We start from the raw sequence: 57671 nt of genomic DNA, 5'->3' as shown, positions 1-57671 counted from the left end.
AAAAAGACAAGAAAATTAAAAGAATAAAAAATTATGTTTTTAATTCTGCTAATTCTGAAAATTCTGTGAATTCTGATTCAGACAAAAAAAGACCTGCTAGGTTTTGAAAACCTAGCAGGTCTCTGTTTTGTTTTATAAAACTCGCCGAACTAGCGTTAATTTATCAAACTCAGGTTAAAAGAAGTAATCATTAAACACAACATTTTGCCCGTCTAACATATCGATACACCAAGGTTGTTGAACAGGGTCGCCAAATAATGTGCTGGGTTTACGCACAACAAGCTGTCCTTCAGAGCCTGCTTGATTCCGATAAGCATCTAACAATGCAAGGCATTGTTCACGACTAATATTTTTATCAGTGACATCAATTTGAATTTTCCAACCAGAACGAAAACGTTCAGTGGTTATTTTATGCTTGGGTAATGCCTCATCTTTAACGGCTTTAACTTTGTCACTGGCTGGGCGTGGCTCGGCGGGAGGTTCTACACTGGCAACAGTCGCAGGATTTGTCTCACTGGCGGATGTTGATGATGAGGCAGTTGCAGTTTTATCGCCTGTCTCTTGTGTTGTATCAGGGGTTGAACTTGCCGTTGCATTACTTACCGCTGGCGTTTTTGTCGCATCTGTGGCTGCTGAGGCACTGGCTGTACTCTCAGTGGTCGCGGTGCTTGTGCTATCGGTATTTGTTGCAACGGTTTTAGTGCTTGTTTGTGTGTTATCTGTTGCTGTCGTTGCGCTTGTGCTGGTTTCAGCTGTGCTGGCGGTCGTCGTTGTTGTGGGTTCAGCCGTTGTGCTGGGGGTTGGTGTGTTACTGCTGTTATTTGCTGACTCTGGAGCTTGGTCAACAAGGCTCACAGGTTTTGCTTCTAAAGTGGTGTTAGGCGTTGTCGCTGGGGTATTTGGGGTATTGTTGGCAACGGTGTTGGTTGGAATGTTAGCAACGGGCGTAACAGGTATTGTGGTTGCGGGTTGTGCGGGTGTGACGACACGCGGTTGTATGTCAATTGCCTTTGTCGGCATCGGGGCAGGTAATGGGGTAACTCGGCTAGGTGTTTGTGGGGGAAATAGGACAGTTTCAGGGCGCGGCGCGGTAGCGACTGTAACAGGTGAGGGTAATGTTGTTTGTGCTGTTTCTGGGGTTGCAGGTTGCATGACAAAGCCTGTCCGCGTCATTGCTTCAAAGTCTGCAACTACTTGCGGACAAGAGTATTGATAGCGACGGCTTAATTGTTCTAAGACGGTCTCATTTTTGGGAGAGTTTGAATATTCCTGTGCGATTTTTTTACAGCGAATATCACGTTCTGTCCACACTCGTTGTACATAAGCATATTTGTCTTGATTATTAATATTATTTTCTAAATAGCGGGTCAGTGCATCAATGTCATTGCGTTTAAATAGTGCTTGAACCGTTTGTTCTTCTTGCCAATTCACCGCACTTGTTAGGGTTCGTGTTGAATTGACCGATTGGATAGAAAATCCTGCACTTGCCGCAGTATAGCTATTTGCTTTTGCAGGAACTAAAGCAAGGACGGGTTTGTCATTAACGGAAGGAATTCCTTCACATCCGATTAGGGCAAATAATGCTAAGAGGGAAAGGCTGTAATAATTTTTATCCATGTAAGTGTTCCCATCATTTAGAAAAACAAGCATTTTAAGCTGTTGTACTCTCCCTCTCCTACAGGAAGTCCATGATATTCATCATGCGGTGATAGCGCGTTAATGCAATTCGCTGAGTAGTTGGCGCATCATGCGTTCTGCTTGTGCGAGGTAGCCACCGCCAAAGAGATTAAGATGATTTAAGATGTGATATAGGTTATATAAATTTTTTCTGACCGTATAGCCTTCATCTAGTTTCCATGTTGCTTGATACGCATCATAAAAGCTGGAATGGAAACCGCCGAATAATTCTGTCATTGCAATATCAGCTTCTCTATCACCGTAATACATTGCAGGGTCAAAAATGACGGGTTCACCATGAATATCAACGTCATAATTTCCTGACCATAAATCGCCATGTAGTAATGAATTAAATGGCTGATAGGTGGTAAAGAATAAATCCAACTCTTCCATCAATTGCATCCCTAAGTTTTGCAGCTCGCCGTAATAGCCATTCTTTGCGGCTAATTGCAATTGATATCCCAGTCGTTGATGTCGCCAGAATTCAACCCAGTCAAATGTCAGTGTATTTGTTTGTAAACTCGTACCGATATAGTTATCACGATACCAACCAAAAGGCACGGGTGTGCAAGAAACGTGATGCATCACGGCTAATTGTTGCCCGAATTTTGCGCTACTGTATTGTAAATTGTCTCTACGGAGTAATAAGTATTCTAAGACAAGATAGGCATGTTCTGAGGTTTTTCCCCAGCAAATGGGGACAGGGACTTTAATCACCGCAGGTTGTCCTAATTCAGCTAAACCCATTGCTTCTGCAATAAACATATCTAATTTATTCACATCATTGAGTTTGACAAAATAATTTTGTCCTGCGCCTTCAATTCGATAAACGTGGTTAATACATCCACCTGCAATGGGGTAATGTGTTTGTACCTCAAAATATTGCCCTGTGGTATCACTGATATGGGTCGAAATTGCTTGCCAATCTACCGTGTTATGTACCATGCAAGAATATTCCCAAGTAAAATTAATATGATATTTAAGTAACTATCTTCAGTAACGATGTATTATAAAAGATAGTGGTCTTAAAAATGCAGGTAATCACATTTTCTGTGAATTCTTTAAATTTCCTTTAATTTAAAGAAAATACCCTATAAAAATAAATTTTATTTATATAAAAATTTATATTTATCAAATAAATATTAATAATAATGCTTCATTTTTTATAATTTGATAGAATCGCATCTATGCTCAGTTTATGACAATAAGCCGTCAGCAAGTATATAGATAAAAAATTATAAAAAACGCCATCTAAACAGATGTTGAGTTTTGTTGGCATCTTAAGGTAGGAGCAATTTTATTTGCTCATTAAACCAAGCTAATCATTTAACACAAGCTGACTAGGAAAACGTGACAATCCTAAATCATGCTTGCGGTTAATATCGCGAGGTAGTGCGACATCGACAATAATAGAAAAATCGCACTATTGTTATATACCTATAAGGTGTTTTATTGAATGACTCAACATGAGGAATTACTAATCAATGTTACAAGATATAGTAAATCATGCAAAAGATAGCGCGTTACGTTCCCCTTATCTGTCACGACAGAGACAAGTCCGCTTTTCCGCTATTGTTTGGCAACTTTTTAAATACATACCATTATGTACCCTACTGTTTAGCGTTAGCTATGCGTTAAAAGCAGCGGCTGATGACTTACTAGATGTTCCTATTGAAGACCTGTTAGTAATCCCAATTACCGTTGCTTCAAAAACAGAAGAAAAGTTAGAAGATGCACCTTCTTCTGTGACCGTGTTTACCCGCCAACAATTAAAACGGATGGGGGTAAAAACTGTCGAGGATTTATTGCATTTTGTACCAGGTTTTATTGCAACTCGTGAAACGGTATTTGGACAAGGTTATAGTGTCAGCGCACGGGGCAGTACAACACCACAAGCCTCTTACAACATCCTCTTTATGATGGATGGACAGCGTCTTAATGGCGATTTAGGGGGCGGTGCATTAGATTATAATCACTTAATTTCGTTATATAACGTTAAACAAGTTGAGGTCATTCGGGGGCCAGGTTCTGCTTTATATGGAACGGGTGCATTTTCAGGCGTTGTTAATATCATTACAGAAACAGATGCGAATGAGGTTTTCATTGGTGCTGGTAATTTAGACAGCAGGGAAATTTATTTTAATACTTCTAAAAAAGGTAAGGATTGGCACGCCTCTGCATCTGCTCGTTATTATGAAGATGCGGGACAATCTTATGATAGTTTAGTCAGCTCATTAACTGGCTCAACGCAAGACCCCCGTCAAAGTAAACTTGCTAATATTTCCTTATCTTATAAGGATTTAACAATTAAATTACAACATAGTGCACGGCAATTTGATGACTTTTATGTCAGTAGTCATTTAGGGGAAAGTTACGAGTCCAATAGAAATGTATTTGCATTTCAATATGATTTTATTAACACTTCGGAATCTCATTGGTCATTAGAAGCAAGCTATATTGATATGGACTATACCATGTCGGAGCAGGTGTACAACATGCTTTATATGCAAAGTCTTCCTGATACAGTGGTAACTGAAACTAATGATAATGTCTTACAAGTTGCAAATGCCCGTGAACATGCTTGGAATATTGGTATTAATGGTCGTCAACGGTGGAATCAAGTACATGAGTCTTCTTTTGGCGTACAGTGGTACACCCCTGTTATTGATAAATATCAATTATTAAGTAATTACAATCTTGCTGAATTAAACACAGCATTACAGGCAAATCCACAAGCAGGAAATGTCACTTATTACGGCACTGTTCAACCAACCAGTGTTTATAATGACAATAATGGGCGTGATATTTTAGGCGCGTATTTTCAACATAAATATAAACCTACGGAATCTTTAGATTTGATTATTGGCGCACGTTATGATCATTATTCCGATTTTGGTAGCACTGTAAATCCTCGTTTAGCCGCGATTTATTCGTTTAGCCAAGCGACTAAATTTAAAGCCATGTATGGCGAGGCTTTCCGCGCTCCCTCTATTCGTCAATTGACCTACCTACAACTAGGCAATCCTGATTTAGAAGCGGAGAAAATTAAAACCTTAGAATTTGCATGGTTACAACAACATTCAGGGTTTCAAACGGCATTGACTTACTTTAACAGTCGCTCGCAAGACAAGATTGATACGATTCTCGTTGATGGAAAACGAAAGTTTATGAATTTAGAAGATAAGCTAACAACAGACGGTTTTGAATTGGAAGCCACAACCGATACGTTTCAAGGCTTTTCTTTACGAGCAGCTTACACTTATCTCTTAAATACCGAAGAAAATCCGCATCGTTTTCCCACGCAAACCTTTTCCGCAATTGCGAACTATGAATATAAAGATTGGAATTTCAACCTTAATGGATATTTTAATGACGATGTAGAACAAGAAATTCAAGCAGGTCAATACGTGTCATTAGATGCCTTTTGGGTGGCTAATATGAATATTCGTTACCGCGTTAATAAAAACATAACCGCTATTAGCACCGTAGAAAATCTGTTCGATGAAGACTACTACAGCTCCTCAAAGTTGACAGACTTTAATGAAGGGATTTTAAATCGGGGTCGCACTTATCTATTAGGGCTAGAAGTCAGTTTCTAACGCTCAAGCACTCCCCCATAACGGCATACTGACACGCTATGGGGGATATTAACACCTTAGATATTACACAATCATACCCGCAGCAACGGTATTATTTGTATCGCTATCAATCAGAATAAAACTCCCTGTGCCACGATTTTCCGTATAAGCATCAATTACTAACGGCTTTAACACCTTAATCGCCACTAAGCCGATTTCATTCATTTGCAAGTTATGCCCAACATCACTCTTTTGTTCTAAAGAATGAATATCTAAGGTGTAATACAACTGGCTAACAACGGCGCGTACAGTTTGCGTTGTGTGCTTTAACCAATACTTTTTACTAAAATCCAAAGCAGTCCCATCTAACCAACAAATTTTTGCTTCAAACTGCTTTTCGATGCGTGGTGTATCACCTGTTTTAACTAATAAATCCCCGCGAGAAATATCACGTTCATCCGTTAACGTCAGCGTCACCGATTGCGGCGCGAAAGCCTCATCAGTTTCCCCCTGTGGCGTATAAATCGCCTTAACATGGCTCGTCATCCCACTCGGCAACACCGTGACCGCATCCCCAACATGAATCACCCCTGTTTCTACACGTCCCATATAGCCACGGAAATCATGCAATTCCTCACCCTGTGGACGATTAACCACTTGTACAGGAAAACGGAACGGATGCGCGGTTAAATCACGGGCAATAGACACCGTTTCTAACGTCCCTAACAAGGTTTCGCCTTGATACCAAGGCATATTATCGCCACGAGTAACCACCATATCCCCATTTAACGCAGAAATCGGAATGTAATGCACATCATGCAAGCCTAATTTCTCTGCAAATAGACGAAAATCCGCGACGATATTCTGATAAACCGATTCCGAATAATCCACCAAATCCATCTTATTAATAGCAACAATTAAATGCGGAATTTCCAATAAATGCGAAATACACGCATGACGACGAGATTGAGGCAATATGCCCTTACGCGCATCAATTAACACAATTGCTAAATCCGCCGTACTCGCCCCTGTCACCATATTCCGCGTGTACTGCTCATGACCGGGTGTATCTGCAATAATAAATTTACGGCGCGGTGTCGCAAAATACCGATAAGCCACATCAATCGTAATCCCTTGGTCACGCTCGGCTTGCAAACCATCGGTTAATAACGCTAAATCGACCCCAGAACCGCCCTTACGCTCATGATAATTCTGCGCCGCCTGCAACTGGTCTTCATAAATCCCTTTTGTATCAACCAACAGGCGACCAATTAACGTCGACTTACCATCATCCACACTACCCGACGTTGCAAAGCGTAATAAACCACTATGCGTATTTAAAACGAGACTTGTTGATGCGTTCATTTAAAAATACCCTTCCCGTTTCTTATCTTCCATTGAAGAATTACCATGATCAATAATCCGTGTTTCCCGCTCGCTCCGTGTTGCAACCGCAGATTCTTCAACAATCTCCTCCAACGTCACCGCCGAAGAACGCACCGCGCCCGTACATGGCGCACACCCTAATGTACGGAAACGACATAACACATCCTCAACTTTCTCATTTTCCCCTAAAATCACATCATCCGCAGGAATCAACACCGTCCCCCGCTGCACCATCTTCCGCTCTTTTGCGAAATACAAAGGCACAATCGGAATATCCTCTTGCAGGATATACTCCCATACATCCATCTCAGTCCAATTCGATAAGGGAAAAACCCGCACAGATTCCCCCTCATGAATCCGCCCATTATACAAATGCCACAACTCAGGGCGTTGATTGCGAGGTTCCCACTGACCAAACTCATCACGGAACGAGAAAATACGCTCTTTTGCCCGTGAACGCTCCTCATCACGTCGCGCCCCGCCAAAAGCGGCATCAAACCCATGTTTCTCTAACCCCTCCAACAACGCTGCTGTTTTTAATGCCCCACAACAACGTGCCACCCCTAATTTTTGCGGATGTGCCCCTTCAGCAATGGCTTTTTCATTACGATGAACAATCAAACGCGCCCCAATAGACCGCGTATATTCATCGCGGAACGTAATCATTTCCTTAAACTTATAACCCGTATCAATGTGCATTAAAGGGAAAGGAATAGGCGCAGGGTAAAACGCTTTTTGCGCAAGGCGTAACATCACACTGGAATCTTTACCAATGGAATACAACATAACAGGATTACGAAATTCAGCGACCACCTCGCGGATGATGTGAATCGATTCGCTCTCCAAAACTTCTAAATGGGTTAGTTGACGAGTCATAATAAGATACTGTTTGTAAAATAAAAAATAACGTTGCAGAACATTAAAAACACACAGAACAACATCAATGGAACGATAGAATTTCACATCCATGCTTTACACTATAGCGAAATCACCTTATTCTTTAAATGAATAGTTGACAGCTAACTTATATCAAAAAGGAATAGGTGTAGAATGAAATTACAACAACTCCGCTACATTTGTGAAGTTGCACAACGCGGGCTGAATGTTTCTGCAACGGCGGAAGGTCTATATACCTCACAACCGGGAGTCAGCAAACAAATTAAGCTACTAGAAGAAGAGCTTGGCGTACAAATCTTTGCGCGTAAAAGTGGTAAACAACTCACCCATATCACCCCCGCAGGACAAGCGATTATTCACGTTGCCCAAGATATTCTAAGACAAGTTAATAATATAAAAAGAATTTCCCATGAATTTAGCGACAACCAAAGTGGAACGCTTTCCATTGGTACAACCCACACCCAAGCCCGCTATGCGTTACCGCCCATCATTAAACAATTTATAAAAAAATATCCCAAAGTTGTGCTACACATGCACCAAGGGACACCCGTACAAATTTCCCAACTCGCCGCAGAAGGTACAGTCGACTTCGCCATTGCAACAGAAGCCCTAGAATTATTTGATAATCTAGTCATGATGCCTTGTTACCGCTGGAATCGAGGCATACTTGTTCCACCAGAGCACCCACTGGCAAAAATCGATAAACCCAGTTTAGCTGATATTGCGCAATATCCCTTAGTCACTTATACCTTTGGATTTACAGGACGTTCACAACTAGACCACGCTTTTACCGCCGCAGGATTAGAACCCCAAGTCGTATTCACTGCCTCAGATGCTGACGTAATAAAAACTTATGTCCGTTTAGGCTTAGGCGTTGGCATTGTCGCGCATATGGCGTTTGACCCTGATTTAGATGAAGACTTACGCATGATTGACGCAAGCCATTTATTTGAACCCAGTACAACCCGCTTAGGCTGTCGCCGTGGTACTTTTTTAAGAAGTTATATGTATGACTTTATGCAACTATTCGCACCTCATCTCACTCGTGAACGGGTAGAAAAAGCGATGGAAATGAGTAACCAAGAAGAAGTCGACGAACTTTTTAAGGATATTAGTTTGCGGATGTTTTAGAGGGGCATGAAGGGAATTTTATTGAATATTACTAAACCGCTAAAAAGACGCGGGTGAATAGGTCTTTTTAGCGGGGTTTAATCGCGCATTTATCACTAAAAACGCTTTAATTTCTTTTCTAAATAGTCAATAGCAACACCACAATATGCTTGGTATTTTCCGCCAACATCTCTTGATTTCCAACGATTTAAATATTGTTGAATTTCTGATTGTGTGCGTGAGCCTTTTTTGCTATTCAGCACTTTTTTAACTGCAATCACAATATTTTTACGATTATCCATCAAACGACTAATATTTAAATTTAAAATTGTTTCTATTTGTTTATTTAATTCAGATTCTGTTGATTGAATTCGTCCATCACCTAAATATTTTAGGGTTTCCAGCAAATATTGAGATGCTGAGTCAGCAGGATGACAGGTAATATCAGTGTTTCCTTTTTTTGTATCACAATGTTGTTGTTTTTCATCTTGTCCTTCGTTTCCCTGACAAACAGCGAGCATATTTTTATAATCTAATTGTTCTTTAGGATAACGACTTTGACAATGCCAATGCTCAATTTTCGAGTTCTCTTTTTCAATTCGTTGCATACAGTAGGCGCATAAATACCCCTGCTCTATGAGCAATTGATGACGTAGTTCATCTTTTGCTTCCTTTGATAAATCGTTATACGTTGCATTGTCTTGACATCTATGTTGTATCAACGAATTAGGCTCAATATGTTTGACAATTTTAATCATGATGTTCGTTATCCATTGCTAACATCGTGATTAAAGCCTCCGCCTGTACAATGTCGGGAATATCCCCATTGAGACGGTGTTTTAAGTTATCAATTGCTACCTTTGCCTGACTAAAATCTTCTTTATCAATTAAATCAAAAATAGTTTTTAAGGCGTTTGTGGTTTCTATATCCCGTTTTTCAGCCTGCATTAATTCGCTAGTAACTTCTGCCGAGTCTAAGCCTAAAGCCTGTTTTGGGGTATAACAAACAATCTCTTTAGTGTCGTTATCACGATGTAATAAGCGAATATTTTTACCTTCTACTTCTCCCAAAATTTGTGGGGAATGAGTGGTTAATACAAACTGACAGTTTGGAAAGGTCTGAGTTAATTGGCGAATAATTTGGCGTTGCCATGCAGGATGCAAATGCAATTCAAGTTCATCAATTAAAACGATGCCAGCCCCTTCTAAAGGATTTAATAAAGATGGATTAGCTATGGCTAAACGACGTGCCAAATCGCCAATTAATGCAATTAAGCATTTCTCACCATCAGACAGTTGATTAACTTGAATTTCAATCCCTTGTTTGATTGCGGTTAAACAGAGTGGATTGCGACGAACTCTAAATTGCGTTAATTCAGACAAAAATATTTCTAATGCTTTTCTAACTGCGCTTAACTGAACATCATCTTTATTAAGCTTTTGTTGATAGAAAGCTTTTTCCTCATTTTCTAAATCTTCACGATTGCGAAACCATTCAAAAAATTGACGAAAATCTGCCGCACTGGTTAAAGCAACTTCATAGGCTTCTAAGATTTCAAACTTATGTTTTTTTCTAATTCTAAGTGGAATATCTAAAACTGCTCTATTGACAGGATAATAGACAAATAATGGTAGGATATTGTGCTCAGTTAATTGTACTTGTAGGTTTTTTGCGTAATTAGAAACATCGTGTAATACAGAGCTTTCTATTGATTTTGGTTTACCTTTTTTTCCCTTGAACAATTGCCATACGATTGGTAAATCTGTTTTTCCTTCTACTTTAATCAGTGCGTATGCTTCTGTATTATAAATGTCATTTTCTTGAATCAAACGTCCAGATGTTCCCGCGTGGCGAACACGGGCAATTATCCATGATAAAGACATAGCAAGTGCATCTAATATGCTAGATTTACCTGCACCATTTTTGCCTGCAAAGATAGTTACCTGTTCATTAAATTCAATGTTTAATGATTTAATCCCTCTAAAGTTTTGCAATTGCAACATGTTAATTTTAAAAGGGGGTAACAGTGACATAGATTTATTCCTTGATAATTCGTGTAGAACTAACAATCTTTTTAAAATTGTTAGTTCTTATTTTTGCCTTATAAAAACTGCTTACATTCCAATACTCTTTGCTTTCTGAATTAAATTTTCTGCCATTTTGATACTGGCAACGTCGATTAAACGACCATCTAAGCTAACCGCACCTTTTCCTTCTTTTTGTGCTTGTGCCATCGCTTCTAAAATCCGTTTTGCTTTCGTCACTTCTGCTTCTGAAGGACTGAAAACGGCATTGGCTAAAGCAACTTGTGAGGGATGAATCGCCCATTTACCTTCGTAGCCGAGAATGGCGGCGCGTTTAGCGGCGGCGGTGTAGCCATCGGGGTCGCTGAAATCGCCGAAAGGACCATCGATAGGGCGTAAGCCATAGGCGCGACAGGCAACAACCATGCGGGCTTGTGCGTAGTGCCACATGTCATTCCAATGAAAATCACGACCACCTTCGCTGTTTTTATCGGTTAATACGCCATATTCGGGGTGCGCACCACCGATAACGGTTGTCCGTGCGCGGGTTGAGGCGGCATAGTCGGCAACACCAAAGCTCATGGCTTCTAGGCGTTTGCTGGCTTGGGCAATGGCTTCAACATTTGCCATGCCTAATGCGGTTTCAATCAGGATTTCAAAGCCTAAGCGTTTAGTGCGTTTTTTGGCAATTTCGATTTGTGTGACTAGCATGTCTAGCGCGTATAAATCGGCGGGAACGCCCACTTTTGGAATCAGTAACATGTCTAAACGCGGGCAGTTTTCTACTACGTCAATCACGTCTTTATACATGTAGTGGGTGTCTAAGCCGTTAATCCGCACGAGCATGGTTTTTGTGCCCCAGTCAATGTCGTTAAGGGCTGCAACGACGTTGCTACGGGCTTTTTCTTTTTCGTCGGGGGCAATCGAGTCTTCTAGGTCTAAGAAGATGCAGTCGACATCTGATTGGGCGGCTTTTTCAAAGAAGGCGGGATTTGAGCCGGGAACGGCGAGTTCTGAACGTTGTAAGCGGGGGGTGGCTTGTTCAATAATTGTTGCGCTCATGTAGCGTTTTCCTTTGGTCAAAAAGTAGTGAGTATATATTAGTAAACGCACTATAAAACGATGCGAAGGACTGGCAGTCCTCACAGGACTGCCAGTCCTAGATTTAAATCACTTTATGGTACGGTTACTATAAAGGATACGGTGGAAAATTAATATTTTTTCTGATTCTTTAGATTTCTGCTTGTTTATCAAAATGATAATTTATCAAAAATTTCACAATCTTTGCATAAAATAGGGGCGTTTATAGGTAATAAAAGCCATACTTTTTTAGTAAGGGCTTTTCTATACTTAGACTCAAATTCTTGGCGTGTAGGGTAAGGGGCAAGCAAATGATTATTCCAATAATTCCATTTTTTAATCGGTTTTTTATTTATCGATGGGTGTGCGTTGTGTTGTTAAGTCTTGGTATGGTAAACCTTGCTCAGGCAACGACTTTTTTAGTAACAAATACCGCTGATAGTGGCACAGGTTCGTTGCGACAAGCGATTATTGATGCGAATGCAAATGCTGGTATTGATACGGTTAGTTTTAATATTTTAGGGGGAACGTTACCGCATGTAATTAGTTTGTTATCTCCTTTACCTGAAATTACGGATTTTGTTTTTATTGATGGAACTAGTGAGCCTGATTTTATAACGGAAGGTGTGCCTGTTGTGCGTTTAGACGGGATTAATGCGGGGTTGACGGCGAATGGTTTAGTCATTTCTGCGGGGGCTTCTACGATTAAGGCGTTAATTATAGAAAACTTTCAGCAGAATGGGATTGTTTTATCGTCAGGCTCAGGGAATGTTATTTCTAATTGTTATATTGGGGCTGATGGGCATGGTTTGCCATTTCGTCCGAATGCAGGGTATGGGATTTTGCTGGATGATTCTTCGTTAAATTTGATTGAGAGTAATTTGATTGCTTCTAATGGATTGGCAGGCATCGCAATGATAGGAACATCTAGTAATAATGAGTTACAGGAAAATTCTATTTATGCCAATGGGTCTGTGAATATTGATTTAAATGATGATGGGGTAACAGTTAATGATGTGGGGGATAGTGATACAGGGGCAAATGGGTTACAAAACTATCCTGTACTTGATTATGCGTATAACAATAAAGTTGTTGGGCAGTTGAATAGTACGGATGCAACTAGTTTTAGATTGGAGTTTTTCGCCAACCCTGCTCCTAATGTGCATTCTTCAGGGTATGGGGGAGGGACTCGTTTTTTAGGGTCTATGACGGTGACAACGTCGGGGAATGTCGCAAATTTTACCTTTCCTTATACGCCTGTCATGGGACATTCTTATATTTCAGCAACTGCCACCAATTTGAGTACCGTAGAAACTTCTGAATATTCACTGACTATTGAAGAAAGTAAACCCATTTATACCAGTCTGCCCTTACCTGCGACACCGTTAACGTTTAGTAGTCCTGTGGGGGTCGGTAGCTCGCCTGTGCGGTTACAGATTGTTGCAGATGGGAACGTACCATTAAGTTTAACGGTGCAAAGTCCTGTTGGGGCAAATGCGGGTGATTTTAGCACGTCTTTTGTAGGCAATAAGGTTTTATTAGGGGGGGAGAGTTTAGAGATTGATGTGGTTTGTACACCAACAGCGACAGGCGCACGTACAGCGGGTTTAACTATTCTCAGTGATGATGCAAATTTTCTTTCGGTTACTTATCCCTTAGATTGTGATGGGGTTGTTGCTAGTGTTGCGGGTTTTGCGTCCAATCCTGTTGCAGGTTCTACGATTAACCTCAGTAGTGTGGTGGGGTCGTCTGTAATTGCAACGGTTGATATTTCTGAAACGGGTAATAGTGATTTAAATGTGACTGCTGACCCGTTGAGTAGTACTAAACCTGCTGATTTTACTTTAATCAGTTCGAGCAGTTTTGTGATTCCTGACGGGGGGAGTCCGCAAAGTATGGTGGTTTCTTGTACGCCGAGTGCTGTCGGTACTGAAAGCGCGACGTTGACCTTACGCACTAATGACCCTGCACACCCCACGGCGGTTTATACGATTCAATGTACTGGTACAGCCGCAGCACAAGCGGGCTTTGCGTCTAATCCACTGCCTAATGCAAGTATTAATGTGAGTGGTGTTGTCGGTTCAGCAACATTGGCATCGATAACTATTTCAGAAGTTGGTAGTGTTGATTTAAATGTAGTCATCGCGTCATTAACCAGTAGCCAGCCCGCTGATTTTACATTAATCAGTGCAAGTAGTTTTGTTATCCCTGACGGGGGAAGTCCGCAAACGGTTATTGTCCGTTGTACACCAAGCATCATTGGCACTGAAAGTGCGACGCTGGTTTTACAAACGAATGACCCGCTGTTGCCCACCGTTGACTATACGATTAATTGTATAGGCACAAGCGCACCACAAGCAGGCTTTAGTTCTATTCCGATACCGAATAGTACATTGACATTTATCAGTGAAGTAGGAACGCCTAGCACAAATACCATTACCGTCTTAGAAACAGGCAACGCCGCTTTAACTGTAACCGTCGCGCCGTTAACAGGTAGTAGCGATTTTAGTTTGCTCACAGGAACGGGCAGTTTTACGATTGCAGATGGCGGAAGCCCTGCCCCGATTCTTGTTCGTTGCTTACCTAGCATGGCAGGCACAAGCACAGCAACCTTGTCGTTAAGCAGTAATGACCCCAGTCAGCCAACGCTGGCTTATTTCCTCGTCTGCATCGGTACGAATCCAATCCCTGTCGATCCAACACCTATCGATGAAAATCTCCCCCCAACAGATATTTTTCTTTCAAATACCGTCTTATTTAAACAGGATGCTATCGGTACAGTTGTTGGGACATTTAGCTCGACGGACCCTAATGCGGGCGATACTCATACGTATTTATTAGCCAATGATAGCAATGGACGTTTTTCGTTATTAGGTAATCAGCTTATTACGAATCAAATATTTGAAATCATTGATAGTAGTTATACCATCAGCGTCACCAGCATTGATAATAAAGGGTTGTCACTGACAAAACAGTTTTTATTAACCGTTTCAGGCGCGGAAATTACAGGGTTGATTCAAACGGATTTAGGCGTATCAGGCGATACGGTCACGATTGACGCACCTGAACATATTACAGTGACGGGTCTCATTAAACCTGCGAGTCAACATATCGGTGTATCTGCTGATATTATGGTGACTTATGACTGGATATCTTCTGACCAACGCTATACGTTAAGTATTCCCTTAACCTTGCAATCACATATTGTGCTGGGGAAAGAAATCCCGATTACCTTATTTAAAGGACATTTAAACTTTTTAACAGGTGAATTTCATGTGACATTAGGCTATCGCTTCGGTAATACCTTAATTAAAAATGAAATTGTACACTTAACAGTCAATACAAATAATGCGCCGACAGCCTTAGCATTAAGCAATATTCAAATCGGTGAATACAGTACACGTGGCACAACGATTGGCACTGTCAGCGCGACCGATGCGGATAAACAAGAACAATTCCGCTATGCGTTGTTAGACAATGACGACGGGCGTTTTATGCTGGTGGGGAATCAATTACAAGTTGCAAATGGCTCTCTACTGCAAGCAAATGATAATCATGACTATCATGTCAATATTCGCGCAATTGATATTGCGGGCGCGACCATTGATAGTCAGTTCAATTTGCAAGTGGTAGAAAACAATAACTTGCCTTTAACCCTGCAATTAACCCGCGATAGCGTGATGGAAAATAGTTTAAACGGTACGATTATCGGACGGTTAATAATAAATCAACAAAAAACAGATGATTATCAATATCAGCTTATCGACGATGCACAAGGACGTTTTCAAATCATCCAAGATTTATTAATCGTATCTAATACACAACTGATTGATTATGAACAAGCAACAGAACATCACCTCACTGTCAGTGCGGAAACAGGTAATGGTGTCGCAATCACCCAAGACTTTACAATTCAGGTGATTAATCAACAGGATTTAAAAGTTCAAGGGCAATGGGTTAATGGAACTGACCCCCAAACAGGCACAATTCAACTGACTTTAACCCCTGACAATCAAGATATTGGGCAAGAAGTTGGATTAATCATTGTTGGTGTCTATATGCAATCAGGCTATTTAGTCGATTTTTTTAATTTAACCCCAGAAGGTTGGCAAGTGTGGGATAAAGCCTTAACTAGCCTACAATCTTTACAATCAATTACCTTAAGTCCAACGCTAACGCTTCCTGTCTGGCAAGGTTCATTAAGTGCGTTTAGCGATGGTTCACTGGCGATTTATGCAGGCTATTATGTCATTGAACCTACAACAGGAAAATCAGTTTTAGTGTATGACCTACAACCCTTTATTATCGAGTTTTAAACATTAACGCAAACGCATTCTAAAAAATAAAACCCCATTAATTTAAAAACTAATGGGGTTTTATCTCAATAACGACCCAACAACGCTAAAGGCTAACCTTCCATAATCGCTGAATAAGCTTTTCTTAATAATTCTAATTCCGTCGGTGGTAAGCCACGCGCTTCCATAATACTGATAAACTTCGCATGATAAGGTTCAACAGCGGCGCGGGGTGGATCTGTAGCGGTAAAACGGGCAAGAAAAATACTCAAAGGCGCACTAGGAACATCAACATAGGCTTGAAACTCAGTATCGATGACTAAACTACCCGCAGACATACCCAGCTGCTTTTCTGCTTCTACAATCAATTGTGCGGGATGAACTAATACTTGCGGAATATCTTTCGTATTTTCAATTAATTGTGCTAATGGTGGTAATCCTTCAAAAGCACATACTGTACCATTTATGTTTAAAAACAATGTTTTTGCACTGGTTGATTGCTTATGGTACATAATTAAACGTGCGTTTTGCATAACAACAATGTTTCCTTACAAGTAGAAAAGAAAATTCAGCAATTACGAAAATCCGCACATTACGGGACTTTTTTCTGCATTGCACCTAAGCTCAATTTACTAGGCTCACTGGGCCCTTGAGGTTCTACAAATAAACCACTTAACATATATAAAAAAAATAATAATGCCAGCACAAAAATAATAATATCTTTCAACGTTGGTGGCGTAATCGTCATACGCTCCAATAAACGACCAAAACTATTCCCTTCTTTATTAGAAGACTGTGCAGTAATTGCACCAGCATCCACAACGGGCAATTGACGTTTAGGGGTTGCACGTGATGAGGCTTGTTGCTGATTCACACGTTGCGCATCATACATTTTCCGTTGTTCAACATCATTAAGCACTCGAAACGCTTCATTAATCTCATTAACTTGCATTTGAATCTTAGATTGCGCTTGTTGTCGTTCTGTATCGCTTAATTGGCGAAAAGCCTCGTTAATTGCATTTGCTTTTGCTTGTGCTGCTGCTTTTATGAGAGACTGCTCAGTATTAGGGTTAATACCAAGTATTTCATAATAATTCTTATCCATTGAGTCACCCCAGCATATAGCGCGTCCTAACGATATTAAATTTACATCATACTATAAAAAATCGTTAGCGTGGTTATTTTGAAATGCACAGAGAACTAAACCTTATTAACTCAAATAACCCTATGATAAATAAAAATTAGCGCATCTCTTTTTCTGCATCTTTCTCTTCACGCAATTCAATTTCTAAATCACTGTAACGTTCAGTAATACGGGCATTTAAATACGGAGAAAGATTAGGCAAGCGACTTAATTGCTTAAGTTGTGCTAAGGCTAACGCGGTTTTCCCTTGTAAATAGAGATTTTCTGTTAATGCAAGTCCTGATTCAGCAGGAAAACCCGTTTCTTGATAGGCTTGTGCCAGTAAACGGTAATAAGTTGGCGTTTTTAACGTACTGATATTTAACAATAACGCTTTCGCTTGTTCTGCCTGTCCCTGTCGCAACAGGGTTTCCGCATAACGCATACTCAATAATTGGTCAGCAGGATAAATAGCTAAAGCCTGCTCATAAATTTGTAACACTTGACTGGGTTTATTCTCCAATTGTGCAAGGTCAGCTTGTAATAAACGATAAGTGACACGGTCAGCATCATGTTTTATTAACCAATCAATATGATTTTTTACCCCTTCAGTTTGTTCATTTTTTAATAAACTGAGTGCAAGCGCATAATGCACTGCCCGCGCATCACGGAAACGCCCTTCGGCAAGATTAGTTTGCAAAGTTTTGATTAAATCCCGCAAATTATTATCCGTAAGCACTAATAAGCGAGCACGCATCAGATAATACAAAGCATTTTCATGTGTGGTGTGTTTAGGATATTGGTCGGCACGGTCGCGCGATTCAGCAACACGAGACGTTGTAACGGGGTGAGTTCTTAAAAACTCGGGGGCATCTCTGCCAGCATAACGGCTATTATTTTGTAATTGCTCAAAAAAAGCGGGCATACTGCGTGGGTCAAACCCTGCGGCAAATAAAATTTGCATCCCCACACGGTCAGCTTCCTGCTCATGCAAGCGGGTAAAATCAATTTGACGTTGAATATTGCTTGCAGCAATGCTTGCTACAGCCGCCTGTCCCACTTCAGGATTTTTTGCAGCAACCACCATGCCCGCTATCATCGCCGCCATCGCAGGCAAAGAAAACGCACTAGCAGATTCTAAACTGCGGGCAATATGTCGTTGAGTCACATGCGCAATTTCATGACCAATGACCGAAGCTAATTCCCCCTCATCTTGTGTATGCAGAATTAAGCCACTGTTAACACCAATATATCCCCCTGGAATGGCAAATGCGTTGATTTGGGGCGATTTAACGATAAAAAAATTAAACCGTTGCTCAGGCATATCACTGACCGACGCTAAATTATTACCCAAGCTATTGATATAACTATTAACCTCTGCATCGTCAAGAATTTCTAATTCGCGTCGTAATTGACGCATTGCGGTATCTCCTAAGCGTTGTTCTTGCGCGGGAGACAAGGCAGTATCCGTAGATGCGCCAATATCAGGCAAATTGATAGCATAAGCAGGTACAACCGCAAAATAACTGAAAAACAGCAGGAAAGCAGTACGAGACATAAGTGTAAAAACCCGAAAAATCAGAGAGTCATCTCACATCAATAATTATGCAAAGTAGGCTTTTCAATGGCTATCTATGGATTTCATAACTTGAATTGTGGGTATTTTTCCTATAACGACTGATAACACCACAAATCTAGTTAAATTCCCATGAATTAAATATTATTAACTGTATAAGCGTTTCCGCAGTAAATAACTTGCTATCCACAATGCACTAATGCCATAAACTAAAACCACACTCAGATGTAGCAACACATTAGAAACCGCTTGACCCGTCATCAATGGGCGTACTAATTCCACAACATGCACCAAAGGAAAACAATAAACCCCCATTTGTATCAATGCGGGAATACTCTCAAACGGAAAGAAAATACCACTTAATAACGTCATCGGTGTAAGCAATAAAGTGACATAAAAAAAGAAAAAATCATAACTATTTGCTAACGTTGTAATAATTAACGCCATCGCGCCAAAACATACCCCCACCAACAGCATCAGCGGTAAAATCCATAAGGCTTGCCAACTGCTCACCATGCCAAGCGCGGTTGCGACTAATAAAATAGAACTCACACCTAATAAGCCCTTTGTCGCGGCCCAAAACGCTTCACCTAAAATAATATCCTCAATATCCAACGGTGTTGCTAACATTCCCTCCCATGTGCGCTGTACCGCCATGCGCGTATAAGCAGAATACAACCCCTCAAATGTTGCCGTTTGCATACCACTACTGCAAATCATGCCTGATGCTAAAAAAACGATATACGGTAACTCACCAATATTGCCGACAAAATGCCCCAGTCCATAACCTAAGGCAACTAAATAAAAGACAGGTTCACCAAAATTAGCGAGCAAAGCAGGAAAAAATAATTTTAACCAGACACGAACATGTCGCCACCAAATCGCCTGCCAGCGTCCTTGCCACAAACTAGAGACTAATAACAATAACGTTCTAATCATCACGCAATTCCCGACCTGTTAATTTTAAAAATACATCTTCTAAACTCGCGGGACGGTGTAAATAACGCAAAGCCGTTTGATGCTCTAATGCCTGTAATAACTGCATAATCGCCTCACCTTTACCATAATAAAACCACGTATCCCCGACTTTTTCATTCCGTAAGGCAACAGTTTTACCAACCTGCTCATGCCACGCTTGAACCTCTAAACCGTGCACCTCAATCACCTGAGGCTCAATATACCGCTCAATTAAATCACGCGGCGACCCTTGATCGAGAATTTTACCGTTATCCATAATAATCAAACGGTCACACAACCGTTCCGCCTCTTCCATATAATGCGTGGTTAAAATTAGCGTATAACCTTCTGTTTTTAAACGGCGCAACCGTTGCCAAATTAACTGCCGTGCTTGCGGGTCTAACCCTGTTGTTGGCTCATCTAACACCAACAATTCAGGCTGATTAATTAACGCGCGAGCTAACGACAAACGCCGTTGCATCCCGCCAGACAGTGCATTAATCAGCGCGTCACCTTTATGTTGCAATGATGCAAACTCTAAAATATCGGGAATTCTGGCTTGTAGCGTTGCCTCACTCAAACCGAAATAACTCCCATAAATTGCTAAATTGCGCGTAACACTAAAATCAGGGTCGAGATTATCTTGTTGCGGAACAACGCCAATTCGCGCCCGCATTTCCCGCGCCTGTTGCGGAATACTCGCGCCTAAAACCGTTAATTTCCCACTGGTTGGCGGTGTGCTACCAATTAACATGCGTAAAGTAGTCGTTTTGCCCGCCCCATTAGGCCCCAAAATGCCACAGCATTCCCCTTGATAAACATTAAAACAAATGGCATCAACAACAGCCTGTTGCCCATACACCTTGCTTAAGTGCTCGGCACAAACCACGACAGGATAGTCAGACATGATAATGAGGATAGATAGAGAAAGAAGAAGGATATGATTTGTCAATAAAACAAATATAAAAGTAAGAGAAACTAACTTTCTAATAAAAGGTTAAAATTTAATAAATTTAAATAGTAAATGCTATTCTCGACTACATTAAGTAGAATTATTGCCCGTTCCATACAATAAGTATGGATACGAAATCAAGTTAGCATTTTTAATTCTTAATACTTTTTCAGGGGTATTATGTTGGTTAGATAATCCGTTATTACTACGATGTGTAGCCTTAAATTTTTCCTTAATATGCTCAGCCTTTTTAGATTTCATTTCAATAAAAATAAAATCGACTCTTTTACATTCATGTTTACTCCCTTTAAACCAAAAAATTTCACAATTCTCAAATACATCAGATTTAATCACAACAAATTTATCTTGAATTAGCTCTAAATTATTCCCTTCCGTTGTCTCTTTGATATTTTCAATAATAGCTTTATCAATCAGTAGGTCTCTTAAAAATCGCTCAATATGATTGGTCAGTCCTGTCTCCTTACCCTACCGCTTTATGCCGTTCACTCGGAAGAACTTTCTGATAGGCTTCCCAGAAATCGGTGTAACAGACAGCACATTGTCTATACACCGTTGGGAGTGAGTCCCAGAGTGCTTGCGCTCCCTATGCATCTCGCTTTCCAAAGACAATTCCAATAACTGCCCGTGAGTCTCTATCCAATGCTAACCATATCCACACTTTCTGGTGACGCTGCCCAACCAATGACCACATCTCATCACATTCTAATGTAGTTTTGTGTTCCTGCGCGGGTTTTTCCATATTTTACGATGTGTGTTGCTTTACAGCTAGGGCAAGTTAGCATTTTAGGAGCTCTTTATATTTCTTCAGTTTCACTATTTTAATATCACTGCTTCTTTAGCTCTACCGAAAATTGTCCTCTTAAATCGGGTCTTTCCTGCACAATTTCATAAATTAACGCATCAATTTTTTGATGACGTTCGCAATATTCAATTAATGCCATGATGAGCATTGTTGTTGAGTCGTAATGTTTATCTAAGTTGATAGCAAGGGAAAATTTAATTTTCTGTACTTCTTCTACTGAGAAATATTGTTGAAGTACGTCATAAAGTGTTTTACGTAAAGTTGTTGGGTTTTTAGCCGTTGATAAATTGCTTGAAGCGGGTGAATTTGTATTCTTTTCTGATGGACTATGATAATTCACGGTTACGTTATCGCCTGTCACTGCAATGCCAATCTGTGAATTTTGCGCATTGATTGAGCGGTTATCGCCTGTTGTAGTCGTTGTGTTATTGGGAGATTGTCTTGTTGCAATTTGGGCTTTTAGTTCTTGAATTTGGTGTTTTAAGCTGAATAAACGGGCGGGGTCGTTTTCTAAAACAGTGGCACGTTCTAAGGCTTCTAATTTTTCTCGCATAAGGGCTAAAACTGTGTCGTTACTCATATTTTCTCCTTAATTATAAAGTCGCTATATTCAGTATGATGTAAGTCTTTATCAATAAAGCATGAATAAGAAAAATTAATTTTTCGCTTGCGTGTCATAAAAAAGACAATACTATTAGTCATCGAATATAAAAATAATGGTAGTGGGTTTGGGATGTTTTAAACCATGCTATCTCTTGTCTATTTTACCCACCAAAGGCGATAAAAATAACGATGCTTACAAAACTTAGCAATTGTAAAGTGTATGACCCTGTCCATCAAAAAAATGGGGTTGTTGAAGATATTTATATTCAGGATGGGCGCATTATTGCTAAACCTGCCACTGATGTAAAAATTGACCAGCATTATGATATGCAACATAAGGTTGTGATGGCTGGGGCTATTGATATTCATAGTCATATTGGCGGGGGAAAAGTGAATATTGCCCGCCAACTTTTGCCTGAGTCGCGTGATTATTTAAAGGAAAGTTTTCAGTTGGAAGGTGAGTGGCATCAGATGCTTGCACCGACGACACGCCAGACAGGTATTAGTTATGCGGAAATGGGTTATACCGCTGTTTTTGAACCTGCATTATTGCCCGTTAATGCTCGCCAAGCGCATTTAGAAATGTTGGATACGCCGATGATTGATAAGGGCGGTTATGCGATGTTGGGTAATGATGATTATTTCTTGCGTTTACTTTCTCGTGGGGCTGACCAGCGTAAGATTAATGATTATGTGGCGTGGATTTTAGAGGCGAGCCAGTGTATTGGTATTAAGGTGGTGAATGCGGGCGGGATTAGTGCCTTTAAGTTTAATCAGCGTCGTTTAGAGCTGGATGAGCAGAATTGTTATTATCCTGTTACGCCGCGTCAAGTGTTGCATAGTTTGGCAACAGCGGTGCAACAGTTGGGCGTTCCGCATCCATTGCATGTGCATGGTAGTAATTTGGGCGTGCCTGGTAATGTGGAGACCACGCTGGATACGATACGCGGAATGGAAGGCTTACCGATTCATTTGACGCATATTCAATTCCATAGTTATGGGACTGAGGGCGACCATCGTTTTTCTTCGGGTGCGGCGCGGATTGCAGAGGCGATTAATCAGCATCATAACATCACGGCGGATGTTGGGCAGATTATGTTTGGGCAAACGGTCACTGCATCAGGTGATACGATGATGCAGTATCATAATCATCATCATGCGCATCCGAAAAAGTGGGTAGTGATGGATATTGAATGTGATGCGGGCTGTGGGGTTGTGCCATTCCGTTATCGGGATAAGAATTTTGTGAATGCGTTGCAGTGGGCTATTGGGTTGGAAACCTTTTTATTAGTCGATGACCCTTGGCGCATTTTTTTAACCACTGACCATCCAAACGGCGCACCGTTTACCAGTTACCCGCATTTAATTAAGCTATTGATGGATAAAAGTTTTCGCAATGATATGTTAGCCACGATTAATCCAACGGCTGCAGCAATGAGTACCTTAGGCAGTATCACCCGTGAATATAGTTTGTATGAGATTGCTATTATGACCCGTGCGGGCGCGGCTAAAGTCTTAGGTTTACATAACCGTGGACATGTGGGAGCGGGAGCTATAGCGGATATTACGGTTTATACGGAACAGGTTGATAAAGAAAAGATGTTCGAAAAGCCTGATTTTGTCTTTAAAAATGGTGAGTTAGTTGTTAAACAAGGCAAGGTCGTGAAGTTAGTACAAGGGGGTACACATGTTATCCGTCCTGAGTATGACCGTTCTATTGAAACAGAGTTAAAAGACTATTTTAGTCGTTATCATACGGTTGCAATGGAACATATTAAGGTTTCAGATGAGGAAATTTTAGCCAATGGGCGCGGGGCGTTATTGACGCATCCATTGCGACGTGATTAATCCGAGTTTGGCGAAAAAGAGCTGTTTTAAAATTGAACTGGTAGCCCTTGAAGGACTGCCAGTTTTTTTATTTATAACGCGAGTTCGGCGAGTGGCGAAAACCTTTTAGAATTTTTCAACTAAAAAATGTAGGGTGGAATAGCAAAGCGTATTCCACCCTACGATTTATAATCTTTTTTTGCTCAGTTTTTGCAGAATTTCAAGGTGGAATACGCTACGCTATTCCACCCTACAACACTCAAGCTCTTGTCTTTTTAAAAGAATCTCGCCGTACTCGCGTTAAATTTAGGACTGCCAGTCCTAAATTTAAATCACTTTGTGGTACGTTTACTATATATCCGTTTTTATTTGATTTAGGCATCTTCCATTTTTAACTTGAGTTCGGCGAGTTTTATAAAATAAAACAGAGACCTGCTAGGTTTTGAAAACCTAGCAGGTCTGTCGGAACACGCGAATCGGTTTGGAGGACTGGCAGAGATTACTCTCTTGTTTTTCATCGGAATTCACCAGACAAGCTGTTGTCTTTTTAAAAGAAACTCGCCGAACTCAGGTATTTTTAATACTTTTTTAACACCTCTCCCCGCTTTTTTAGCACTCTTTTTATATCCCACTTGTTACGCTTTTTCTGTACTTGCAATGTAACCAAGCAAGATATGGAGCGCGTTATGGATATTATTTTTTTATTTTTAATCAGCATGTTGTACTTAAGTACACATGGATTGATTTATCTCTGCCAACGCTTAGGGGGTGGGGTATGAGTGGGCTTTATTTACTCAGTGCCGTTTGTGCAATTGGATTAGGTATTTATTTACTTATCGCTTTATTTAATGCGGAGGATTTTTAAATGTTTTCCGCCAATATCTTTTTATTAGGCTTGTATTTTCTCTGTTTATTGCCTTTAGCATGGCTGTTAAGTCATTGGCTGACAGCGTTAGCAAATGGACAATTTCACCCTATTTTTAAGCCCTTGCAATGGTTTGAACAAGGTTTATACCGCATAGCAGGGATTAATACATCTCAAAGTATGTCTTGGCAAACTTATGCCTTAGCTGTTTTAGTTTTCAATATATTAGGGGTATTGGTGTTGTATGTTTTGCAACGCATACAAGCCGATTTACCTTTAAATCCGCAAGCATTTGGGGCGATAACGCCCGATTCTGCTTTTAATACAGCCGTTAGTTTTGCAACAAATACAAATTGGCAGGCGTATGCGGGTGAAAGCACGATGAGCTACTTTGTGCAGATGCTCGGCTTGACTGTGCAAAATTTTCTCTCTGCGGCAACAGGCATTGCCGTGGCGTTTGCGCTCATGCGTGGATTAGCAGGGCATTGTACTGCGCAATTGGGCAATTTTTGGGTGGATATCACGCGCTTAACCTTGTTTTTATTACTGCCGTTATCGTTTGGATTTAGTTTGCTGTTAATGCAACAAGGCGTGATTCAAAATTTTTTAGCTTATCAAACGGTTAATGTTTTAGACCCTGAGGCAATGGGGCAAAGTACCCAAGTTCTGGCAATGGGCGCAGTTGCTTCGCAAGAGGCTATTAAGATGTTGGGAACGAATGGCGGTGGTTTTTTTAATGTGAACTCTGCTCATCCTTTTGAAAATCCGACAGCTTTAACAAATTGGTTGCAGATGTTAGCGATTTTTTTAATCCCTACAGCGTTATGTTTTAGTTTTGGGCAGTTGGTGCAAGAGAGACGGCAAGGCTGGGTTATTTTAATCGTGATGTGTTTAATTTTTAGCCCATTAGCCCTTGGATTGATGACTGCTGAACAAAGTGCGAATCCTTTATTCGCGGGTTTAAACATTGACCAAGCGGCGAGTGTGTTGCAAGCGGGCGGTAATCTGGAGGGAAAAGAAACCCGTTTCGGTATTCAAGCCTCTGCTTTGTTTGCCAGCATCACGACTGCCGCTTCTTGCGGTGCGGTCAACTCGATGCATGACTCATTCATGCCATTAGGGGGATTTGTCACCTTATTCTTAATGCAATTGGGGGAAATTGTTTTCGGCGGGGTTGGTTCTGGTTTATATGGCATGTTGATTTTTGCTGTATTAGCCGTGTTTTTAGCGGGCTTAATGGTTGGGCGCACGCCTGAATATTTAGGGAAAAAAATCGAGCGGTTCGAGATGAAAATGGTTGCGTTGATTCTACTTATCACACCATTTTTAGTCTTAGGCGGGACTGCATTAGCGGTTTCGTTGCCCGTTGGACAAGCGGGGATTTCCAACCCCAGTGCACATGGTTTTTCACAAGTGTTATATGCCTTTACGTCGGCGGCGAATAATAATGGCAGTGCGTTTGCGGGATTTAGTAGTAATACAGTGTTTTATAATGTTTTACTTGGGGTTGCTATGTGGTTTGGACGCTTTGCAATTATTGTGGCGGTGTTAGCAATAGCGGGTTCTTTGGGGTTGAAAAAGAAATTGCCTGTAACGAGTGGCACGCTACCCACACAGGGCGGATTATTTGTAGTGTTGTTAATGGCAACGGTGTTGTTAGTGGGTGCATTGACTTATTTACCCGTTTTGGTTTTAGGGCCTGTGGCGGAACATTTACAAATTTTTTCGACCGTTATCAACCATTAGGAGCAAAACCATGAGTCATTTTGTGAATTATTCGTCATGGGCATTATTACACACGGCTTTCTGGGATAGCGTACAAAAGTTATCGCCTCGAGTGCAAATTCGTAATCCTGTGATGTTTGTTTTATATGTGTGTTGTTGCTTGATTAGTGTGTTGTGGTTACAGGCTTTCTTGAGCAATGCGAGTAATAGCGGATTTATTGGGTCTATCGCTGTTTGGTTATGGTTTACCTTGTTATTTGCCAATTTTGCCGAAGCCTTAGCCGAAGGAAGAAGTAAGGTGCAAGCCGTCGCATTGCGGGGATTAAAGCAGACCGTAATGGCGAAAAAATTGGCAAATCCTGCGCAACATCATCAATGGACTGTTGTACAAGGGCAGATGTTGCAAAAAGGCGACGTGGTTCTTGTTGAATCTGGGGATATTATCCCTGTGGATGGAGAAGCGATTGAGGGTGTTGCCTCGGTTGATGAGTCGGCAATTACAGGAGAATCCGCGCCTGTTATTCGTGAAGCGGGTGGAGATTTTTCTGCGGTTACGGGAGGCACGCGGGTTTTATCTGATTGGTTAGTGATTCGTGTCGCGGTGAATGCGGGCGAAGCTTTTTTAGATCGCATGATTGCCATGGTAGAAGGGGCAAAACGGCAAAAAACCCCGAATGAAATCGCGTTGACGATTTTATTAATTGCCTTGACCTTGGTTTTTTTAGGCGTGACAGTCAGCTTGTTACCCTTTTCAGCCTTTAGCGTTACTGCAAATCAATCTGGGCAAATTGTTGAATTATCAATTTTAATTGCTTTATTAATTTGTCTCATTCCAACCACAATAGGCGGTTTACTATCGGCTATTGGTGTCGCGGGCATGAGTCGGATGATGCAAGCTAATGTTATTGCAAACTCAGGGCGAGCGGTGGAAGCAGCGGGTGATGTAGATGTTTTGCTATTGGATAAAACAGGCACGATTACGTTAGGCAATCGTCAAGCAACGACATTTATTCCCGCAAAAAATGTGACTGAACAACAATTAGCCGATGCTGCCCAACTGGCTTCTTTAGCCGATGAAACCCCCGAAGGGCGTAGCATTGTGATTTTAGCCAAGCAACGTTTTAATTTGCGTCAAAGAGAGATACATGCTTTACAAGCGACTTTTATTCCCTTTACGGCACAAACGCGGATGAGTGGCGTTGATTTAGCGCAGGGAACTGATACGCGGATGATACGCAAAGGGGCGGGCGAGGCGATTGCGCAATGGTTAGGCATGAGTGTTGAGACTTTGCCTAATGATGTCCGTTTGCAAATTGAAATTGTGGCAAAACGAGGAAGTACACCGTTAGTTGTCGCGGATAATCAACAAGTGTTAGGCGTAGTCGAGCTGAAAGATGTGGTGAAAGGCGGGATTAAAGAACGTTTTGCGGCATTACGGCAAATGGGCATTAAAACAGTAATGATTACAGGGGATAATCGTTTAACAGCGGCAGCTATTGCGGCTGAAGCGGGTGTTGATGATTTTCTGGCAGAGGCAACCCCCGAAACCAAATTAAAATTAATTCGTCAGTATCAACAAGCAGGGCATTTAGTAGCAATGACAGGCGATGGCACAAACGACGCGCCTGCACTCGCGCAAGCGGATGTTGCCGTCGTGATGAATACAGGCACTCAAGCAGCGAAAGAAGCGGGCAATATGGTCGATTTAGATTCAAATCCTACTAAATTGATTGAAATTGTTGAAATTGGTAAGCAAATGCTAATGACTCGCGGGGCTTTAACCACTTTTTCCATTGCCAACGATGTTGCCAAATATTTCGCAATTATTCCCGCTGCGTTTGCAAGCACTTATCCCAATTTAATGTATTTAAATGTGATGCGGTTAAGCAGTCCTGAACATGCCATTTTAGCAGCAGTTATTTTTAACGCGCTGATTATTATTACCTTGATTCCCTTAGCCTTACGTGGCATTCATTACCGCGCTTTAAATGCGGGCGCGTTATTACAACGGCATCTTTTACTATACGGTTTAGGCGGAATTATGACACCGTTTGTAGGGATTAAGTTGATTGATATGTTGTTAGCCGCGTTTTTTACGGTACAAGGTTAAATAGGTGAAAAAAATGCAAACTGTTATTCGTCCCGCACTTGTTTTACTCTTTGTTTTTACAATAATAACAGGCTTAATTTATCCTATTAGCCTGACAGGGTTAGGCACGCAATGGTTTCCTGCATCAGTGACAGGCAGTTTACTGTATCGTGACAAGCAGCCCATAGGCTCGACATTGATTGGGCAAGCCTTTCATCGAGCAGATTATTTTTGGGGTCGCCCTTCTGCCACTTTCCCCACGCCTTATAACGCCAGTGCCTCCGCTGCCTCTAATTTCGCACCGAGCAATCCTGCCTTAGTAGAAGCGGTAAAAGCTCGCATTGCAGCCTTAAAAGCGGTTGACCCAAATAATACAATGCCGATACCTATCGATTTAGTCACCGCGTCCGCGAGTGGTTTAGACCCGCATATCAGCCTTGCCGCCGCGCAATATCAACTGTCACGAGTCGCTAAAGCCCGTCAATTACCTGTTGAACAAGTACAAGCCCTGATTGAACGTTATACAGAGTTACCCTTTTTGGGAATTTTGGGTGAAGCGCAAATTAATGTTTTAGCGTTAAATTTAGCGTTAGATGCAGAGAAAAAGCAGCTAATTCAATAGTTTTTTTAATGAGCATCCAAAGGCTTGCCAGTTCTTCGAGGACTGGCAAGTCTAACATAACTTTAGCACTACCCCTGATTTAACAGGCAGTTATTCCCATGTCACCCACGCCAATAGAACAACGTCCTGACCCTGATATTTTACTCGCGCAAATTCAACAGGCTGAACAGAAAAATGTACGTGGTAAACTTCGCATTTATTTTGGCTCATCGGCTGGGGTCGGTAAAACTTTTGCGATGTTAGAAGCCGCACACAAAGCACAACAGGCAGGGCGAGCATTGCTTGTCGGTTGGATTGAAACACATGGACGGCGAGAAACAGAGGCATTAGTCCAGCAATTACCTGTTTTAGACAGAAAAATATGCAGTTATCACAATAAACAGATAGCCGTTTTTGATTTAGATGAAGCCTTAGCCCGTAAACCCGCTTTACTTTTGGTGGATGAATTGGCAGCGACTAATATTGGCGGGGCGCGTCATCCGAAACGCTGGCAGGATGTTGAGGAATTACTGGCAAATGGGATTGATATCTGGACGACGTTAAATGTTCAACATTTAGAAAGCCTTAACGATGTTGTGAGTGGAATTACAGGGATTCAAGTACAAGAAACTGTACCCGATACGGTTTTTTATCAAGCGGATGAGGTTGTTTTAGTTGATGTGCCTGTTGAGGAGTTATTAAACCGCTTACAAGCGGGCAAAGTCTATTTACCACAGCAAGCCCAGCGGGCTGTGAAGCATTTTTTTCGTAAAGGGAATTTAATCGCCTTGCGTGAATTGGCATTGCGTCGCACGGCTGACCGTATTGAAAAAGATGTACAACATTACAAGCAAAATGAAGCAATTCATGCTGTCTGGAAAACAGAAGGCGCGATTTTAACTTGTATTAACGACAATTTACCCCTTGCAGAACAAGTTATTCGCCGTACAGCCCGCTTGGCAACACAGATGAGTATTAACTGGCATGTGTTATATGTAGAAACGCCAGTTTTACAACGATTGCCAACCGTAAAACGTGAGCGCATTTTAACTGCGTTAAAACTGGCTGAAGCCTTAGGCGCGACAACCAGTATTTTAACCAGCGAAAACGTGGCGCAACAAATTGTTGAATATGCCCATCAACATAATTTAGCAACCATTGTAATGGGACACCTGCCTAAAACATTGCAACGCTTTTGGCAGCCTTCTTTGTCCGCGCAAATCACGCAGTTATCGCCCGATTTGGATTTATTACATGTTGGTTTTGCAACAACAACGATTCGCGCTGTACCAGAATCTCCGCATTCAGTCCATGCTTCAGCAACGCTAACAAGACAGGTAAAGGTAGAAAAAATACCCGTGTTGTTAGCGATACTTATCTCATTACTCACGACAGCTATCACGGTTAATTTACTTAACTTTTTTCATTTAGATGCCGTTAATTTAGTCATGTTGCATTTACTCGCGGTTGTCTTGGTTGCAACTAAATTAGGACGTATTCCCGCCATTATTGCCACACTATGCAATGTTGCCGCGTTTGATTTTTTCCTTGTATCGCCACGCTTTTCTTTTGCGGTGAGCGATGTGCAATTTCTCCTTACTTTTGTCGTTATGCTCTTAGTTGGGCTTATCATCAGTGAACTAACGGCTGGTTTACGCTTTCAAGCCCGTATTGCTGCCCACCGCGAAAAACGGGCTTATATTCTCTTCGAACTCGCTCGCGATTTATCAGGCGCACTTAAAACTGAGCAAATCATTGACATCAGTCTTGCTATTCTTAAAAAAACCTTTGGCGGACAAGTCGTGTTATTACTCCCCGACCCCAATGAAACACTTATCTTGCCGAATGAAGCCACTGAAATACAGGGCTTAGATATTGGAATCGCTCAATGGGCATTTAAACACAATCAAACGGCTGGTTTTGCAACGAATACCCTTCCTGCTAATCCTTTCCGCTATTTACCCCTGCGTGCCCCCGTGCGCATTCGTGGCATTCTCGCCATTCAACCCGCTCAAGCGCATTGGTTGCTGATTCCCGAACAATTACGCCAATTAGAAACCTGTGCTAGCGTGATTGCTATCGCTTTAGAACGTGTACATTTTCTTGAAGTTGCTCAAGATATGCTCGTGCATATTGAATCTGAACGCTTACGCAATTCTTTACTATCCGCCCTTTCACACGATTTACGCACGCCATTAACGGCTTTATTGGGGTTAGCAGAATCTCTCACCCGTCACCCTGAACATTTGACAAACACCCAACAAGAATTAGTCGCTGCCATTCATCAAACCAGTTTGCGCATGACGAATATGGTTAATAATTTACTCGACATGGCGCGGATAGAAGCGGGCAGAATTACTTTACAAAGAGAACCTCAAGTATTAGAAGAAATTATCGGTAGTGCTATTCGGGCGGTGCGGGTTTTACTCAACAAACGGCGCATTTGTATCAGTCTTCCATCTGATTTACCACTACTAACTTGTGATGCTGTACTGATTGAGCGTGTTTTTATCAACTTGCTAGAAAATGCCGCGAAATACACCCCCGAAACCGCACAAATCGACATCACTGCCCAAGCAAATTACCATCAAATGCAGATAGAAATAGCCGACAATGGGACAGGATTGCCCACTGAACACAGTGAAACCTTATTCGAAAAATTTACCCGTGGCTTTAATGAATCTGCGACAAGTGGCATTGGTTTAGGCTTAAGTATCTGTCGCGCTATTATTAATGCACATCATGGCACGATTACCGCGCACAATCGCCAACCCCATGGCGCGGTGTTTTGTATCACGTTACCGCTTACCCCGTTGGATATGCCCCATGAACCTGACGATTTTATTGATTGAAGACGAGCCACAAATTCGCCATTTTGTACGCCTCGCGCTTCAAGGCGAAGGCTGGCAAGTTCATGAAACGGCTTCCGCTAAACAAGGCTTAATTGAAGCTACAACCCGTCAACCTGACTTAATTATCTTAGATTTAGGCTTACCTGATGGCGACGGAATGGATTTTATTCGCGCTTTTCGCCAATGGTCAGCACAGCCGATTATTGTCTTATCAGCCCGCGTGCATGAACTCGATAAAGTAACGGCATTAGATGCGGGGGCAGATGATTACTTAAGTAAACCTTTTGGTATTGCAGAATTATTAGCCAGAATTCGCGCTAATGCCCGTCGTCAAGGTATTAGCAATAAAGAAACCGTGTTTCAGTTTGGCGATATAAAAGTGGATTTAGCGGCGCGAGTTGTACAAAAACAAGGCGTAGATGTGCATTTAACCCCCATTGAGTACCGTTTATTAAACAGTTTAATCACCCAAGCAGGGCGGGTTTTAACCCATCGCCAATTATTGCGTGAAGTGTGGGGTGGGACACATACGCAAAGTAGTCATTATTTACGGGTGTATATGAGTCATTTACGCCAGAAATTAGAAGATGACCCCGCTCAACCGCGTTTTATTGTGACAGAAACAGGGGTTGGTTATCGCTTGATTATGTAGGCAAACCTGAATGTATAGTAAACACACTATAAAACGATGCGAAGGACTACCAGTCCTAGATTCAAATCACTTTATAGTACGGTTTACTATAGTGCTTTAAAAAATCTTCTATTGGGCTAAAGAGAGAGTAAAATTTAGGAGACTAAATAAGTCAGGTTTTACCTGTTTAAAACCTGACTTATTTAGTACGCCCAAAATAAGATTTTTCATTTTACCGATAACTTGTTGCACAAACTTATGGAAGAAATTGCCGCGTTAATTTTAAAATCGGGTAAAGCTGGCGTAGAGTTAGCGTTATTCGTTTTATTGCCTGTCATGGTCGTGATGTTGACGATTATGCGCTTATTAGAGGCAGAAAACATTTTAGACCGTATTGTCAACTGGATAAGCCCTATTTTGCATCCGCTAGGCATTCCTGGATTAGGGATTTTTGCCTTAATTCAAACTTTATTTGTGAGCTTTGCCGCACCGCTTGCAACGCTCACAATGATGGATAGAAGTGGCACATCGCGCCGTCATATCGCAGCAACGCTTGCAATGGTATTCACGATGGCACAGGCAAACGTCACGTTTCCTATGGCAACATTTGGCTTACACGTCGGCACAACGATTTTAATCTCACTATTAGCGGGATTATTCAGCGCGGCAATGACTTATCATGTATTCGCGCGTCATTTACCCAACGAAATCGAACCGCCAGAACCGAATTTAAACCATCCACAAGCAGCAAATGTTAAAGGCGTTTTACAAGTGATTAATCGCGCAGGGCGCGAAGCCTTTGAAATTGCCGTTGCCTCCATTCCGATGCTGATTCTTGCCTTGTTATTCGTCAATATTTTGCAAACGGTCGGCGTTATGGGCATATTAGAAACCTTATTAGCACCTGTTTTTGCACTGATTAATTATCCCAGTAATTCGGTTTTATTAATCATTACCAAATATATTGCAGGTGGTACAGCGATGATGGGCGTTAGTGTGGACGCACTGCATCAAAATGCGATTACTGTTACAGAATTAAATCGAATGGCAGGCTTATTAATTAGTCCGTTTGATGTGGCGGGTGTGGCTATTTTGATTTCCGCAGGACAGCGGGTTGCTTCAGTATTAAAGCCTGCCGCTTATGGGGCAATTGTGGGAACAGTATTAAAAATGTTGTTGCATGGTCTGTTGTATTAGAAGCTTTTCGTTTTGAAAATCTTGATTCAGCTAAAAAAAGATTGCTAGTTCTAACCTGAGTTCGGCGAGATTTTTTTAAAAAGACAAGTATTTGTCTGAATCAGAATTCACAGAATTTTCAGAATTAACAGAATTTAAACCCCTTAAAACCAAGAAATTAATGCGAATCCTGCTAATTTTGAAAATTCTGTGAATTCTGATTCAGACAAAAAAAGACCTGCTAGGTTTTCAAAACCTAGCAGGTCTCTGTTTTATTTTATAAAACTCGCAAAACTCAGGTTAGTTCTAAAACAAGCGGGCATAAAAAAAGACGGTTTCGCAACCGTCTTTTTTATTTAATCAAATACTAACAGATTAAGCGGCAGCAATAGGAATCACTTTGCCTGCAATCACGTTGTTAGCGGCTGCTTGATATTCCGCAATTTGATGGAAATTCAAGTAACGATAGATATTATCAGCTAAGGGTTTAATCTTATTCGTATAAGTCATGTACTCTTCTACGCTGGGTAATTTTCCTAAGCGTGCTGCAACAGCGGCTAATTCCGCAGAAGCTAAGTACACATTTGCGCCTTTGCCTAAGCGGTCAGGGAAGTTACGAGTAGAGGTAGAAACAACGGTTGTGTTATCACCGACACGGGCTTGATTTCCCATGCACAGAGAGCAACCAGGCATTTCCATCCGCGCACCTGCTTTACCGAAAATGGAATAGTAGCCTTCTTCGGTTAATTGGTGTTGATCCATCCGAGTGGGTGGAGAAATCCATAAGCGGACAGGCACTTGTCCATTGGCTTCTTCAAACACTTTACCCGCTGCACGGTAGTGACCGATATTTGTCATGCAAGAACCGATAAAGACTTCGTCCACTTTTGCACCTGCAACGGCGGATAATACTTTCACGTCGTCGGGGTCATTGGGGCAGGCTAATAAAGGTTCTTTGATGTCGTTTAAGTCGATTTCGATAACGGCAGCATATTCGGCATCAGCATCAGGTTGTAATAAGGTGGGATTGGCTAACCAGCCTTCCATGCTCTTAATACGACGTTCTAAGGTGCGTGGGTCGCCGTAACCATTGGCAATCATCCAACGTAACAGGGTGATGTTAGAGGTCAGATATTCGATAATGGGTTCTTTGTTTAAATGCACTGTACATGCACTGGCAGAACGTTCGGCAGAGGCATCAGCTAATTCAAAAGCTTGTTCAACTTTCAGATTGGGTAAGCCTTCAATTTCTAAGATACGACCAGAGAATATGTTCTTTTTGCCTTGTTTCGCAACGGTTAATAAACCTTTTTGAATCGCGGCGTAAGGAATGGCGTTGACTAAGTCGCGTAAGGTAATGCCTGCTTGCATTTCACCTTTGAAGCGCACTAAAACAGATTCAGGCATTTCTAAAGGCATCACACCCATTGCAGCAGCGAAAGCGACTAAGCCAGAACCTGCGGGGAAGCTGATACCAATGGGGAAACGGGTGTGTGAGTCGCCACCTGTGCCGACGGTGTCAGGCATAACCATGCGGTTTAACCATGAGTGAATGATGCCATCACCAGGACGTAAGGCAACACCGCCACGGGTTTGCATGAAATCTGGCAGTTCGTGTTGTAATTTTACGTCAACGGGTTTGGGATAGGCGGCTGTATGGCAGAAGCTCTGCATGACTAAGTCAGCGGAGAAGCCTAAGCAAGCGAGTTCTTTTAATTCATCACGGGTCATACCGCCAGTGGTGTCTTGAGAACCGACGGTTGTCATTTTGGGTTCGCAGTAAGTACCAGGGCGAACACCAGTCACGCCACAGGCTTGACCAACCATTTTTTGGGCTAAAGAGTAGCCTTTGCCTGTATCTTTAGGAGCAACAGGGCGAATGAATAAGTCAGACGCGCTTAAGCCTAAGGTTTTACGGGCGTTGTCGGTTAAACCACGACCGATAATTAAGGGAATACGACCACCAGCGCGGACTTCATCAGGCATACTGCTAGGACGTAAGTCGAAAGTGCTGACGACTTCGCCTTTTTCGTTGGTAATTTTGCCTTCATAAGGATAGATGGTGATAACGTCGCCATTTTCTAATTTGGTGACATCGCACTCAATGGGTAACGCGCCTGAGTCTTCGGCAGTGTTGAAGAAAATTGGGGCAATTTTGCCACCTAAAATCACGCCGCCTTGACGTTTGTTAGGAACGAAAGGAATATCTTTGCCTAAGTGCCATAACACGGAGTTAATCGCGGATTTACGGGATGAACCTGTACCAACCACGTCGCCCACATAAGCGATGTCATGCCCTTTTTTCTTTAAGTCGGCAATGATATCAAAGGCATCGGGCATTTTGATTTTTAACATTTCGGTGGCGTGTAATGGGATGTCAGGGCGACTCCATGCAGCACCAGCGGGGGATAAGTCATCGGTGTTGGTTTCACCAGGGACTTTGAAAACGGTAACTGTCCAGCTTTTGGGTAATTCGGATTTGACTTTGAACCATTCACCTTCTGCCCAAGCGGTTAAGACTTGTTTAGCGTGGGTGTTGGTTTTGGCTTTTTCTACCACGTCGTGATAGGCATCAAACATTAACAGGGTATGAGATAAGGCTTTAGCGGCGAGAGGAGCTAACGTGGCATCGTCTAATAAGCTGATTAAGGGTTGAACGTTGTAGCCACCTAACATTGTGCCTAATAATTCGGTCGCACGTTCACGGGAAATTAAGGGGCTTTTGGCATTACCTTTGGCAACATCAGCTAAAAAGCCTGCTTTTACGTATGCGGCTTGGTCAACACCAGGGGGAACACGGTTGGTTAATAAATCAACTAAAGTTTCTTCTTCACCTTTAGGGGGATTTTTTAACAGTTCTACCAGTGCCGCTACTTGCTCGGCATTTAGGGGTAAAGGCGGTAAACCTTTGCTGGCACGTTCTGCGACATGTTGTCTGTAGGCTTCTAACACGTTATTTATCCTCACTGCTATCAACAAGTAATGTACGGATTTAGCGACGACGCTAAAACTGTCATATTATACGCTTTATATTGAGTATAAGATATATTTATGTGACATCTTCGTCATGAATCTTTCATGAAAGTTTAATTAACTGAAAAGTATAGTTAAAACTTGTTGTTGGTTTTATTGCATCTGCAACAATCTTTTTAAGTGTAGTCAGTTTTTGGGGATTTTGATGGATTTACTGGATGCGATAACATGAAGGTTGAAACAGATAATATAGTGTTTTTTCCATATTATCTGTTAGTTATCCAGATAACTGCTTTATGATTCGTCAGGTTCAAACGGTTCAACTCTTAATTTAACCCCTTCAATCCCGATGACTTTTACTTTAGTTCCAACAGGGCAGTCCGCCCCTTCAACACGCCAGTAACTATCCCCAATTCGCACTTTTCCAACGCCATCGCTGATGGGTTCTATCACAGAAAAAACACGCCCGACATATTCACTCCCCCGCTGATTTAGCAAGGGCTTATCTGTTTGTGTGGGATATTTCACTAAAAAAGAACGCCCCAGCCAAACGCTTAATATGGATAAAACTGAAAATGCAATCAGTTGTATTTCAATGCCTATATAGGGAATAAATAAGACAACAATCCCCATCATAACAGCCGCTATTGCTGACCAAATAAAGACAGCTGTTGGGGCTAATACTTCTAAAATGCCAAGCACGATGGCAAATATCCACCAATACCAAAATGTGATTTGTAAATTACTCATCATAACGATCAAATGATTAAACAATTGTTCCACTGGGTGGAACGGGTGTTGCCACAGCGGGGGTATGGCGTTTGTCTAACGCCTCTTTTGCTAACTCCCCTAACCCTGCAATAGAGCCTATCACGGACGATGCTTCTAAAGGCATCATAATCACCTTCTGATTATCCGCACTTGCGAGTTGTCCTAATGCTTTGACATATTCCTGCGCAATAAAATAATTCACCGCTTGCACATTTCCTTTAGAAATTGCCTGAGAAAGCATCATGGTTGCCTTAGCTTCCGCTTCCGCTTCCCGTTCGCGGGCTTCTGCATCACGGAAAGCGGCCTCTTTACGCCCTTCTGCGGCGAGAATAATTGCCTGTTTTTCCCCCTCTGCTTTTAAAATTTCGGCTTGTCGTTCCCCTTCCGCCTCTAAAATAGAAGCCCGTTTATCCCGCTCCGCTTTTAACTGACGTGCCATAGAATCAACTAAGTCTTTTGGTGGTGTAATATCCTTAATTTCAATCCGCAGAATTTTAATTCCCCAAGGCGTTGTTGCCTCATCCACAACCCGCAAAAGTTGATGATTAATATCATCCCGTTTAGATAATAAATCATCCAAGTCCATAGACCCCATGACTGTCCGAATATTCGTCATTGTTAGATTAAGAATGGCATCCGTCAAATTTTGCACCTGATAAGCGGCTTCTGGAGCATTGATAATCTGAAAGAAGGCAACACCATCCACCCGTACTGTCGCGTTATCTTTGGTAATAATATCTTGTGATGGTACATCCATCACTTGCTCCATCATGGTCAACTTTTTCGATACTTTATCAAAGAAAGGAATGATAAAATTTAAACCCGGCTCTAACGTTTTTGTATATTTTCCAAACCGTTCAACGGTCCAATTCATGCCCTGAGGCACAGATTTGACCCCCATATAAATTAAAATTGCCGCAAGTCCCACAAATAAAATTGCAAATATCAAAAATTGCTGCACGACAAAATACTCCTAAAAAAAGCGACTATAACAATAGCCAATGTTCACAACGAACCAATAACCCCTATGCAAACCTACTGCGCTCAAAACATAATCCCCATTAAGGCATCATAACCCCGATAAGCTGACACATTACACTCAATGTGCAAATCGACTTTTATTAATTTAATCTTAATCAGTGATGAAAATATGAATCCATTGGTAAAACCCCCTAAATCATTACTCCGCTGTGTTGGGCGAGCAATTGGCGACTACGGCATGATTAAAGCTAACGACAAAGTCCTACTAGGACTCTCAGGGGGAAAAGACTCTCTATCCCTACTACATATCCTAATCCACCTAAAACGCCACGCTCCCATACACTTCGACTTAGGCGTGATTACCGTTGACCCCCTAATATCAGGTTTTGACCCCTCCCCCTTAAAAGACTACTTAGCAAATCTCAATATTCCCTATTTTTACCAACAACAAGCCATTATGGAAGAAGCCCTGCGCCATATCCGTGGCGACTCCTTTTGCGCCTACTGCTCACGCATGAAACGCGGCATCATGTACAGCACCGCCCGCCAAGCAGGCTACAACGTCCTAGCCCTCGCCCAACACTTAGACGACTTAGCAGAAAGTTTTATGATGTCAGCCTTTCACGGCGGACGCTTACAAACCATGAAAGCCCATTACACCAACGATGCAGGCGATATTCGCGTCATTCGCCCCCTGATTTACGTCCGCGAACGCCAAACAGCTGATTTTGCCAAATCCGCCAAACTCCCCATTATCCTCGACAACTGCCCCGCCTGCTTCACCAAACCCACACAACGCTATCATGTAAAACAACTGCTTGCTAACGAAGAGCAAGCCCACAAACACCTATTCAAAAATCTACTGCACGCCATGCGCCCCCTCATGCAAGGACAAGCCACCACTGAATTAAACACCACATCCGACGAAGAAACAGAAACCTGCTAAACCTGTGAAGCATGGCATAATAGATAAAAAATACAGCTCATACTTACCCAACAAAAAACACCAACAACAAAAATCCTAATATAGGAACAATCATGAAATTGTGCGTTTTTGATTTTGATTCAACCCTCATGGACGGGGAAACCATAGACGAAATAGCCGCCGCCTGTGGCAAAAAAAACGAAGTTTCCCACATTACCGAACAAGCCATGCAAGGCAAACTCGACTTTTTTGAAGCACTCACCCAACGGGTTGCCATGCTAGCAGGCACACCCTACACGAAAGTTATCAACGTTTGCCAAAATCTTCCCCTCATGACAGGTGCGATAGAAACCGTACAAGAATTGAAAAAACACGGCTACAAAGTCGTGATACTCTCAGGCGGATTTCACGAAGCAACCACCTATCTAGGGCAAAAACTAGGCGTTGATGGCGAATTTGCCAACTTTCTACACCACAAAGACGGCATATTAACAGGCAAAGTCGGCGGAGAAATGATGCAAAGCACCTCCAAAGGCGACATGCTCGCCCGCCTACAAAAACTCCTCGGTGCAGAAAAAACCAACACCATCGTTGTCGGTGACGGTGCAAACGATGCATCCATGTTTCCCTATGCCGACAAAAAAGTCGCTTTTTGCGCTAAAGCCGTGCTAAAACAACAAGCAAATATTATCATTGACCAAAAAGATTTACGGGAACTCCTCCGCTATCTCTAAAAGGATGACATCCCACGCTTCACCCCTTAGACTTAAATTAACAATGATTTTTCTCAACGTTTTAACCACCGCACACCAACATTAAACACTTAACATTGAGGAGTATCTGCATGAATAAAAAAAGATATTGGGCTTTATGGATGATATTACTCCTCCCACTATCCATGCCACTATATGCCGCCGATGACGAAGACGACGCAGCAGACGACCCCGAAATTGTCAAAAAAGCCGTTATCTGGACAAATGGCGACTACTACGACGGCGAATATGAAGGCGACCAACGCAACGGACGCGGCGTTTACATCTGGAAAAACGGCGACCGCTACGAAGGCGACTTTTACGAAGGTAAACGCGACGGCGAAGGCACTTACACATGGGTAAATGGCGACCGCTACGAAGGCGGTTATGCCGAAGACAAACGCGATGGCGAAGGCACTTACACATGGGCAAACGGCGACCAATTTAAAGGCGAATTCAGCGAAGGCAAACGCAGTGATGGTAAACTCGTAAAAGGCGCTGTCCCCCCTGTTAAAAAACCAGTCGCAGAAGAAAAAGCCCCCCCACCTGTTGCTACAACAACCCCAACGCCAGCCCCTGCTAGCCAAGCAAACACAGAAAAAGACAACCCTGAAATCAAAGATACCCAAAAACAACCCGCAAAAACTCCTGAGCCTGCCAAAACCCCAACAGTTGCCAGCAAACCAACCCCAGCCCCAACCCAAACACCGCCCACAATGTCCGCGATGAATGACGAAAATCATGGCAAATTCATTTGGCCCAATGGCGACAGCTACGAAGGCGAAGTTGTAAAAGGACAACGCACAGGCAAAGGCATCTACACATGGAAAAATGGCGATAGCTACGAAGGAGATTTCATTAAAGGCACTCGCGAAGGCAAAGGCACTTACACATGGAAAAACGGCGACCGCTATGAAGGCGATTTCGTTGCTAACCGCCGTGAAGGCAAAGGCGTTTATCTCTGGACAAATGGCGACCGCTACGAAGGCGACTTTATCGACGGCACACGCCACGGAAAAGGCGTTTTAACATGGTCAGATGGCGACCGCTATGAAGGCGAATTTGCCAAAGGCAAACGCACAGGCAAAGGCATCTACACCACCGCCACAGGCGACCGCTACGAAGGCAACTTTATGGACGGCAAACGTCACGGAAAAGGCAAACTCATCATGGACGGTGTAGAAGAAGAAGTAGAATACAAAAATGGTATTCTGATTGACCATGTAAAGGCTGAAAAATAATGATGAATGTCACGCTTGCCCAACCAAGAGGCTTCTGCGCGGGCGTTGTTCGTGCCGTAGAAATAGTTGAACAAGCCCTGATGGTTTACCCGCACCCTGTCTATGTTCTGCACGAAATTGTCCACAACCGTTACGTCGTGGACGATTTACGGCAAAAGGGAGCGGTTTTTGTCGAAAGTCTGGACGATGTACCCCTTGGCGCGGTGTGCATTTTCAGTGCACATGGCGTTGCACGTGCGGTTGTGAACAAAGCAGAAAATCGTCAACTAGAAATCATTGATGCAACCTGTCCTTTAGTCACCAAAGTACACCAACAAGCCCAACGCTATGCCCAACAAGGCTATGAAATTATTATTATTGGTCATGCAGGACACCCCGAAGTAGAAGGCACACGCGGACGCATCGACGGCATCGTACACATTTTATCAACCGTTCCAGAAGCACAAGCCCTACAAGTCAATGACCCTTGCAAACTCGCTTATGTGACACAAACCACCCTCAGTGTTGACGATACCAAAGACGTGATTGCCTTTTTAAATCAACGTTTCCCCAACATCCAAGGGCCACAACTCAGCGATATTTGTTACGCGACACAAAACCGCCAAAATGCAGTTCGTGAATTAGCCAAACAAGTTGATTTACTACTCGTTGTTGGCGCAAGTAACAGTTCTAACTCCAACCGTTTACGCGAAGCAGGAGAACAAGCGGGCATTACTTCCTATCTGATTCAAGATGCAAATGATTTAAAGCCCGAATGGTTTCAACAACAACCGAAAATTGGTGTAACTGCTGGCGCGTCTGCACCTGAAATCCTGATTCAGGGCGTTTTAAAACGCTTAGAAACTTTTGGTGTTAAAACGGTTAATGTCATGAACGGAGAAATAGAAAATACCACGTTTAAACTGCCTTTAACCCTGCTGGAAAAAATTAAGCAGAAACAGGGAGACGTGGCGTTATCAGTGAAATAAAATGATTTTACTTCTCATCAAGAAAAGCTAAAAAAACCTGCTAGGTTTTTAAAACCTAGCAGGTCTTTTTTTGTCTGAATCAGAATTCACAGAATTTTCAGAATTAGCAGAATTAAAAAACGTGATTCGCGTTAATTTCTTGGTTTAAGGGGTTTAAATTCTGTTAATTCTGAAAATTCTGATTCAGACAATCCCTTGTCTTTTTAAAGGAATCTCGCCGAACTCGGGCTATTAAAAAGACAACAGCTTGTCTGAATCAGAATTCACAGAATTTTCAGAATTAGTAGAATTAAAAAGCATGATTCACCTTATATTTTTGGTTTAAGGGTTTTAAATTCTGTTAATTCTGAAAATCCTGATTCAGACAAGGTTTTAATCTGGTCTGGTGAATTCTTATCCTTCAGGCAATAAAAATACCACCATCCCGCGATAATAAGTCAAGCCCTGTAACCATTGCTCCCGCTGTTTATCCCATACCCCACCCGCTACGATGCCTACTTTAAACGGAACTTGTAATTGCGCAAAAGCACGCAAATAAGCCTGATAGCGTGGAATTGTACGTTTTCCTTGATAAGTTTGAAAAATTACCTCGTCTAAGGTATCCGCTAAAGCTTGTAAAACGGTTGGCGATGCGTTTTGTGTCCAATCTAATAAGCCTGTGATACTTAATTGATATTTTTCTGGTAATTCGGCACGCACTTGACGCAGAAAAACGTCATATTGGTCTAAACGCTGAGTGTGGGCATCAAAATCGATTTGAATGCCCAGCACTGTTTGTTGATAACTTTCCCAATAAGCGATTTGATTAAATAAACTTTGTCGTATCACAGGATTCCACGCTAAAACCTCAAAACGATAGACTAAAAATATAGGGGCGGGCAATGGTCGTACTAAAATGCCTTGTCGTTGAAAACGGACGTTTTTTTGTCTATCCGCTTGAATACTGCCTTGCAGAATATACAGGCGTTGTGCAGTGAGTGGAATTTGTGCGGGTTTAATCCCCCCCCAAACCCAAAACGCTTGATAGTCTTGTACTTGTACAAAATAGACTTGATGCGTTGAGCCTGCAATCAATAGGCTAAGACTCAGCCAAAACAGACGAAGTACAGGCATCACCAGTAATATTTTTGTCGTTCTGCCCAAATGCTCTCTTTATATTTCCCCTTCAAAGTTCTAAACCAATTTGCCCGCTGTTCTTTAGCAATTTTTTGTTGTCCACAATGGTTTTCGCCACTGGTTGCAAAGCAGTTAATGGCGCGATAAAGCGCGTAGGCTTTTGCATCTTTGGGGGCTTTAGGGTTATCAATAACTGCTAGCGAGTAATCCAAACGGCTGTAGGCTTTACCTGTGAAATTATCGCTTGTTTCCCCAAGATAGCGCGGTGGCTTGTTGGAGGCGGAATGAGTGACATTGTAGAACGGAAAAATATCTGCAAAATCATAATAGAAGAAAAGTCGGAAAAATTCACCGACACAGTTTAAAGCGTGTGCATCCGTGTTATTTTTCGCCAATGTTTGCACTGCTTTTTGCAGACTTGGGCAGGTGTAGGGTATGTCACTGTCTTCTATTTCCGCATTTTTTGGCGTTTCGCCAGTCCATTGAAAATGGGCTAATTCAGGGAAACTAGGATAGTTATCAATGGGATATTGTTGATAAATGCGTAAAAATTCATTGTATTGATTATGTTGCAATAATTTGAATAATAATGTTTTTAAAGCAACGCTTTTACTTTGGGCTTCGATATGGGAAGCATTTAGTAATTCTTCTAACAGTGACGCAGAAGCGACTCGTTGAATCAGAAGATGGCGCAGGTGTTTATCGGTGACAAGGCTATCAGATGCAAAAACAGCTTTTATTTTTCCTCTATATTCATAGTGATAAGCTAAGGCAAGTTGTAATTGGCGTTTTTGGATTGGGTGTTCTGTGTGTTTAAACAGGTCTAAGTAAATTGTGACGGCTTTATCGAGTTGTTGTAGTTTTTCAAAGGCTAAGGCGCGTAAGATGAACGTGCTAAACGTTAAGTTATTAATGGGGTTTTTAAGCGTGAGTGTGTTTGTTTTGCTGATAACATCCGCGTAATTTTTTTGAATAAAATAGCTGTCTGCAAGCAGTAGATAAGTGTACAAATCGGTTAAATTAGCTTGCGCAAAAGTAGCTTGTAGGGTTTGTAATTCTGTAGCGGGTATTGATTGCGCTGATTCGCCTTCCATTGTGCGCATCCGTGTGAGAATCGCAACCGCTGTGAAAATAGAAGGATTCCATTTTATAACATCACGCATATTAGCTAAGTAGCTTGTGTCGGTTGGAATTTCTTCACTGTAGGGAAAAAAGAGGTTGTGTTCTACTTCGTCAATCAGATTGATAAGTTGCTCAGTGCTCGTAGTTTGTTGTGATTGAGCTATTTGGGTTAATGCTTGGGTCAATTTGTTTTGATTTTTGGTCAGTTTATACAACCGTCGGAATAAACCTTGTGCTGATTCGGCATAAATACCTTCTGGATATTGTTTAAGATAAGCATTAAAGCGTTCTTCGGTTTTAGTTTCATCAAGTTGATTTAATGCAACTCTGCCGAGCATGTATAGTGCGGTTTCTTTTAACCATGTATTTTCTTGATTAATCAGTTTATTAAATTCAGTTTCTGCGCTTGTAAAATCGCTACTGTAGAACGCATTCACACCTTGTAAGTAGATTGCCATTGCTTGAGCAAGTGGATTGATGACATTGATATTTAAAATGGTTACCGTGGATGGACTGAGTTGGCAGAGATTGGCTAAACTTAAGCGGGCTTCGGCTAAAAGGTGTTTTTCTTCAGCGGGAATAGTCGTTGCGTTTAAGACAGTAAAGAATTGTGCAACGGCATTTATATTATTGGAGATGCAATGAGCCTCTTTATAACCCTGTAAAGAATAAGCAGTTGTATTGAGTGTTTCATCACTAATCCCCAGTTGTTTAGCTAGATTTGTGAATGAGGTATTTTCAGGCGAGTTAGTGATAGTTGGGGCTTCACCTGAAATTTCTGCTTCTGTTGGAATCGTTGGCGGTGGTGGGTTTTTCGCGTCAAATATTTGGGTGTAATAGAAAGGGATTTCATACGCGGTGATGTGAATATCATCTGTTTTTGCGGGTAATATATCGAGTGAAGAAATTTTTAAATCTTCTAGTAATAACAGTAGATTAATCCGCGTGTCGTTATAAGGGTTTAAAAAGTAATTACCCGACAAACCTTCGCTACAACCATCAGATTCAATCTGTTGTATTTCTGGGGTTAATTTTCCCCCATTATCTTCACAAGAAATGTCAAACGATGCCCCGCAAAAAGGGCTATAGCATAAACTGGCAATCAGTAGATAAATGTAACGCATAGAAATAAAGTCCAGAGTTTTAAGGATAAATTTAGGATTCAGATAAAATATTGAGTGTCAATAACATGTCAATTAAACAATTAACGATTCGTACCCATCAACAAGGGCTTTATAATATTACGGCACAAGTCGCGCAGGCTGTGCGAGAAAGTGCCATCGTTGATGGGTTATGCACGGTTTTTATTCAACACACATCCGCAAGTTTACTGATTCAAGAAAATGCTGACCCTGATGTTTGCCAAGATTTAAACAATTGGCTCAATCGTTTGATTCCCGAAGGCGACGCGCTTTATACGCATACTTTAGAAGGAGCAGACGATATGCCCGCGCATATTAAATCAGCACTGACCGCGACATCTTTAGGTATTCCGATTTTAAACCAAAGCCTTGCATTAGGCACTTGGCAAGGGATTTATTTATGGGAACATCGCCATCAAGGCAGTTTGCGAAAATTAGTTATACATATTGGTTTATAATTTCAGACAAATTTTTTTGAATTAAATTTGCGGGTTAAACATTGTGAGTTGTAATGAACCATCATTTAAATAAAGTATTAAATAATATTCGAGATTGCCAAGTTTGTGCTGCCCATTTGCCTTATCCACCCAAGCCCATTATTCACATCCATTCCGCTCAAGCGCGTTTACTTATTATTGGACAAGCCCCCAGCTTAAAAGTGCAAAATACAGGTATGCCGTGGAATGATGCCAGCGGCGAACGCTTGCGTACTTGGCTAAACATGCAACGAGAACAATTTTATAACGACCCACGCATTGCTATTATGCCCATGGGCTTATGCTACTCTGGAACAGGTACGCATGGCGATTTGCCCCCGCGTCCTGAATGTGCGCCCCTTTGGCACGCGAAAGTGATTGAACAATTAACTGATTTAAAACTAATTTTATTAATTGGTCGTTATGCACAACGCTACCATTTAGGCAAAGCCTGCAAGGCAACACTCGCACAAACCGTACAATCTTTTGCCGATTATGCCCCCTTATACTTTCCACTTCCGCATCCTTCTCCGCGTAACCTTGGCTGGTTTAAACAACATCCATGGTTTGCCGATACCGTATTACCAGCTTTACAAGCACGCCTACAAGCTGAACAATTAACCCTGATTGAAGGGTAAAACGATGGATATTTACCCCTATCGCGCCCATATCAAATAAAACACTTGCGTGTTGTCTGCGATAAAAACACATAAATAAATGTTGGAGACTGTATGAATAACCCCTTGTTAAATCACGATACATTGCCACAATTTTCCCAAATCAAACCTGAACATGTCGACCCTGCTTTAACCAAAATTTTAGAAAGCAACTTAGCAGAAATACACCGTTTATTAGAAACCGCAAAACCCTACACATGGGACAGCTTAATTAACCCCTTAAACGAGTTAAATGACCGTTTAAATAAAACATGGGCCCCTGTTGGACATTTAAACAGCGTTTTAGACTCCGAAGCCCTACGCGACGTTTACAATACCTGCTTGCCAAAACTATCCTTATATAGCACCGAAATTGGACAAAATAAGGCGTTATACGAAGCCTACAAATCCATTGCTGACAGCCCCGAATTTGCACAATTAGAACCCGCACAACAAAAAATTATTACCAACGAATTGCGCGATTTTCACCTCTCAGGAATACATTTATCCCCTGAAAAACAAGCCCGTTGTAAAGAAATTCGCCAACAGCTTTCCCAATTAACCGCCAAATTTTCCCAAAATTTACTTGATGCCACTCATGCGTGGAAAAAACACATCACCAATGAAAGCCTATTAGCAGGGCTTCCCGACTCTTTAAAAGGACTTGCCCGCCAAAATGCGGAACAAGCCAACTTAGACGGCTGGCTACTAACCCTCGATTTACCCTGCTACATGCCCGTGATGAACTACGCTGATAACCGCGAATTACGGCATGAAATGTATGTTGCCTATGTCACCCGCGCCTCTGCGGAAAGTACAAATTCTGCCCAATTTGATAACAGCGGACTGATTAACAACATTCTCGCTTTACGCCATGAACTCGCCCAATTGCTCGGTTTCCATAACTACACCGAACAATCCCTGTTCAACAACCGCATGGCAAAAACCCCAAAACAAGTTATCGACTTCATTCACGACTTAGCCCAACGCTCCCGCCCCTTAGCCGAAGGCGAATTAGCGGAATTACGCAGTTTTGCCGCAACACAATACAACATGCCACACTTGGAAATGTGGGATATTCCCTACTATTCTGAAAAGTTGCGTCATTTACGCTATGAACTTTCTCAAGAAACCTTACGCCCTTATTTCCCCTTACCTCAAGTATTAAAAGGCTTATTCCAAGTTTTCGAACGCCTCTTCGGGCTACGCATTCAAGCCCTCAATGGCGTTGATATATGGCATCCAAGCGTCCAATTTTTTGAAATTTTTGACAGCAAAAACGAACTACGCGGACAATTTTACTTAGACCCCTACGCCCGCCAAGGCAAACGCGGAGGCGCGTGGATGGATGAATGTATTGCCCGCAAACGCTTAAAAACAGGCGTACAAACCCCCGTTGCGCATCTTGTTTGCAACTTCCCGCCCCCTGTTGGCGATAATCCTTCATTATTAACTCACAACGACGTATTAACCCTATTCCACGAATTCGGGCACGGCTTACACCACATGCTGACTAAAGTTGATTACGCCCCTGTTTCAGGCATTAACGGCGTATCATGGGATGCAGTGGAATTACCCAGCCAATTATTAGAAAACTGGTGTTGGGAACGAGAAGCCCTTGATTTATTTGCAGTCCATTATCAAACAGGGGAAAAATTGCCTAATGACTTACTGGAAAAAATGCTCGCCGCGAAAAACTTCCAAGCGGGTTTATTTATGCTACGCCAATTAGAATTTGCGTTATTCGACTTACGTGTACATACCGACTATGTGCCGAATTTAGACGTACAAGCGACTTTAGACGCAGTTCGCAAAGACATTGCCGTCTTAATTCCCCCAGCGTTTAACCGCTTTCAAAACAGCTTTACTCATGTTTTTTCAGGTGGTTATGCGGCAGGTTACTACAGCTACAAATGGGCGGAAGTTTTATCAGCGGATGTCTTTGCTAAATTTGAAGAAAACGGCATTTTTGACCGTCAAACAGGCGAGGCTTTTTTACACAGTATTTTAGAACGCGGTGGCTCACAAGATGCGATGACCCTGTTTGTCGAATTCCGTGGCAGACAGCCAAAAATTGAGCCGTTACTCAAACGAGTAGGATTATTAGCGGCTTAAAACTTGGATACGTCGAGTAAATTTTAAAGTTTAACGGGGTTAATTAACCTGAGTTCAGCGAGTTTCTTTTAAAAAAGACAACAGCTTGTCTGAATCAGGATTTTCAGGATTAACAGGATTTAAAACCTTTAAACCAAAAATTTAAGGTGAATCACGTTTTTTAATGCTGCTAATTCTGAAAATTCTGTGAATTCTGATTCAGACAAAAAAACCTGCTAGGTTTTCAAAATCTAGCAGGTTTCTGTTTTTATGACTAACTGGGCATATTAGTTGCTATAACGGGTTGTTCTGGCACTTCAATCCGTGGTTTAGCCCGTGCAACAGCAACGGCAGTCATGTTGATTAAACCGCGTACCGTAATGGATGGCGTGACCACATGCGCGGGTAAATCTGCACCAATCAAAATAGGACCAATAGAGACTCCCCCCCCTAAGACTTTAAACATATTAAAGGTGATATTTGCCGCGTCTAAAGTTGGCATAATCAATAAATTGGCTTGTCCCGTTAAGCGAGAGTTGGGAAAGCGTTCTAGCCGAATTTCTTCTGATAACGCAGCATCGGCGTGCATCTCCCCTTCAACTTCTAAAGTCGGCGCACGTTCATTGAGAATTTGTAAGGCTCGGCGCATTTTGGTTGCGGTGGGGGTATCACGGCGTGTTCCAAAGTTGGAATGTGATAATAATGCAACTTTTGGCACTATCCCAAAACGACGAACTTCATCAGCGCATAAAATCGTTGTTTCGGCAATGGTTTCTGCACTGGGGTCGAATGAGACTTGGGTATCAGAAATAAAGAAAGTTCCCGCAGGCATAATTAAGATATTCATGGTCGATAAATCTTGAATATCAGGAGCTTTTCCAATAATTTCATTAATATGTTGTAGGTGTTGGTGAAAACGTCCAACAGTTCCACAAATCATGGAGTCGACATCGCCTAATTTGAGCATCATCGCGGCAATGGCGGTGCTGTCTGAACGTAAGACGGTGCGGGCTTCGCTAGGAGATACCCCTAAGCGTTCTGTAATGCTGTGGTAGGCTTTCCAATATTGGTTAAAACGTGCGTCGCTGTGAATATTGACGAGGTCGAAATCACGTTCAGGACGCATTTTTAAGCCGAGTTTTTTCAAGCGCATTTCTACGACTTCGGGACGACCGAGTAGGACAGGACGGGCTAAGCCTTCGTGAATGACTTCTTGCACAGCTTGTAAGACACGTTCTTCTTCGCCTTCTGCATAAACAACTCGTTGTGAGGATTTCCGCGCCCGTTCGAAAACGGGTTTCATGATAAGACCTGAGCGGAAAACAAATTGATTTAATTTATCTTTATAGGCTTCAAAGTCGGTAATCGGACGGGTTGCAACACCGCTGTCCATTGCCGCTTTTGCCACTGCGGGGGCAATTTTGACGATTAAACGCGGGTCGAAGGGTTTAGGAATTAAGTATTCTGCGCCAAAATCTAGAATTTGATCACCATAAGCAGCACGGACAACGTCGGAAGGTTCTGCCATGGCTAATTCTGCAATGGCATTTACGCAAGCGCGTTTCATTTCTTCGTTAATTTCAGTCGCCCCGACATCTAACGCACCACGGAACATGAAGGGGAAGCAGAGCACGTTGTTCACTTGGTTGGGGTAGTCTGAACGTCCTGTTGCAATGATTGCGTCAGGACGAACAGCTTTTACCTCTTCGGGCATAATTTCGGGGGTTGGATTTGCAAGGGCTAAAATTAATGGGCTATATGCCATTTTTTTAACCATTTCAGGTTTTAATACGCCGCCTGCTGACAGTCCTAAGAAAATATCCGCGCCTGTAATGGCATCGTCTAAAGTACGGGCTTCGGTTTTTTGGGCATAACGGGCTTTGTATGGGTCCATTTCACTGCTACGCCCTTCATAGACAACGCCCGCTAAGTCGGTGACGAAAATATTTTCGATGGGTAGCCCTAAGGTGACGAGTAAATTTAAGCAGGCAAGTGCGGCAGAGCCTGCGCCTGCGGTCACGAGTTTGACTTCTTTAATGTCTTTTTTAACGACTTTTAAACCGCTGATGATGGCAGCGGCGACAACAATCGCGGTGCCGTGTTGATCATCGTGGAAAACGGGGATTTTCATGCGTTCCCGTAGGGCTTTTTCAATGATAAAGCATTCAGGAGCTTTAATATCTTCTAGGTTAATACCGCCGAATGTGGGTTCTAAACGGGCAACGGTATCAATCAGGGCTTGTGGGTCGCGTTCATCGATTTCTATGTCGAACACATCAATATCGGCAAACTTTTTGAATAAAACGGCTTTACCTTCCATCACAGGTTTTGAGGCAAGACTACCTATCGCGCCTAAGCCTAAAACGGCTGTGCCGTTGGTAATGACACCCACAAGGTTTGCACGCCCTGTATAGAGTGCGGCGGTATTTGCATCTTTGACGATTTCTTCGCAGGCAAAGGCAACACCAGGGGAGTAAGCAAGGGCTAAGTCCCGTTGTGTTGCAAGCGGTTTAGTGGGGGTAATGGTTAATTTTCCCGGCTTTGGTAAGCGGTGGTAATTTAAGGCTGTTTCGCGTAAATCCTTAGACATGGGAGAATCTCCTGATTCTTTATTAGTGCTTTTAATTTGTTGTCAATTTGATAGGTAGCAATTACGTTGTGTGTAGAACTTTAAGCTATCGCGCGAATAAATGCTGAATTGCATTTTTAGATAGGTGTCTCACATAATAGTCAATCTGCTCAATCTGTCGTGTTTAACGATATACTTCATACTTGTAAAATGAAAATTCGATTGTTCTCATGCAAATGGGGATAACGGTTAAAGATTATCTGTCCTCATGGTTATTAACGATGAGCATTGTTAGATGAGAGAGAATAATGATAACGAATATTTTAGTAGCTATAGATGGTTCAGAACATGCGATAAAGGCTTTTGATTTGGCCTGTGATTTAGCCGTTAAATATCATGCGCAAATCACGGCAGTTTATGTTATCGAGAATTTTGAAGTTCCATCTGAATTGCGACATTTTGCAGAGGTTGAACATCTTTCAACAGATGCTTACACCCTACATTATAAAGTCATCAGTGAAAATGTAACATCTAAAGCCAAAAAACTCGCTGTTGAAAAAGGGGTGTCACTTTTAGAAACAAAAGTTTTAGAAGGTAATCCTGCTCAGAAAATTGTCGAATTTGCGGAATCAAACGCAATTGATACGATTATTATGGGGAGTCGTGGGCTTGGGACGTTTACAGGTTTGATTCAGGGTAGCGTATCGAGTAAAGTCAGTCACCTTGCTAAATGCACTTGTATTTCTGTGAAATAAATAGAGTTATCCATTTCATGCACCGTATTCCAGAACCCGAATTAATGCTTGATGATGAGCAAGCCCATGCTTATGCGCAAGCAGATTTTAATGATCCGAATTCTTTATTTATGCAACGCTTTGCGAGTGAATTTCCTCAAGAACAAATAGCGGGCTATGTGCTGGATTTAGGATGTGGAGCGGGGGATATTAGCCGTCGTTTTGCGCAACATTATCCACAGTGTACGATTCACGGCGTTGATGGTTCTCGTGCAATGTTAAAATACGGGCGTGAAATGTTAGCGCAATATGAAGCACTTAGACAGCGAATCGAATTTATTGAAGGGTATTTGCCAAATGCTACGTTACCCATGGCGCAATATGATGTGATTATTTCAAATTCATTATTGCATCATTTAGCACAACCTAGCGTTTTGTGGGAAACGATTAAACTGCGGGCAAAACCAAATAGTTTAATTTTTATCATGGACTTCATGCGCCCTGAAAGTTTTCGCCAAGCGGAAATTATGGTACAAGAATATGTAGGCTCTGAACCTTCTGTTTTAAGACGGGATTTTTATAATTCTTTATTAGCCGCGTATCGTATTGATGAAGTCGTCGAGCAGTTAAAAGGGTTTAATTTAGGGTATTTAAAAGTGCATGAAGTGACTGACCATCATTTTGTCGTGATGGGGAAATATCTTGAAACCTAAAAAAGTTATCAGTAATCATTTATTTTTATCAATCCTAATCCCCAAAACAATACATGTTCTTTTTTTGTGTAATGCCACTCTGACAAATTTGTTTTAATTGTTCTAAACCTTCAATCAGCTTGCTATCTGAACTATTGCGTATCAGCTCGGCAAGCTCTTTTCTTAAAATATCTAATTCATCATAGAAAAAAACAGCATCGCTGTAACAATCAGACATTCGTTGTAAACGGGAGTCTTTTTTAATCATGTGTTGATGCTGATTAAAAATATAATCATGTATCTGTTCATCTAATTCCAGTAAATGTAATTCAGTGCGCTTTTGTGGTACGCCTAAAAAAATAGAGTACGCCATATATTTTCCTTTAAAGTGTAACTGGTTATAAATTATAGTAAACATACCATAAAGTGATTTAAATGTAGGACTGCCAGTCCTCCACATCGTTTTATAGTGCGTTTACTACAAATGGTAATGAATAACCTGAGTACGGCGAGATTCTTTTAAAAAGACAACAGCTTGTCTGAATCAGAATTTTCAGAACTAACAGAATTTAAACCCCTTAAACCAAGAAATTAATGTGAATCACGTTTTTTAATTCTGCTAATTCTGAAAATTCTGTGAATTCTGATTCAGACAAAAAAAGACCTGCTAGATTTTTAAAACCTAGCAGGTATCTATTTTATTTTATAAATCTCACCGAACTCGGGTTAATGAATAAAAAGTTCTTCATAAACGGAGGCATGTTTAAAGCAATGAAAAAAATGTTGTGTTTCTTTTCTCTGGGATATTTATTACTGGTTTCATCTTTAGCATATAGTGATGAAATACAAGCAAATTGGGTAGATTTGGGAGCGGGTTCAGTGCTATCTCTCAATGGGCAAATTGCGGACACAACCGATCATTTTTATGCGTCTATCACGGTTAATGGTCAGGCTATGACGCAGGAAGCTGTCACTCTTAATTTAACGGATACAGTAGATATTCAAGCGCATATCGTTCCTAGTGCGGAACAAAACGGTAAAACTGTTGAAGGTTTGATTTATGCAGAATATCGGTTTTTAAATCAAGCGAATTATCAATTTGGCTTTTTATTAAATCAACAGAATCAGATAGAGGAATGGGATAGAAACCCAAGCACGTTAGTTTCAAGGATAACAGGGCAAACTTTAAGCGATACGTGGTCGTTTCCCTTATATCAAGGGCAATTTGTCGCAACAGGGGGGCTAAAACTGTTTTTTGGTTATCGCTTGAGTGATGGAACAGTGCATTTTAATGCGACTCATCCGTTGATATTGACTATCGTTAATTATCCATTGATAGCGGGAGCTGAATACGTTTATACGGCTGATTTTGATGGTGATGGGCAAATCGAATCTTTGCAGTTTACGGCAACAGAATATAGTTATTGGCAAGTTGCTGATGAGCAAACACTGAGTAAAGTATGGTCAGAAGGTGCAAAAGTAGGCGATTTGTTATGGACATATCGACAACAATTGCAAATTGCCGATACGAATCAGGATGGAAAAGATGAGTTGATATTTTATCAAGATAATCAACGCTATCGTATTCAATTAATGGGCATGTCGTGGATGTTATTAGATAGTCCGACATCGCCAACGACGGAAACTTGTGCAACGTGTTATGTCATTGCAACAGGGTCACAAAATTCGGGGATTTTTGCCATCAATACACAAGGCGGATTAGATTATTTAATCCCTGCGGAAAATAGTAGTTGGCAACAGTTAAGTGTGAATGGCGTTGTTGGACGTGTATTGAATATCGTACAGGCAGAATCAGATAGTTATGCGCGTATTTATGCGATTAATGATCAAGGGCAATTATTAGCAACAGCTAAACAAAACGAGAGTATTCAAGTTGTTGTCGTTGGTACACGTCAGGATTTAGTGGCAAGTAGCTTAGTCGTGAATGCCAAAGGCGGATTTGCTTTAACACAAACAGGCGAGCTATTTCATGCTTATTTTAATAGCCAGACAAATCAATGGATAACAGAAACATTGCCGAGTATTGCTGGTAAATTAGTCGCGCCGTTGGCAACCGATGGACAAGAGAGTTTATTTGTACTCAGTGAACAAGGTTCATTATTTTCTGTGACAGGTTCAATGAATTTAATTAGTTTGAAGCAGATTATGGGTATTCCTGCGTTAAAAACGGGTGTTTTAGCCTTAGGGCAGTTAAACAGTGGGGTTTTTGCGCAAAATCAAGCAGGTTTGTTAGTGCGTATTTATCAACAAGCGGGGGTATGGACAACCGAAACGCTCACAACAGAAGCGATTTATATTAATCGTTTAATCAGTGGTGAAACTGGCGTGAGTGGGAAAGTGTATGGCGTGACAAATTCAGGGCAGGTATTTAATACATGGCAAGATGATAATAAGGCAATACATTTTAATTATTTGCATGAGTTGGGAATGATACAAGCAAATTCATTGCTGGCAAATTATCGTGGTGTATTTGCTATTGATATACAAGGCAAATTAATCAATATTGCCTTTCAAGATGGTTTCTGGCAACGGCAATTAATTGATGTGTGGGATGTGACATTGCGCCCATATTTGATAGCGAATAGCCTAACAGGGGTGAATGCGGATTTATTTGGAATTACTGCTAATAATCAAATATATAGCGCGTTACGCAATGGCAATCGACTGAGCTTTTCGCCCTTATGGTAATTGAGTCAATAACCTACTAGGTTTTAAAAACCTAGTAGGTCTGTTGAAACACGCGAATCAGATTCACCAGACAAGATTATAAAGATTGTCTGAATCAGGATTTTCAGAATTAACAGAATTAGCAGAATTTAAAACCTTTAAACCAAAATTTAAGGTAAATCGTGCTTTTAATTCTGCTAATTCTGAAAATCCTGTGAATTCTGATTCAGACAAAAAAAGGATTCACCCGACAAGATTAAAACATTGTCTGAATCAGGATTTTCAGAATTAACAGAATTTAAAACCTTTAAACCAAAAATTTAAGGTAAATCGTGCTTTTAATTCTGCTAATTCTGAAAATTCTGTGAATTCTGATTCAGACAAAAAAAGACCTACTAGGTTTTGAAAATCTATAAAAGCCACAAGGTAGCTAACCCTAAAAATGCGGCAAAGCCAATAACGTCCGTCACGGTAGTTAAAATAACACCACCAGCAAGGGCTGGGTCTATTGATAAACGCTTTAGAATTAAGGGCAGTAACATGCCTGAGAAGGCGGCAAAAAATAGATTGATGACAATCGCCGCGCCAATGACAAGCCCCAGTTTTATACTGCTAAACCATATCATTGCGACAATGCCTACCACAACTGCCCATATTAAGCCGTTTAAAACACCGACAGCGACTTCTTTTTTTAAGAGCCAAAAGGCATTGGCACTGCTGACTTTTCCAAGTGCGATACCGCGTATCATCACGGTTAAGGTTTGAGTACCTGCAATGCCGCCCATACTGGCAACAATCGGCATAAGAACCGCAAGGGCGACGATTTGCGAGAGGGCATTTTCAAATTGTCCAATCACATAAGAGGCTAAAAAAGCAGTGAGTAAGTTGATACCTAGCCATACTGCTCTTGCCCATGTGGTGCTGAGTGTTGGGGCAAACATATCATCTTCTTCATCTAAACCTGCACGATGTAATAAGGTGCGGTCAGATTCTTCGCGGATAACGTCTAATACATCGTCAACCGTAATCCGTCCTAATAGGGTGGAATCTTGGTCTATCACAGGCACTGAGATAAAACCATGTTGCTCAAAGAGTAAAGCAACTGATTGAGAAGGCATGTTGACGGGAATCGGGGTAATTTGGGTGGACATGATGTCTTCCACCAATAAATCAGGGTTATTAGTCACAATATCAGCCAGAAATAACATGCCCCGATAGCGATTTTCTGCGTCGACAACGAATAATGCATCTGTTTTATCAGGCAATTCTGCATGACGGCGTAAATAGCGTAAAATAACTTTGATAGATAAATCACCGCGCACGGTGAGTGTATCGACATTCATCAAACCGCCCGCGCTGTCTTCGTCATAAAACAGCACTTTCGACAATTGTTGTCGATGTTCTTCATCCATCGCCATCAAAACTTGTTCAACACGTTGTTCTGATAAGGTTTGCAGTAAGTCAACAGCGTCATCGGTATCCATTTCGGTGGTGGCTGCGGCAACTTCTTCTGCACCCATACGATGGATTAATTCCGCCCGTTCAGCATCATGCATGTACGATAAGACTTCGGCGCGGTCAAATTCGGTGGATTTCCAAACGATAACTCGTTGTTTAGCAGGGAGAGATTCTAAAAAGCGTGCAATATCACTGGGATGGGTTTCGGCAAATAATTCATTAAGTTCATCAAAGGCGGCTTTTTGCCACGCGCTATAGAGTTCTTCTAAAGTCACGGGTGGGGTTGTGGGTAATGTTTCCATAATGCCTACTACCAAAAATTTGTAGGTGAATAAGTACCATCAAGGCGGTGGCGGTATGTTAAACATGAGCTTGATGGCTTTGTCCGTTTTGTTTCATTATGCGTGTGAATGCTGAATTCGCAATGCGGGAAAATCAGGATAGCGCAAATTATCGTGAGAATTG

At 41.7% G+C, this 57671-nt stretch carries 43 protein-coding genes and 1 pseudogene; 21 read left to right on the top strand and 23 right to left on the bottom strand.

The genetic code is table 11. The features are described from left to right. Positions 1–174: 174 nt before the first annotated feature. Together BEGALDRAFT_RS05120 and BEGALDRAFT_RS05115 are read right to left on the bottom strand one after the other, a co-directional pair. Complete coding sequence (locus BEGALDRAFT_RS05120) at positions 175–1617, bottom strand: hypothetical protein (RefSeq protein ID WP_002684354.1); 1443 nt, start codon at positions 1615–1617, stop codon at positions 175–177. 99 nt (positions 1618–1716) lie between these two features. Continuing rightward, on the bottom strand, positions 1717–2622 hold the full coding sequence (locus tag BEGALDRAFT_RS05115) for a fructosamine kinase family protein (RefSeq protein ID WP_002684353.1): 906 nt from the start codon (positions 2620–2622) through the stop codon (positions 1717–1719). A 539-nt stretch (positions 2623–3161) separates the two neighbouring features. On the opposite strand from BEGALDRAFT_RS05115, the gene BEGALDRAFT_RS05110 reads away from it, so the two are divergent. Continuing rightward, positions 3162–5276 (top strand): TonB-dependent receptor plug domain-containing protein, encoded by a 2115-nt coding sequence (locus tag BEGALDRAFT_RS05110; RefSeq protein WP_002684344.1) that lies wholly within the window; start codon positions 3162–3164, stop codon positions 5274–5276. 63 nt (positions 5277–5339) lie between these two features. On the opposite strand, the gene cysN is transcribed toward BEGALDRAFT_RS05110, so the two are convergent. Continuing rightward, the gene (gene cysN, locus BEGALDRAFT_RS05105) at positions 5340–6620 is read right to left on the bottom strand and encodes a sulfate adenylyltransferase subunit CysN (protein WP_002684343.1); all 1281 of its coding nucleotides are present in this window, start codon (positions 6618–6620) and stop codon (positions 5340–5342) included. After that, the gene (gene cysD / locus BEGALDRAFT_RS05100) at positions 6621–7517 is read right to left on the bottom strand and encodes a sulfate adenylyltransferase subunit CysD (protein ID WP_040295263.1); all 897 of its coding nucleotides are present in this window, start codon (positions 7515–7517) and stop codon (positions 6621–6623) included. Positions 7518–7691: 174 nt separating this feature from the next. Between cysD and cysB the strand changes: the two genes are divergently transcribed. Beyond that, positions 7692–8669 carry an HTH-type transcriptional regulator CysB gene (gene cysB, locus BEGALDRAFT_RS05095; RefSeq protein ID WP_002684341.1) on the top strand — a complete coding sequence of 326 codons (978 nt, stop codon included), beginning with the start codon at positions 7692–7694 and terminating at the stop codon, positions 8667–8669. Positions 8670–8764: 95 nt separating this feature from the next. Here the strand turns inward: cysB and BEGALDRAFT_RS05090 are convergent, their stop codons facing one another. From BEGALDRAFT_RS05090 to BEGALDRAFT_RS05080, 3 genes are all read right to left on the bottom strand, one after another. Next, positions 8765–9406, bottom strand: a complete 642-nt coding sequence (locus BEGALDRAFT_RS05090; protein WP_002684339.1) for a retron system putative HNH endonuclease — start codon at positions 9404–9406, stop codon at positions 8765–8767. Continuing rightward, complete coding sequence (locus tag BEGALDRAFT_RS05085) at positions 9399–10682, bottom strand: AAA family ATPase (RefSeq protein ID WP_002684337.1); 1284 nt, start codon at positions 10680–10682, stop codon at positions 9399–9401. Before BEGALDRAFT_RS05085 ends, BEGALDRAFT_RS05090 begins: the two co-directional genes overlap by 8 nt. Positions 10683–10763: 81 nt before the next feature. Further along, on the bottom strand, positions 10764–11735 hold the full coding sequence (locus BEGALDRAFT_RS05080; protein ID WP_002684335.1) for an HpcH/HpaI aldolase/citrate lyase family protein: 972 nt from the start codon (positions 11733–11735) through the stop codon (positions 10764–10766). A gap of 329 nt (positions 11736–12064) precedes the next feature. On the opposite strand from BEGALDRAFT_RS05080, the gene BEGALDRAFT_RS05075 reads away from it, so the two are divergent. Further along, positions 12065–16069: a choice-of-anchor D domain-containing protein gene (locus tag BEGALDRAFT_RS05075; RefSeq protein ID WP_002684333.1), complete on the top strand. Its 4005-nt coding sequence runs from the start codon at positions 12065–12067 to the stop codon at positions 16067–16069. Positions 16070–16161: 92 nt separating this feature from the next. On the opposite strand, the gene BEGALDRAFT_RS05070 is transcribed toward BEGALDRAFT_RS05075, so the two are convergent. The 8 genes and pseudogenes from BEGALDRAFT_RS05070 to BEGALDRAFT_RS05040 all read right to left on the bottom strand — a co-directional run bounded on the left by BEGALDRAFT_RS05070 (position 16162) and on the right by BEGALDRAFT_RS05040 (position 22059). After that, positions 16162–16581, bottom strand: coding sequence for a hypothetical protein (locus tag BEGALDRAFT_RS05070; RefSeq protein ID WP_002684331.1), 420 nt, complete (start codon positions 16579–16581; stop codon positions 16162–16164). A 59-nt stretch (positions 16582–16640) separates the two neighbouring features. Next, the gene (locus BEGALDRAFT_RS05065; protein WP_002684329.1) at positions 16641–17153 is read right to left on the bottom strand and encodes a J domain-containing protein; all 513 of its coding nucleotides are present in this window, start codon (positions 17151–17153) and stop codon (positions 16641–16643) included. A gap of 136 nt (positions 17154–17289) precedes the next feature. Continuing rightward, positions 17290–18729, bottom strand: a complete 1440-nt coding sequence (locus tag BEGALDRAFT_RS05060; protein ID WP_002684328.1) for a beta-barrel assembly-enhancing protease — start codon at positions 18727–18729, stop codon at positions 17290–17292. A 165-nt stretch (positions 18730–18894) separates the two neighbouring features. Continuing rightward, on the bottom strand, positions 18895–19686 hold the full coding sequence (locus BEGALDRAFT_RS05055; RefSeq protein ID WP_002684326.1) for an ABC transporter permease: 792 nt from the start codon (positions 19684–19686) through the stop codon (positions 18895–18897). Further along, positions 19679–20611, bottom strand: a complete 933-nt coding sequence (locus tag BEGALDRAFT_RS05050; RefSeq protein WP_002684321.1) for an ATP-binding cassette domain-containing protein — start codon at positions 20609–20611, stop codon at positions 19679–19681. The genes BEGALDRAFT_RS05055 and BEGALDRAFT_RS05050 overlap by 8 nt, the downstream gene beginning before the upstream one ends. A gap of 495 nt (positions 20612–21106) precedes the next feature. Next, positions 21107–21386, bottom strand: a pseudogene (locus tag BEGALDRAFT_RS19495) (IS1 family transposase); the annotation flags it as partial. Continuing rightward, positions 21373–21459, bottom strand: a complete 87-nt coding sequence (locus tag BEGALDRAFT_RS19705) for an IS1/IS1595 family N-terminal zinc-binding domain-containing protein (RefSeq protein ID WP_456297501.1) — start codon at positions 21457–21459, stop codon at positions 21373–21375. The pseudogene BEGALDRAFT_RS19495 and the gene BEGALDRAFT_RS19705, both read right to left, overlap by 14 nt. Positions 21460–21501: 42 nt before the next feature. Then, positions 21502–22059 (bottom strand): hypothetical protein, encoded by a 558-nt coding sequence (locus tag BEGALDRAFT_RS05040; protein ID WP_002684317.1) that lies wholly within the window; start codon positions 22057–22059, stop codon positions 21502–21504. Between the two features lie 212 nt (positions 22060–22271). On the opposite strand from BEGALDRAFT_RS05040, the gene BEGALDRAFT_RS05035 reads away from it, so the two are divergent. From BEGALDRAFT_RS05035 to BEGALDRAFT_RS05005, 8 genes are all read left to right on the top strand, one after another. Then, complete coding sequence (locus BEGALDRAFT_RS05035; protein WP_002684315.1) at positions 22272–23930, top strand: formylmethanofuran dehydrogenase subunit A; 1659 nt, start codon at positions 22272–22274, stop codon at positions 23928–23930. A gap of 754 nt (positions 23931–24684) precedes the next feature. After that, entirely contained in the window at positions 24685–24774 is a 90-nt protein-coding gene (gene kdpF / locus BEGALDRAFT_RS18695; protein WP_002684311.1) for a K(+)-transporting ATPase subunit F, read from the top strand. Then, a complete protein-coding gene (kdpA, locus tag BEGALDRAFT_RS05030) occupies positions 24775–26520 on the top strand; it encodes a potassium-transporting ATPase subunit KdpA (protein ID WP_002684309.1) in 1746 nt (581 codons plus the stop codon). Between the two features lie 10 nt (positions 26521–26530). Further along, on the top strand, positions 26531–28609 hold the full coding sequence (gene kdpB, locus BEGALDRAFT_RS05025; protein WP_002684308.1) for a potassium-transporting ATPase subunit KdpB: 2079 nt from the start codon (positions 26531–26533) through the stop codon (positions 28607–28609). A 13-nt stretch (positions 28610–28622) separates the two neighbouring features. Further along, entirely contained in the window at positions 28623–29210 is a 588-nt protein-coding gene (gene kdpC, locus BEGALDRAFT_RS05020) for a potassium-transporting ATPase subunit KdpC (protein ID WP_002684307.1), read from the top strand. A gap of 98 nt (positions 29211–29308) precedes the next feature. Then, the gene (locus tag BEGALDRAFT_RS05015) at positions 29309–32041 is read left to right on the top strand and encodes an ATP-binding protein (RefSeq protein ID WP_002684306.1); all 2733 of its coding nucleotides are present in this window, start codon (positions 29309–29311) and stop codon (positions 32039–32041) included. Further along, on the top strand, positions 32016–32693 hold the full coding sequence (gene kdpE, locus BEGALDRAFT_RS05010; RefSeq protein ID WP_002684300.1) for a two-component system response regulator KdpE: 678 nt from the start codon (positions 32016–32018) through the stop codon (positions 32691–32693). Before BEGALDRAFT_RS05015 ends, kdpE begins: the two co-directional genes overlap by 26 nt. A 237-nt stretch (positions 32694–32930) precedes the next feature. Then, positions 32931–33869, top strand: a complete 939-nt coding sequence (locus tag BEGALDRAFT_RS05005) for a nucleoside recognition domain-containing protein (protein ID WP_002684298.1) — start codon at positions 32931–32933, stop codon at positions 33867–33869. A 354-nt stretch (positions 33870–34223) separates the two neighbouring features. Here BEGALDRAFT_RS05005 and acnB read toward each other — a convergent pair whose 3' ends face one another. From acnB to BEGALDRAFT_RS04990, 3 genes are all read right to left on the bottom strand, one after another. Continuing rightward, complete coding sequence (acnB, locus tag BEGALDRAFT_RS05000) at positions 34224–36800, bottom strand: bifunctional aconitate hydratase 2/2-methylisocitrate dehydratase (protein ID WP_002684296.1); 2577 nt, start codon at positions 36798–36800, stop codon at positions 34224–34226. Positions 36801–37115: 315 nt separating this feature from the next. Next, entirely contained in the window at positions 37116–37574 is a 459-nt protein-coding gene (locus BEGALDRAFT_RS04995; protein ID WP_002684293.1) for an NfeD family protein, read from the bottom strand. Positions 37575–37587: 13 nt separating this feature from the next. Beyond that, positions 37588–38553, bottom strand: a complete 966-nt coding sequence (locus BEGALDRAFT_RS04990; protein WP_002684291.1) for an SPFH domain-containing protein — start codon at positions 38551–38553, stop codon at positions 37588–37590. A 189-nt stretch (positions 38554–38742) separates the two neighbouring features. Between BEGALDRAFT_RS04990 and BEGALDRAFT_RS04985 the strand changes: the two genes are divergently transcribed. The 4 genes from BEGALDRAFT_RS04985 (at position 38743) to ispH (ending at position 42459) form a co-directional block, all read left to right on the top strand. Next, complete coding sequence (locus tag BEGALDRAFT_RS04985; RefSeq protein WP_050978469.1) at positions 38743–39519, top strand: ATP-binding protein; 777 nt, start codon at positions 38743–38745, stop codon at positions 39517–39519. A gap of 92 nt (positions 39520–39611) precedes the next feature. Then, positions 39612–40232: a phosphoserine phosphatase SerB gene (gene serB, locus BEGALDRAFT_RS04980; RefSeq protein ID WP_002684287.1), complete on the top strand. Its 621-nt coding sequence runs from the start codon at positions 39612–39614 to the stop codon at positions 40230–40232. A gap of 110 nt (positions 40233–40342) precedes the next feature. Next, positions 40343–41491 (top strand): MORN repeat-containing protein, encoded by a 1149-nt coding sequence (locus BEGALDRAFT_RS04975; RefSeq protein WP_002684286.1) that lies wholly within the window; start codon positions 40343–40345, stop codon positions 41489–41491. Beyond that, the gene (ispH, locus tag BEGALDRAFT_RS04970; protein WP_002684283.1) at positions 41491–42459 is read left to right on the top strand and encodes a 4-hydroxy-3-methylbut-2-enyl diphosphate reductase; all 969 of its coding nucleotides are present in this window, start codon (positions 41491–41493) and stop codon (positions 42457–42459) included. Before BEGALDRAFT_RS04975 ends, ispH begins: the two co-directional genes overlap by 1 nt. 393 nt (positions 42460–42852) lie before the next feature. Here ispH and BEGALDRAFT_RS04965 read toward each other — a convergent pair whose 3' ends face one another. Both BEGALDRAFT_RS04965 and BEGALDRAFT_RS04960 read right to left on the bottom strand, forming a co-directional pair. Next, a complete protein-coding gene (locus BEGALDRAFT_RS04965) occupies positions 42853–43572 on the bottom strand; it encodes a DUF3142 domain-containing protein (protein ID WP_002684280.1) in 720 nt (239 codons plus the stop codon). After that, positions 43572–45821: a tetratricopeptide repeat protein gene (locus tag BEGALDRAFT_RS04960; RefSeq protein WP_002684278.1), complete on the bottom strand. Its 2250-nt coding sequence runs from the start codon at positions 45819–45821 to the stop codon at positions 43572–43574. The genes BEGALDRAFT_RS04965 and BEGALDRAFT_RS04960 overlap by 1 nt, the downstream gene beginning before the upstream one ends. Positions 45822–45886: 65 nt before the next feature. Between BEGALDRAFT_RS04960 and BEGALDRAFT_RS04955 the strand changes: the two genes are divergently transcribed. From BEGALDRAFT_RS04955 to prlC, 3 genes are all read left to right on the top strand, one after another. Next, positions 45887–46297 carry a secondary thiamine-phosphate synthase enzyme YjbQ gene (locus BEGALDRAFT_RS04955; protein ID WP_002684277.1) on the top strand — a complete coding sequence of 137 codons (411 nt, stop codon included), beginning with the start codon at positions 45887–45889 and terminating at the stop codon, positions 46295–46297. A 53-nt stretch (positions 46298–46350) separates the two neighbouring features. Continuing rightward, positions 46351–46953, top strand: coding sequence for a uracil-DNA glycosylase family protein (locus BEGALDRAFT_RS04950; protein ID WP_002684276.1), 603 nt, complete (start codon positions 46351–46353; stop codon positions 46951–46953). Positions 46954–47046: 93 nt separating this feature from the next. Continuing rightward, on the top strand, positions 47047–49086 hold the full coding sequence (gene prlC, locus BEGALDRAFT_RS04945; protein WP_002684275.1) for an oligopeptidase A: 2040 nt from the start codon (positions 47047–47049) through the stop codon (positions 49084–49086). A 253-nt stretch (positions 49087–49339) separates the two neighbouring features. Here the strand turns inward: prlC and BEGALDRAFT_RS04940 are convergent, their stop codons facing one another. Then, a complete protein-coding gene (locus BEGALDRAFT_RS04940; RefSeq protein WP_002684273.1) occupies positions 49340–51655 on the bottom strand; it encodes an NADP-dependent malic enzyme in 2316 nt (771 codons plus the stop codon). 287 nt (positions 51656–51942) lie between these two features. On the opposite strand from BEGALDRAFT_RS04940, the gene BEGALDRAFT_RS04935 reads away from it, so the two are divergent. Then, positions 51943–52389: a universal stress protein gene (locus BEGALDRAFT_RS04935; RefSeq protein ID WP_002684270.1), complete on the top strand. Its 447-nt coding sequence runs from the start codon at positions 51943–51945 to the stop codon at positions 52387–52389. Between the two features lie 17 nt (positions 52390–52406). Next, positions 52407–53081, top strand: a complete 675-nt coding sequence (locus tag BEGALDRAFT_RS04930) for a class I SAM-dependent methyltransferase (protein ID WP_002684267.1) — start codon at positions 52407–52409, stop codon at positions 53079–53081. A gap of 34 nt (positions 53082–53115) precedes the next feature. On the opposite strand, the gene BEGALDRAFT_RS04925 is transcribed toward BEGALDRAFT_RS04930, so the two are convergent. Then, positions 53116–53433, bottom strand: coding sequence for a hypothetical protein (locus tag BEGALDRAFT_RS04925; protein ID WP_002684265.1), 318 nt, complete (start codon positions 53431–53433; stop codon positions 53116–53118). Between the two features lie 386 nt (positions 53434–53819). Between BEGALDRAFT_RS04925 and BEGALDRAFT_RS04920 the strand changes: the two genes are divergently transcribed. Further along, positions 53820–55769, top strand: a complete 1950-nt coding sequence (locus tag BEGALDRAFT_RS04920) for a hypothetical protein (protein WP_040294874.1) — start codon at positions 53820–53822, stop codon at positions 55767–55769. Positions 55770–56158: 389 nt separating this feature from the next. On the opposite strand, the gene mgtE is transcribed toward BEGALDRAFT_RS04920, so the two are convergent. Further along, the gene (gene mgtE, locus BEGALDRAFT_RS04915) at positions 56159–57508 is read right to left on the bottom strand and encodes a magnesium transporter (RefSeq protein ID WP_002684262.1); all 1350 of its coding nucleotides are present in this window, start codon (positions 57506–57508) and stop codon (positions 56159–56161) included. Between the last annotated feature and the right edge of the window lie 163 nt (positions 57509–57671).

The sequence above is a fragment of the Beggiatoa alba B18LD genome (assembly GCF_000245015.1).
Taxonomy (GTDB): Bacteria; Pseudomonadota; Gammaproteobacteria; order Beggiatoales; family Beggiatoaceae; genus Beggiatoa; species Beggiatoa alba.
The sequence above is the reverse complement of the archived record's forward strand: the minus strand, read 5'-3'. Positions and strand labels throughout refer to the sequence as shown.

Bases quoted from the DNA above. Each gene is read 5' to 3' on its own strand.
- BEGALDRAFT_RS05120 (WP_002684354.1), bottom strand. From the start codon at position 1,617: ATGGATAAAAATTATTACAGCCTTTCCCTCTTAGCATTATTTGCCCTA.
- BEGALDRAFT_RS05115 (WP_002684353.1), bottom strand. From the start codon at position 2,622: ATGGTACATAACACGGTAGATTGGCAAGCAATTTCGACCCATATCAGT.
- BEGALDRAFT_RS05110 (WP_002684344.1), top strand. From the start codon at position 3,162: ATGTTACAAGATATAGTAAATCATGCAAAAGATAGCGCGTTACGTTCC.
- cysN (WP_002684343.1), bottom strand. From the start codon at position 6,620: ATGAACGCATCAACAAGTCTCGTTTTAAATACGCATAGTGGTTTATTA.
- cysD (WP_040295263.1), bottom strand. From the start codon at position 7,517: ATGACTCGTCAACTAACCCATTTAGAAGTTTTGGAGAGCGAATCGATT.
- cysB (WP_002684341.1), top strand. From the start codon at position 7,692: ATGAAATTACAACAACTCCGCTACATTTGTGAAGTTGCACAACGCGGG.
- BEGALDRAFT_RS05090 (WP_002684339.1), bottom strand. From the start codon at position 9,406: ATGATTAAAATTGTCAAACATATTGAGCCTAATTCGTTGATACAACAT.
- BEGALDRAFT_RS05085 (WP_002684337.1), bottom strand. From the start codon at position 10,682: ATGTCACTGTTACCCCCTTTTAAAATTAACATGTTGCAATTGCAAAAC.
- BEGALDRAFT_RS05080 (WP_002684335.1), bottom strand. From the start codon at position 11,735: ATGAGCGCAACAATTATTGAACAAGCCACCCCCCGCTTACAACGTTCA.
- BEGALDRAFT_RS05075 (WP_002684333.1), top strand. From the start codon at position 12,065: ATGATTATTCCAATAATTCCATTTTTTAATCGGTTTTTTATTTATCGA.
- BEGALDRAFT_RS05070 (WP_002684331.1), bottom strand. From the start codon at position 16,581: ATGCAAAACGCACGTTTAATTATGTACCATAAGCAATCAACCAGTGCA.
- BEGALDRAFT_RS05065 (WP_002684329.1), bottom strand. From the start codon at position 17,153: ATGGATAAGAATTATTATGAAATACTTGGTATTAACCCTAATACTGAG.
- BEGALDRAFT_RS05060 (WP_002684328.1), bottom strand. From the start codon at position 18,729: ATGTCTCGTACTGCTTTCCTGCTGTTTTTCAGTTATTTTGCGGTTGTA.
- BEGALDRAFT_RS05055 (WP_002684326.1), bottom strand. From the start codon at position 19,686: ATGATTAGAACGTTATTGTTATTAGTCTCTAGTTTGTGGCAAGGACGC.
- BEGALDRAFT_RS05050 (WP_002684321.1), bottom strand. From the start codon at position 20,611: ATGTCTGACTATCCTGTCGTGGTTTGTGCCGAGCACTTAAGCAAGGTG.
- BEGALDRAFT_RS19705 (WP_456297501.1), bottom strand. From the start codon at position 21,459: ATGCTAACTTGCCCTAGCTGTAAAGCAACACACATCGTAAAATATGGA.
- BEGALDRAFT_RS05040 (WP_002684317.1), bottom strand. From the start codon at position 22,059: ATGAGTAACGACACAGTTTTAGCCCTTATGCGAGAAAAATTAGAAGCC.
- BEGALDRAFT_RS05035 (WP_002684315.1), top strand. From the start codon at position 22,272: ATGCTTACAAAACTTAGCAATTGTAAAGTGTATGACCCTGTCCATCAA.
- kdpF (WP_002684311.1), top strand. From the start codon at position 24,685: ATGAGTGGGCTTTATTTACTCAGTGCCGTTTGTGCAATTGGATTAGGT.
- kdpA (WP_002684309.1), top strand. From the start codon at position 24,775: ATGTTTTCCGCCAATATCTTTTTATTAGGCTTGTATTTTCTCTGTTTA.
- kdpB (WP_002684308.1), top strand. From the start codon at position 26,531: ATGAGTCATTTTGTGAATTATTCGTCATGGGCATTATTACACACGGCT.
- kdpC (WP_002684307.1), top strand. From the start codon at position 28,623: ATGCAAACTGTTATTCGTCCCGCACTTGTTTTACTCTTTGTTTTTACA.
- BEGALDRAFT_RS05015 (WP_002684306.1), top strand. From the start codon at position 29,309: ATGTCACCCACGCCAATAGAACAACGTCCTGACCCTGATATTTTACTC.
- kdpE (WP_002684300.1), top strand. From the start codon at position 32,016: ATGAACCTGACGATTTTATTGATTGAAGACGAGCCACAAATTCGCCAT.
- BEGALDRAFT_RS05005 (WP_002684298.1), top strand. From the start codon at position 32,931: ATGGAAGAAATTGCCGCGTTAATTTTAAAATCGGGTAAAGCTGGCGTA.
- BEGALDRAFT_RS04995 (WP_002684293.1), bottom strand. From the start codon at position 37,574: ATGATGAGTAATTTACAAATCACATTTTGGTATTGGTGGATATTTGCC.
- BEGALDRAFT_RS04985 (WP_050978469.1), top strand. From the start codon at position 38,743: ATGAATCCATTGGTAAAACCCCCTAAATCATTACTCCGCTGTGTTGGG.
- serB (WP_002684287.1), top strand. From the start codon at position 39,612: ATGAAATTGTGCGTTTTTGATTTTGATTCAACCCTCATGGACGGGGAA.
- BEGALDRAFT_RS04975 (WP_002684286.1), top strand. From the start codon at position 40,343: ATGAATAAAAAAAGATATTGGGCTTTATGGATGATATTACTCCTCCCA.
- ispH (WP_002684283.1), top strand. From the start codon at position 41,491: ATGATGAATGTCACGCTTGCCCAACCAAGAGGCTTCTGCGCGGGCGTT.
- BEGALDRAFT_RS04965 (WP_002684280.1), bottom strand. From the start codon at position 43,572: ATGCCTGTACTTCGTCTGTTTTGGCTGAGTCTTAGCCTATTGATTGCA.
- BEGALDRAFT_RS04960 (WP_002684278.1), bottom strand. From the start codon at position 45,821: ATGCGTTACATTTATCTACTGATTGCCAGTTTATGCTATAGCCCTTTT.
- BEGALDRAFT_RS04955 (WP_002684277.1), top strand. From the start codon at position 45,887: ATGTCAATTAAACAATTAACGATTCGTACCCATCAACAAGGGCTTTAT.
- BEGALDRAFT_RS04950 (WP_002684276.1), top strand. From the start codon at position 46,351: ATGAACCATCATTTAAATAAAGTATTAAATAATATTCGAGATTGCCAA.
- prlC (WP_002684275.1), top strand. From the start codon at position 47,047: ATGAATAACCCCTTGTTAAATCACGATACATTGCCACAATTTTCCCAA.
- BEGALDRAFT_RS04940 (WP_002684273.1), bottom strand. From the start codon at position 51,655: ATGTCTAAGGATTTACGCGAAACAGCCTTAAATTACCACCGCTTACCA.
- BEGALDRAFT_RS04935 (WP_002684270.1), top strand. From the start codon at position 51,943: ATGATAACGAATATTTTAGTAGCTATAGATGGTTCAGAACATGCGATA.
- BEGALDRAFT_RS04930 (WP_002684267.1), top strand. From the start codon at position 52,407: ATGCACCGTATTCCAGAACCCGAATTAATGCTTGATGATGAGCAAGCC.
- BEGALDRAFT_RS04925 (WP_002684265.1), bottom strand. From the start codon at position 53,433: ATGGCGTACTCTATTTTTTTAGGCGTACCACAAAAGCGCACTGAATTA.
- BEGALDRAFT_RS04920 (WP_040294874.1), top strand. From the start codon at position 53,820: ATGTTTAAAGCAATGAAAAAAATGTTGTGTTTCTTTTCTCTGGGATAT.
- mgtE (WP_002684262.1), bottom strand. From the start codon at position 57,508: ATGGAAACATTACCCACAACCCCACCCGTGACTTTAGAAGAACTCTAT.